Origin of the sequence: Streptomyces sp. NPDC058289, from assembly GCF_042880975.1 — a bacterium.
Classification (GTDB): Bacteria; Actinomycetota; Actinomycetes; order Streptomycetales; family Streptomycetaceae; genus Streptomyces; species Streptomyces stoeckheimensis.
On record NZ_JBHVYI010000014.1, the window covers coordinates 1 to 56,430 of the forward strand.

Annotated in this window: 50 protein-coding genes, 2 tRNA genes and 1 pseudogene (1 of these 53 only partly in view); 23 read left to right on the forward strand and 30 right to left on the reverse strand. The window is 69.9% G+C overall.

Annotated elements, in window-relative coordinates:
- Positions 1-90: 90 nt before the first annotated feature.
- A complete protein-coding gene (locus ACFVX6_RS09555; protein WP_389689643.1) occupies positions 91-597 on the reverse strand; it encodes a LysM peptidoglycan-binding domain-containing protein in 507 nt (168 codons plus the stop codon).
- 113 nt (positions 598-710) lie between these two features.
- Positions 711-1,190: a MarR family winged helix-turn-helix transcriptional regulator gene (locus ACFVX6_RS09560; RefSeq protein WP_389689645.1), complete on the reverse strand. Its 480-nt coding sequence runs from the start codon at positions 1,188-1,190 to the stop codon at positions 711-713.
- A 102-nt stretch (positions 1,191-1,292) separates the two neighbouring features.
- Between ACFVX6_RS09560 and ACFVX6_RS09565 the strand changes: the two genes are divergently transcribed.
- Positions 1,293-2,783 carry an MFS transporter gene (locus tag ACFVX6_RS09565; RefSeq protein ID WP_389689647.1) on the forward strand — a complete coding sequence of 497 codons (1,491 nt, stop codon included), beginning with the start codon at positions 1,293-1,295 and terminating at the stop codon, positions 2,781-2,783.
- Between the two features lie 139 nt (positions 2,784-2,922).
- Here ACFVX6_RS09565 and ACFVX6_RS09570 read toward each other — a convergent pair whose 3' ends face one another.
- Positions 2,923-3,741 carry an isocitrate lyase/phosphoenolpyruvate mutase family protein gene (locus tag ACFVX6_RS09570; protein WP_389689649.1) on the reverse strand — a complete coding sequence of 273 codons (819 nt, stop codon included), beginning with the start codon at positions 3,739-3,741 and terminating at the stop codon, positions 2,923-2,925.
- 266 nt (positions 3,742-4,007) lie between these two features.
- Between ACFVX6_RS09570 and ACFVX6_RS09575 the strand changes: the two genes are divergently transcribed.
- The 4 genes from ACFVX6_RS09575 (at position 4,008) to ACFVX6_RS09590 (ending at position 8,089) form a co-directional block, all read left to right on the forward strand.
- The gene (locus tag ACFVX6_RS09575) at positions 4,008-4,700 is read left to right on the forward strand and encodes a hypothetical protein (RefSeq protein ID WP_389689651.1); all 693 of its coding nucleotides are present in this window, start codon (positions 4,008-4,010) and stop codon (positions 4,698-4,700) included.
- Between the two features lie 246 nt (positions 4,701-4,946).
- Complete coding sequence (locus tag ACFVX6_RS09580; protein WP_389689653.1) at positions 4,947-6,152, forward strand: argininosuccinate synthase-related protein; 1,206 nt, start codon at positions 4,947-4,949, stop codon at positions 6,150-6,152.
- Between the two features lie 93 nt (positions 6,153-6,245).
- On the forward strand, positions 6,246-6,980 hold the full coding sequence (locus ACFVX6_RS09585) for a 2OG-Fe dioxygenase family protein (protein WP_389689655.1): 735 nt from the start codon (positions 6,246-6,248) through the stop codon (positions 6,978-6,980).
- A gap of 50 nt (positions 6,981-7,030) precedes the next feature.
- Positions 7,031-8,089 carry a DMT family transporter gene (locus tag ACFVX6_RS09590; RefSeq protein WP_389689657.1) on the forward strand — a complete coding sequence of 353 codons (1,059 nt, stop codon included), beginning with the start codon at positions 7,031-7,033 and terminating at the stop codon, positions 8,087-8,089.
- Here the strand turns inward: ACFVX6_RS09590 and ACFVX6_RS09595 are convergent.
- Complete coding sequence (locus ACFVX6_RS09595; protein ID WP_389689659.1) at positions 8,024-9,037, reverse strand: LuxR C-terminal-related transcriptional regulator; 1,014 nt, start codon at positions 9,035-9,037, stop codon at positions 8,024-8,026. The two genes, ACFVX6_RS09590 and ACFVX6_RS09595, sit on opposite strands and share 66 nt — an antisense overlap.
- A gap of 244 nt (positions 9,038-9,281) precedes the next feature.
- On the opposite strand from ACFVX6_RS09595, the gene ACFVX6_RS09600 reads away from it, so the two are divergent.
- Positions 9,282-9,407 carry a hypothetical protein gene (locus ACFVX6_RS09600; protein ID WP_327305735.1) on the forward strand — a complete coding sequence of 42 codons (126 nt, stop codon included), beginning with the start codon at positions 9,282-9,284 and terminating at the stop codon, positions 9,405-9,407.
- A gap of 2 nt (positions 9,408-9,409) precedes the next feature.
- The gene (locus ACFVX6_RS09605) at positions 9,410-10,252 is read left to right on the forward strand and encodes a hypothetical protein (protein WP_389689661.1); all 843 of its coding nucleotides are present in this window, start codon (positions 9,410-9,412) and stop codon (positions 10,250-10,252) included.
- A gap of 72 nt (positions 10,253-10,324) precedes the next feature.
- Here ACFVX6_RS09605 and ACFVX6_RS09610 read toward each other — a convergent pair.
- Positions 10,325-10,397: transfer RNA gene (locus tag ACFVX6_RS09610), tRNA-Ala, on the reverse strand.
- 159 nt (positions 10,398-10,556) lie between these two features.
- On the opposite strand from ACFVX6_RS09610, the gene ACFVX6_RS09615 reads away from it, so the two are divergent.
- Together ACFVX6_RS09615 and ACFVX6_RS09620 are read left to right on the forward strand one after the other, a co-directional pair.
- Entirely contained in the window at positions 10,557-11,108 is a 552-nt protein-coding gene (locus ACFVX6_RS09615; RefSeq protein WP_243331094.1) for a DNA-binding protein, read from the forward strand.
- 50 nt (positions 11,109-11,158) lie between these two features.
- Complete coding sequence (locus ACFVX6_RS09620) at positions 11,159-12,427, forward strand: serine/threonine-protein kinase (protein ID WP_389689663.1); 1,269 nt, start codon at positions 11,159-11,161, stop codon at positions 12,425-12,427.
- A gap of 8 nt (positions 12,428-12,435) precedes the next feature.
- Here ACFVX6_RS09620 and ACFVX6_RS09625 read toward each other — a convergent pair whose 3' ends face one another.
- The 12 genes and pseudogenes from ACFVX6_RS09625 to dnaA (ACFVX6_RS09680) all read right to left on the reverse strand — a co-directional run.
- A complete protein-coding gene (locus tag ACFVX6_RS09625) occupies positions 12,436-13,743 on the reverse strand; it encodes a hypothetical protein (RefSeq protein ID WP_389689665.1) in 1,308 nt (435 codons plus the stop codon).
- A gap of 124 nt (positions 13,744-13,867) precedes the next feature.
- Positions 13,868-14,002, reverse strand: a complete 135-nt coding sequence (locus ACFVX6_RS09630; protein ID WP_208809277.1) for a DLW-39 family protein — start codon at positions 14,000-14,002, stop codon at positions 13,868-13,870.
- 145 nt (positions 14,003-14,147) lie between these two features.
- Positions 14,148-14,221, reverse strand: a tRNA-Ile gene (locus ACFVX6_RS09635).
- 106 nt (positions 14,222-14,327) lie between these two features.
- Entirely contained in the window at positions 14,328-14,873 is a 546-nt protein-coding gene (locus ACFVX6_RS09640; protein ID WP_389689667.1) for a DUF3566 domain-containing protein, read from the reverse strand.
- 86 nt (positions 14,874-14,959) lie between these two features.
- Positions 14,960-17,575: a DNA gyrase subunit A gene (gene gyrA, locus ACFVX6_RS09645; RefSeq protein WP_389689669.1), complete on the reverse strand. Its 2,616-nt coding sequence runs from the start codon at positions 17,573-17,575 to the stop codon at positions 14,960-14,962.
- Positions 17,576-17,615: 40 nt separating this feature from the next.
- Entirely contained in the window at positions 17,616-19,667 is a 2,052-nt protein-coding gene (gene gyrB, locus ACFVX6_RS09650; protein ID WP_389689671.1) for a DNA topoisomerase (ATP-hydrolyzing) subunit B, read from the reverse strand.
- Positions 19,668-20,226: 559 nt separating this feature from the next.
- Positions 20,227-20,784 (reverse strand): DUF721 domain-containing protein, encoded by a 558-nt coding sequence (locus ACFVX6_RS09655; RefSeq protein WP_389689673.1) that lies wholly within the window; start codon positions 20,782-20,784, stop codon positions 20,227-20,229.
- Complete coding sequence (gene recF / locus ACFVX6_RS09660; RefSeq protein WP_389689675.1) at positions 20,781-21,917, reverse strand: DNA replication/repair protein RecF; 1,137 nt, start codon at positions 21,915-21,917, stop codon at positions 20,781-20,783. Before recF ends, ACFVX6_RS09655 begins: the two co-directional genes overlap by 4 nt.
- Before the next feature lie 103 nt (positions 21,918-22,020).
- Entirely contained in the window at positions 22,021-22,896 is an 876-nt protein-coding gene (gene gnd, locus ACFVX6_RS09665; RefSeq protein WP_389689677.1) for a phosphogluconate dehydrogenase (NAD(+)-dependent, decarboxylating), read from the reverse strand.
- A gap of 297 nt (positions 22,897-23,193) precedes the next feature.
- Positions 23,194-24,324 (reverse strand): DNA polymerase III subunit beta, encoded by a 1,131-nt coding sequence (gene dnaN / locus ACFVX6_RS09670; RefSeq protein WP_243331110.1) that lies wholly within the window; start codon positions 24,322-24,324, stop codon positions 23,194-23,196.
- Positions 24,325-25,203: 879 nt separating this feature from the next.
- Complete coding sequence (gene dnaA / locus ACFVX6_RS09675; RefSeq protein ID WP_389689802.1) at positions 25,204-26,436, reverse strand: chromosomal replication initiator protein DnaA; 1,233 nt, start codon at positions 26,434-26,436, stop codon at positions 25,204-25,206.
- Between the two features lie 11 nt (positions 26,437-26,447).
- Positions 26,448-27,009: pseudogene (dnaA, locus tag ACFVX6_RS09680) on the reverse strand (chromosomal replication initiator protein DnaA); the annotation flags it as partial.
- Between the two features lie 359 nt (positions 27,010-27,368).
- Here dnaA (ACFVX6_RS09680) and rpmH point away from each other — a divergent pair.
- From rpmH to ACFVX6_RS09725, 9 genes are all read left to right on the forward strand, one after another.
- A complete protein-coding gene (gene rpmH, locus ACFVX6_RS09685; RefSeq protein WP_100597229.1) occupies positions 27,369-27,506 on the forward strand; it encodes a 50S ribosomal protein L34 in 138 nt (45 codons plus the stop codon).
- A gap of 22 nt (positions 27,507-27,528) precedes the next feature.
- Complete coding sequence (rnpA, locus tag ACFVX6_RS09690; protein ID WP_266906840.1) at positions 27,529-27,903, forward strand: ribonuclease P protein component; 375 nt, start codon at positions 27,529-27,531, stop codon at positions 27,901-27,903.
- Complete coding sequence (gene yidD / locus ACFVX6_RS09695; RefSeq protein WP_076043740.1) at positions 27,900-28,181, forward strand: membrane protein insertion efficiency factor YidD; 282 nt, start codon at positions 27,900-27,902, stop codon at positions 28,179-28,181. Before rnpA ends, yidD begins: the two co-directional genes overlap by 4 nt.
- A 3-nt stretch (positions 28,182-28,184) precedes the next feature.
- Entirely contained in the window at positions 28,185-29,291 is a 1,107-nt protein-coding gene (gene yidC / locus ACFVX6_RS09700; RefSeq protein ID WP_389689680.1) for a membrane protein insertase YidC, read from the forward strand.
- Between the two features lie 15 nt (positions 29,292-29,306).
- Positions 29,307-29,816 carry a protein jag gene (locus ACFVX6_RS09705; protein ID WP_389689682.1) on the forward strand — a complete coding sequence of 170 codons (510 nt, stop codon included), beginning with the start codon at positions 29,307-29,309 and terminating at the stop codon, positions 29,814-29,816.
- A gap of 136 nt (positions 29,817-29,952) precedes the next feature.
- Entirely contained in the window at positions 29,953-30,663 is a 711-nt protein-coding gene (rsmG, locus tag ACFVX6_RS09710; RefSeq protein WP_274551740.1) for a 16S rRNA (guanine(527)-N(7))-methyltransferase RsmG, read from the forward strand.
- Between the two features lie 264 nt (positions 30,664-30,927).
- Positions 30,928-32,019 carry a ParA family protein gene (locus tag ACFVX6_RS09715; RefSeq protein WP_266956733.1) on the forward strand — a complete coding sequence of 364 codons (1,092 nt, stop codon included), beginning with the start codon at positions 30,928-30,930 and terminating at the stop codon, positions 32,017-32,019.
- Entirely contained in the window at positions 32,016-33,110 is a 1,095-nt protein-coding gene (locus ACFVX6_RS09720; RefSeq protein WP_389689684.1) for a ParB/RepB/Spo0J family partition protein, read from the forward strand. Before ACFVX6_RS09715 ends, ACFVX6_RS09720 begins: the two co-directional genes overlap by 4 nt.
- A gap of 100 nt (positions 33,111-33,210) precedes the next feature.
- Positions 33,211-33,828, forward strand: coding sequence for a GNAT family N-acetyltransferase (locus ACFVX6_RS09725; protein ID WP_250738631.1), 618 nt, complete (start codon positions 33,211-33,213; stop codon positions 33,826-33,828).
- A gap of 105 nt (positions 33,829-33,933) precedes the next feature.
- Here ACFVX6_RS09725 and trxA read toward each other — a convergent pair whose 3' ends face one another.
- From trxA to ACFVX6_RS09760, 7 genes are all read right to left on the reverse strand, one after another.
- Positions 33,934-34,272, reverse strand: a complete 339-nt coding sequence (trxA, locus tag ACFVX6_RS09730) for a thioredoxin (RefSeq protein ID WP_266906852.1) — start codon at positions 34,270-34,272, stop codon at positions 33,934-33,936.
- A 53-nt stretch (positions 34,273-34,325) separates the two neighbouring features.
- Positions 34,326-35,285: a thioredoxin-disulfide reductase gene (trxB, locus tag ACFVX6_RS09735; RefSeq protein WP_389689687.1), complete on the reverse strand. Its 960-nt coding sequence runs from the start codon at positions 35,283-35,285 to the stop codon at positions 34,326-34,328.
- Positions 35,286-35,409: 124 nt separating this feature from the next.
- Positions 35,410-36,363 (reverse strand): anti-sigma factor family protein, encoded by a 954-nt coding sequence (locus ACFVX6_RS09740; RefSeq protein WP_389689689.1) that lies wholly within the window; start codon positions 36,361-36,363, stop codon positions 35,410-35,412.
- The gene (gene sigM, locus ACFVX6_RS09745) at positions 36,360-37,061 is read right to left on the reverse strand and encodes an RNA polymerase sigma factor SigM (RefSeq protein ID WP_389689691.1); all 702 of its coding nucleotides are present in this window, start codon (positions 37,059-37,061) and stop codon (positions 36,360-36,362) included. Before sigM ends, ACFVX6_RS09740 begins: the two co-directional genes overlap by 4 nt.
- 25 nt (positions 37,062-37,086) lie before the next feature.
- Positions 37,087-38,814: a protein kinase family protein gene (locus ACFVX6_RS09750; protein ID WP_389689693.1), complete on the reverse strand. Its 1,728-nt coding sequence runs from the start codon at positions 38,812-38,814 to the stop codon at positions 37,087-37,089.
- A 117-nt stretch (positions 38,815-38,931) separates the two neighbouring features.
- Positions 38,932-41,109: a murein biosynthesis integral membrane protein MurJ gene (murJ, locus tag ACFVX6_RS09755; RefSeq protein WP_389689695.1), complete on the reverse strand. Its 2,178-nt coding sequence runs from the start codon at positions 41,107-41,109 to the stop codon at positions 38,932-38,934.
- Positions 41,110-41,155: 46 nt separating this feature from the next.
- Positions 41,156-43,426, reverse strand: a complete 2,271-nt coding sequence (locus ACFVX6_RS09760; RefSeq protein WP_389689697.1) for a DUF6049 family protein — start codon at positions 43,424-43,426, stop codon at positions 41,156-41,158.
- Between the two features lie 187 nt (positions 43,427-43,613).
- Between ACFVX6_RS09760 and ACFVX6_RS09765 the strand changes: the two genes are divergently transcribed.
- Positions 43,614-45,056, forward strand: a complete 1,443-nt coding sequence (locus tag ACFVX6_RS09765; RefSeq protein WP_389689699.1) for a CCA tRNA nucleotidyltransferase — start codon at positions 43,614-43,616, stop codon at positions 45,054-45,056.
- 61 nt (positions 45,057-45,117) lie between these two features.
- On the opposite strand, the gene ACFVX6_RS09770 is transcribed toward ACFVX6_RS09765, so the two are convergent.
- From ACFVX6_RS09770 to ACFVX6_RS09780, 3 genes are all read right to left on the reverse strand, one after another.
- A complete protein-coding gene (locus ACFVX6_RS09770) occupies positions 45,118-46,398 on the reverse strand; it encodes an MFS transporter (RefSeq protein ID WP_389689701.1) in 1,281 nt (426 codons plus the stop codon).
- Between the two features lie 105 nt (positions 46,399-46,503).
- Positions 46,504-47,586 carry an inositol-3-phosphate synthase gene (locus ACFVX6_RS09775; protein ID WP_250738618.1) on the reverse strand — a complete coding sequence of 361 codons (1,083 nt, stop codon included), beginning with the start codon at positions 47,584-47,586 and terminating at the stop codon, positions 46,504-46,506.
- A 49-nt stretch (positions 47,587-47,635) separates the two neighbouring features.
- Positions 47,636-48,238 (reverse strand): PadR family transcriptional regulator, encoded by a 603-nt coding sequence (locus tag ACFVX6_RS09780; RefSeq protein WP_389689703.1) that lies wholly within the window; start codon positions 48,236-48,238, stop codon positions 47,636-47,638.
- 275 nt (positions 48,239-48,513) lie between these two features.
- On the opposite strand from ACFVX6_RS09780, the gene ACFVX6_RS09785 reads away from it, so the two are divergent.
- Positions 48,514-51,057 carry a transglycosylase domain-containing protein gene (locus ACFVX6_RS09785; RefSeq protein WP_389689705.1) on the forward strand — a complete coding sequence of 848 codons (2,544 nt, stop codon included), beginning with the start codon at positions 48,514-48,516 and terminating at the stop codon, positions 51,055-51,057.
- Between the two features lie 89 nt (positions 51,058-51,146).
- On the forward strand, positions 51,147-52,607 hold the full coding sequence (locus ACFVX6_RS09790) for a glycosyltransferase family 87 protein (protein WP_389689707.1): 1,461 nt from the start codon (positions 51,147-51,149) through the stop codon (positions 52,605-52,607).
- A gap of 1 nt (position 52,608) precedes the next feature.
- Here the strand turns inward: ACFVX6_RS09790 and ACFVX6_RS09795 are convergent, their stop codons facing one another.
- The 3 genes from ACFVX6_RS09795 to ACFVX6_RS09805 all read right to left on the reverse strand — a co-directional run bounded on the left by ACFVX6_RS09795 (position 52,609) and on the right by ACFVX6_RS09805 (position 55,270).
- Entirely contained in the window at positions 52,609-53,640 is a 1,032-nt protein-coding gene (locus ACFVX6_RS09795) for an alanine racemase (protein ID WP_389689709.1), read from the reverse strand.
- A gap of 67 nt (positions 53,641-53,707) precedes the next feature.
- Positions 53,708-54,826 (reverse strand): peptidoglycan bridge formation glycyltransferase FemA/FemB family protein, encoded by a 1,119-nt coding sequence (locus tag ACFVX6_RS09800; RefSeq protein WP_243331146.1) that lies wholly within the window; start codon positions 54,824-54,826, stop codon positions 53,708-53,710.
- A 129-nt stretch (positions 54,827-54,955) separates the two neighbouring features.
- Positions 54,956-55,270 (reverse strand): hypothetical protein, encoded by a 315-nt coding sequence (locus ACFVX6_RS09805; protein WP_389689711.1) that lies wholly within the window; start codon positions 55,268-55,270, stop codon positions 54,956-54,958.
- Between the two features lie 250 nt (positions 55,271-55,520).
- On the opposite strand from ACFVX6_RS09805, the gene rpsF reads away from it, so the two are divergent.
- Positions 55,521-55,811, forward strand: a complete 291-nt coding sequence (gene rpsF / locus ACFVX6_RS09810) for a 30S ribosomal protein S6 (protein WP_015034882.1) — start codon at positions 55,521-55,523, stop codon at positions 55,809-55,811.
- Between the two features lie 72 nt (positions 55,812-55,883).
- A protein-coding gene (locus tag ACFVX6_RS09815) for a single-stranded DNA-binding protein (protein WP_389689713.1) crosses the window boundary here: on the forward strand, positions 55,884-56,430 show its 5' portion. The gene runs 59 nt beyond the window's last position; only the first 547 of its 606 coding nucleotides appear in the window; its start codon is at positions 55,884-55,886; its stop codon lies off the right edge, out of view.

Here is a 56,430-nt window from a genome sequence, read left to right on the forward strand (position 1 = left end):
TAAGCCCAAGCCCCGCTTCTAAACCCACACCGTTTGGGGGGCCCGGATCCTTACCTGTACCCGGGCCCCACTCTCGTTGTGTTGCCCCGTTCAGCCGGGGAGGTTGAGCTTCATCCCCGGGTGGATCATGTCGGGGTTCGAGCCGATGACGCCCTTGTTCATCGCGTAGAGCTCGCGCCACCGGCCCTCGTTGCCGAGTTCGCGGCGGGCGATCGCGGAGAGCGAGTCGCCCGAGCGGACGATGTACGTGCGCTGCGCCTTGGGCGCCGGCTTCGGCATCGGCGCCGCGGGTACCGCCTTGTGCGCGGCGGAGGTGGGCGTGGGCGTGTGCGGAGCGGGCCGTGCGACGGGGGGCGCCGGTGCGGCCTTGGGCGGCATCGGTGCGGCCTTGGGCGGCGCCGCTGCCGCCATGCGTTCGGCGGCCGCCTTGGTCGCCGCCGCCGAGTCGGTGTACTTGGTCCCGGTGTCGCCGGGCATCGCGGACGGCGGCGCCGGGGCGTCCGCAGCCTGCTGTTGCACCTGCTCAGCCGCCTTTTGGGCGGCCTTCTCGGCTTGTTCCTTCTTCTTGTCGGACCTCATGAAGTCGAACAGTCCCATGTGCGTACGCCTCCGGCATGGTGGTGCCCCCCTGGGCTGAGTGCCTTGTTCCACTGTCGGCCAGAAGGCCCGGGACGGCCCTGTGACGGGGCCATCCGGGGGATGCCGCTCTGCTACTGGCGGGCCCTGCGGGCCGGCCTCGGGCTCTCCGACGGAGTCTCCAGATCACCCTTGACCAGCAGGTTAAGTACCCGCAGCACGGCCGCGCGGTCCGCGTCGGCAAGGGAGGCGAGGGCTTCGGCATGCACCTGGTCGACGATGCGGCTGCTCTCCTGCGCCAGGGCCGCGCCCTTCTCGGTGACGACGATGACGCGGGCCCGGCGGTCCGTGCCGGACTGCCGCCGCTCGGCCAGTCCGGCCTTCTCCAGGGCGTCGACGGTGACGACCATCGTCGTCTTGTCCATGCCCCCGATCTCGGCGAGCTGGATCTGCGTCCGCTCCTCCCCCAGCGCGTGCACGAGCACGCAGTGCATCCGTGCCGTGAGGCCGATCCGGTCGAGCGCCACCGCCATCCGGGTGCGCAGGACGTGGCTGCTGTGGTCCAGGAGGAAGGAGAGGTCCGGCTCGTTCTGTGCGGGTGCCATGGCTGTCATGTCCACCAGTCTAGCAATTCAGTCTCCAACAGATCGTCTACAACGGAACTATCTGATACGGTCTTACTAAGTCAGCCCGCCGCTCACCGACTGGGGACACAGATGCCTGCCACCGCCGCTCCCTCCGCTCCTGCTCCGGCCCCCTCCACCGCCGCTCCCACCTCCTCCGCCACCCCGGCCGCACCGCGCGGGCTGCGCTCCCGCTGGACCGCCCTCGGGGTGCTGTCGACCGGCGTCCTGATGACCGTCCTCGACGGCAGCATCGTCACCGTCGCGATGCCGGCCATCCAGAAGGACCTGGGCTTCACCCCCGCCGGACTCAGCTGGGTCGTCAACGCCTACCTGATCGCCTTCGGCAGCCTGCTGCTCCTCGCCGGCCGGCTCGGCGACCTCATCGGCCGCAAGCGGATGTTCCTGGCCGGCACCGGCATCTTCACCGGAGCCTCCCTGCTCGCCGGATTCGCCGGCTCCCCCGAGGTGTTGATCGCCGCCCGGTTCCTGCAGGGCCTCGGCAGCGCCGTGGCCGCCGCCGTCAGCCTGGGCATCCTCATCACGCTGTTCACCGAACCGCGCGAGCGGGCCAAGGCCATCGCCGTCTTCTCCTTCACCGGCGCGGCCGGAGCCTCCCTGGGCCAGGTGCTCGGCGGGGTCCTGACCGACGCCCTGGACTGGCACTGGATCTTCTTCATCAACCTGCCCATAGGACTGGCCGCGCTCGCACTGGCCCTGCCCGCGCTCCCCGCCGACAGCGCTCATGCCGGGCCGGGTCTGCGCGCCGGGGCCGACGTCATCGGCGCCCTCCTGGTCACCGCAGGCCTGATGCTCGGCATCTTCACCGTCGTCGAGGTGGAGGGCTACGGCTGGATCTCCGCGCACACCCTCGGCCTCGGCACGCTCTCGGTCGCCCTGCTCGCCGGCTTCACCGCACGCCAGGCCGGCACCCGCACCCCGCTGGTACCGCTGCGGATCTTCCGCTCGCGGACCGTGGTCGGCGCGAACCTGGTCCAGATGCTGATGGTGGCCGCGCTGTTCTCCTTCCAGGTCCTGGTCGCCCTGTACCTCCAGAACGTGCTCGGCTACGGAGCCGCCGAGACCGGCCTGGCGATGCTCCCGGCGGCCGTGGTCATCGGCGGGGTCTCCCTCTTCGCCTCGGCCCCGCTGAACGCCCGCTTCGGCGAACGGGCCGTCCTGCTCGCCGGACTCGCCCTGCTCGTCGCCGCCCTGGGCCTGCTGACCCGACTCCCGGTCCGCGCCGACTACGTCACCGACCTGCTCCCCGTAATGCTCCTGGCCGCCGGCTTCGGCCTGGCCCTGCCCGCCCTCACCGCGCTCGGAATGTCCGGCGCCGACGAGCAGGACGCGGGTCTCGCCTCGGGCCTGTTCAACACCACCCAGCAGATCGGCATGGCCCTCGGCGTCGCCGTCCTCTCCACCCTGGCGGCCGCCCGCACCAACGCGGCGCTCGGCACCGGCCTCGACCGCGCCGCAGCTCTGACCTCCGGCTACCACCTGGCCTTCGGCATCGGAGCCGGGCTGATGCTCACGGCGCTCGTGGTGGCAGCGACCCTGCTGCGGACCGGCCGGCGCCGGTGACCGCCGCCCGATGTTTCACGTGAAACATCGGGGAAGGCCGAGGTCGGGCCGACCCGTGCGACGGTGTCCACAGCTGCGGGCCGCTCCGCACACCGGAGCGGCCCACAGCAGTTTCACCCCGCGGGCAGGCCGGGGGGTTCTACTTCACGAAGAGGCCGTTGAGCGTCCCGTAGTCGACCGCCCCTTCGAGTGCCCCGTACGTCCCCTGCTCCAGCACCTCCACCGCCGCGGCGCGGGCCGCCGTGTACGCCGCCTGCGCCACCCCGGTCCCGACACTGACCCGGCGCACCCCGGCCTTCGCCAACTCGGCGACGGACGGACCGCCCGGCCCGGCCATGGCGTTGACCGGCAGCGGGCCCCGCGCGATCTCGCCCAGGGTGTCCAGGTCCAGCAGCCCCGGCACGAAGATCCCGTCGGCCCCGGCGGCCGCGTACGCCTCCACCCGCGCCAGTACGTCGGCCAGGCGGCCGGACTCCTCGCCGATCCCGAACAGGAAGACGTCGGTACGGGCGTTGATCACCAGCTCCGGCAGCCCGGCCGCGGCGGCCGCCGCACGGGCGGTGCGGATCCGTTCGGCCTGCTCCGCGGCGGTGTGGAGCGTACCGTCGGCCGCCTTCGAGTCCTCCAGGTTGATCCCGACGGCGCCCACCGCCACCACCTCGCGCACGGTGGCCGCGACGTCCTCGTAGCCGCCTTCGATGTCCACGGTGACCGGGACGTCCACGGCCGCCACGATCCGCGCGGCCGCCGCCAGCATCTCCGCCTTCGTCGCGTGCTGTCCGTCCCCGCGGCCGATCGACCAGGCCACGCCCCCGCTGGTGGTGGCGATGGCCGCCGCTCCGGCCGACTCGATCACCGCCGCGCTGCCCGCGTCCCAGGCGTTGGGCAGGACGAGCAGCGACTCGCCCAGCTCCCGCAGCCGCAGGGCCTTCTCGGTGCTCTTCGCTTCCACGGTCATCCGAACTCTCCTCAGCCGTACGTCTTCTAAAGGCCCGTCACATCAATCCACGGACAGGGGACTCTAACCGGGGAGCTCGCTGGTCATCCGGCGTTCTTGCGACCACTGCCTGTTACTCAGCCATGACAGGAATCCCACGTTCCGACCGATCAAGATCCGTAGATTTCTCATCAGCAGCCCCGCAGACCTGACCGGACGAAACCCCGACAGCGACACCGCGGCATGCGACTCTCCGCCCCTTCCCGACCATGCTCCAAGGAGTCGTTGTGCGTACCGCCCTCCGTACCTCGATCGTCACCGCCGCCCTCGCCGGAGCCCTCCTGGCCCCCGCCGCGACGGCCATCGCCGCGCCCGCCCAGGCCGCGCAGACCGTGACCGCGGTATCGGCGTCGGCGTCGGCGGACCCCTCGGGCAACGACCGCTACGACGGTCAGATCGTCCAGCTCGGCAAGGGCAAGATCGCGGTGCTGCGCAACAAGTCCGAGGGCCCCGAGGTCTGGATCCGCGCCGCCGCCGCCAACCCGAAGCCGGGCGCCGGCTGGACCGGCCGCGTCCTGGCCAAGCTCGACCGCACCCACACCCTCGCCGTCCTCGACGGCGTCGAGTACAAGCTCACGAACAACGGCGAGGGATTCGACATCCACGTGCTGGGCGAGGGCGCCTCGACCTTCCAGCTGATGCCGAAGGCCGAGCCCGCCGCCAAGCCGTCCGCGAAGCCCTCCGCGAAGCCGGTCACCAAGCCCTCCGCCAAGCCCGCCACGAAGCCGTCCGCGACCCCCGCCACCGACGCGAAGCCGCAGACGGTCGTCGTCCCCAAGGGCCCGGTCGCCGCGGGCGCCGAGCTCGCCCCCCAGGACGACGTCAACACCGCGGCCATCGGTGCCGGACTCGCCGCGATGTTCGCCGCCCTCGCCACCGCCCTGACGCTGCGCGCCCGCAAGGCCCGCACCCGCGCCTGACCCCCGTACCGGGCCTCCCGTAGCACCCCTGACCCTCAGACCCCTGACCCGAGCTCTGAGACCCGAGAGCCCCCTCGATCCCGCCCTCCACGGGGCCGAGGGGGCTCTTCCCATGCGGTCGGAGCTCCGGCCGGGGCCGCGTCCGGGACCGGTCATGGCCGGGCGCGGAAGGCCGGAATCCATTGTCCGGAAGTCCGCCACAGGGAAATCTCCTCTCTTGTGAACCGCGCCAAGGTTGGAGAGACCATGCAGTCCCCGCTCATACGTTCCTTCTCGCAGCTCGACACCCTGGACCCGAACCGTCCCGTCGTCACCCTGTTCAGCGGTGGCCTCGACAGCTCGTACCTGCTGCTGCGGCTGCGCCGCATGGGCGTCCGCGACGTGCACGCCGTCAGCGTCGACATCGGCGAGGACGAGTCGAGCCAGTACAAGCGTCAGGTGGCGGAGGCGCTCGGCGCGACCATCCACATCCTCGACCGGCGCGAGGAGTTCGCCGGCCACTACGTCGCCCCCGCGATCGCCGCCCAGGCCGTCTACCTCGGCATCCACCCGGTCAGCTCCACCCTCAGCCGCCCGCTCATCGCCCGCAGCGCGGTCGACCTGGCACGCGCCCTCGGCGCCCAGACCGTCCTGCACACCGCGAACCGCTCGCAGAACACCCTGCGCCGGCTCAACGGCGCGCTGACCCTGCTCGGCTGGGAGGGCAGCTTCGGCAGCCCGTACGACCTGGACCCGGTCACCCGGGAGGAGAAGCTGGTCGAGCTGCGGTCCGCGGGGATCGACCTGCTCGCCGGCCGGATCGTCAGCGGTGACTCCAACCTGTGGTGCCGCGAGTTCGAGTCCGGGATCCTCGACGACCCGGAGCGCCACGCGGTCCCGGAGGACATGTACACCTGGAGCCGGCCCACCGCCCTGCCCGGCGACTCCGAGACGCTGACCGTCTCCATCGAGCGCGGTCTCCCGGTCGCCGTCGACGGGGTGCCGATGCCGCTCACCGACCTGATCGACCAGCTCAACCACCGGGTGGGCGCCTACGGTCTCGGCCGCTACTCCGGCCTGGAGCACCTGGACCACGGCGAGAAGGTGCTGGAGATCCGCGAGATGCCCGGCGCCTACCTGCTGCTGAGCAGCTACCGGCACGTCGAGAGCGCCTGCCTGGACGCCGAACTCATCCGGGAGAAGCGCCACCTGGAGCAGGTCTGGGTGCGCGAGGCGCTGGAGGGCCGCTGGTTCGGCGACCTGCGCCTCACCGTCCAGGCGTTCATGGACACCTGCGCCGCCCGCACCACCGGCTCGGTGACCTGGCGGCTGCGGACCGGCGGGGCGGACACCCGGGCCATCAACGCCGTCAAGCCGCTGTACCTGCGGGACCGCGAGGCATGGGAGGAGCGGGCGATCGAAGCCGAGTCCGCGCCGTTCGCCCGCGCCGACGCCCTGCTCACGGCCGTCTGAGCTCTTTCCCGACTCGCTCTTTCCCGACCCGCGCTTCCCCGACCCGCGCTTCCCCGTACCGACTGTTCTTCCTCGTTTCCACGGAGCACTTCCATGAGCACTGCCGCTTCCACCACGCACCCCGTCGCGCTCGAGGCCACCGCCGCCCTCGCCGGACCCGGCGGGCACCTGATGCCCTCCCGGGCCCTCTCCGACCTGGTCGACGCCGACGCCTCCGACTGGGCCCGCTTCGCCTCCCACTGGGACGAGCTGACGCTCGACACGCACATGGCCGACGGCGGCACCTACCGCTTCCGCCGCTACGGCCAGTTCGAGCTCGACGCGGACTCCGGCGAGCTCAGCCTGCTCCCCCACGAGCCCTACCGCCAGGAAACCGACGTCAACCCCCTCAACGGCGGTGTGGAGCGCGTCTTCGAGCCGCTGACCGGTGCTTTCGTGGGCGACCAGCTCCTGCGGTCGGTCCTGGTCGAACTGGGCCGGATCTTCACGGCGGTCGACGGTACGAAGACCTGGAACATCAAGCTCCACCCGTACCGGATCATCGCCTCCGCCGACCAGGAGGGGCAGCCGGCCCCCGAGGGCCGCCACCGTGACGGCGTCACCTTCATCACCTCGCTGATGATCGGCCGGACCAACGTCACCGGCGGCGAGAGCGGCGTCTACACCGACGCCGGCGAGCACCTGCTCACCACCACCCTGACCGAGCCCGGCGACCTCCTGCTCGGCGACGACCGCCGGACCCTGCACTCGGTGACCGGGCTGCAGCCCGTCGACCCCGAGACCGCGGCCCACCGCGACGTCCTGGTGATCGCCTACACCGCCCGCTGAAGCAGGCCCCCGCGCTCCGCCCTCCCCCACACCCCGTAGGAGTAGTCCCGATGACCGCCACCGCCACCGTCGCGGCCCGCCGCGCCTGGCTGACCGATCTGCCCGTACTGCTGGTCGCAGTGGTGTGGGGATCGAGCTACCTGGCCGCCAAGGGCGTCACCACCACCCAGACCGTGCTGGCGGTGCTGGTGCTGCGGTTCGCGGTGGCCCTGCCCGTGCTCGTCATCGCCGGGTGGCGCAAGCTCCGCGCCCTCAGCGGGGCGCAGGTGCGCGGCGCGGGCGTCCTCGGGCTGATCCTCGCCGGGATCTTCCTGCTGGAGACCTACGGGGTGGTGCACACCTCGGCGACCAATGCCGGGCTCATCATCAGCCTCACGATGATCTTCACCCCGATCGCGGAGAGCCGGATCCGCGGGACCGCGCTGCCGCGCCCGTTCATGGCGGCGGCCGGGCTGTCGGTGGCGGGCGTCCTGCTGCTGACCCAGGGGGCCGGCTTCACCGCGCCCTCCCTCGGCGACCTGCTGATGCTGGGCGCGGCCCTGGCCCGTACCGTCCACGTCCTCGCGATGTCGCGGATGAAGTCGGTCGAGGGAGCGGACTCGATGTCGATGACCACGCTCCAACTCGGCAGCGCGGTCACGGTGTTCGCCCTGCTGTCCTTCGCTCCGGGCACCGGCGGCACCCCGTGGGCGGCCGCCGCCGCGTTCGACGCGTCCGACTGGCTCTGGCTGGTCTACCTGTCCGTGTTCTGCACGCTCTTCGCCTTCTTCACGCAGATGTGGGCCGTCCGCAAGACCTCGCCCTCGCGGGTCAGCCTCCTGCTGGGCACCGAGCCCGTGTGGGCCGCCGTGTTCGGCATCGCCCTGGCCGGGGACCGGCCCGGACTGCTCGGCCTGGCGGGCGCGCTGCTGGTCCTCGCGGGCACCGCCTGGGGCCGCACGGCCGCCGCCGGCCCGGCCACCACGGACCCCGCCACCACGGACACGGCCACCGCCGAGGAGGCCGCCCCGAACGAGGCCGCCGCGCACACCGCGGCCGCCGCCTCAGTCGTCGAGCCAGCCGAGCCGGACCGCGCACACCCCGGCCTGGAACCGGCTGGCCGCGCCTAGCCGTTCGGTCAGCTCGGAGACGAGACGGCGGACCGTGCGCTCGGACACCCCGAGCTTGCGGGCCATCGTCTCGTCCGTCAGTCCGCCCTCCAGCATCCGCAGCAGCTCGCGGTGGCGGCCGGTGGGCTGCCAGCCGCCCTCGCCCTCCGGGGCCGCCGTACTCGCCGCGGTGCCCGCCTCGCCCAGCACGCTGGCGGCCGCCCAGCAGTGCTCGAAGATCCCGCGCAGGACGCCGACCAGCGTCTCCCCGCGCAGTACGACGGCGGCGATGTCCCCGTCCACCGGTTCGGGGGCGGGGACGATGGCCAGGGAGCGGTCCACCACGATCAGCCGCAGGGGCAGGGTGTGCGCGGTGCGCACCTGGGCACCGGCGGTGTTCAGGCTGCGCAGGTACGCGCTCATGTGCGGCACGGCCGCCGCCGAACCCAGGTGGATGGTACGGATCTGCACCCCGCGGCCGAGCGCCAACCGGTCCCGCTCCAGGCCCGCTTCGATCATCTCGGCGGGCAGCGCCCGGCCCGGGTGCAGGGAGAGCACCTCGCGCTCGACCCGCTGCGAGGCGTCCTCCAGGGCGGCCGAGACGTTGGCCGCGCCGGTGACCACCTCCATCTGTACGGAGGACAGTTCCCGGGCGTGCACCGGCTGGAAGTCCGTGACGACCTGGGCGAGCGCGGCCCGGGTCTGCTGCACGGCCGAGAGCAGGGCCCCCGTGTGCTGCTCCTCCTCCAGCAGGAGGTTGCGCAGCGCCGTGTCCGGGGCCAGCGCCGTCCAGCCGTTGCGCGTCTCCGGCGAGGGGACGAACAGCCCGAGCCGGTTGAGCAGACGCAGGGACTCCGCGAACTCCGGGTCGGTCCAACCGCGTTCCACGGTGACGAGCTCCGGTCGCCAGGACGCGTCGTCCAATGCGATCCGGTACAGCTCCTGGGCCTTGGCCCGTACGTCGTCCACACCGCCCCCTCGGCTCGGCGAACCACCCCCCGCGGTTCGCACCCGCGATCCTAAGAAGCGGTCCGCACTACGGCCAGTGAGGTCCGGCATGCGGACATTCGTAGAGGTGGGAGCGGCTGCCGGACCGCCCGCCGTGTCCGCCCCTGGCCATGGCCGGTCCCGGAACTTCGCATCCGTAGCCACCGCCGAAGCGCCCGCAGCATGCTGGTCCCACACCACAGCACACGTCTTCCGGGGGTTCTCCATGTCTCGTGTCCGCACCGCTCTGCTCGCCGTGATCGCCGCCGCCTTCGTCCTCGGCGGCGCCCCCGCGGCCCTCGCCGCGGAACAGCCGGCGGCCGCCTCGACCGACTCCTTCATCTGGGGCTGACCATGACGAGGCGACCGGAAGTGGCGGTCGTCGCCCCGCTGACCGGCCCCCGGGCCGCCTGGGGGGCGGCGCTCCTCGGAAGGATCGAGCGGGCGAAGGCCGAGCACCCCGCGGCGGCCGACTGGCGCGTGCACGACGAGACCGCGGGCGTCGAGGACGACGTCGTGGCAGGGGATTACGCGGCGGTGGTCGGACACAGCGACCCGGCCCGCGGCAAGGTCGCGGCGGCGGCCTACGGGGCGGCGGGGCTGACCTGCCTGCTGCCCTTCCTGCCGCCCGAGGCCACCGCGCTCAGCTGGGCCCCCGACGAGGACTCCCTGCCGCGCTTGATCGTCGAGGGAGCGGCCGCACTGGGGGCGGCCTCTCTCTCGACCCTGCACGACGGCAGCGCGCAGTGGACGGAGCTGGCCCGCCGGGTCGGAGAGGAGGCCGCCGCGGCCGGCCTGGCCACGGCCCCGTCCGCGGCCGTCGTCGCGAGGGACGTCCTCGCGGTACTGGCCCCCCAGGAACTCTGCCTGCGTCTCGCCCGCGCGGTGGCGCCCAAGGGGCCGGTGCTGATCCCCGCCGACTGCGGGCTCGGCACCTTCGGCTCCCTCGACTCGTACGCGGCGGGCCTCGAAGTCTGGGCCGTCCACGCGCATTCCTGCGCGGTGCGCCGGGCCGACAGCGCGGTCACGGCCCTCGCCCGGACCCTCACCGCCTCTCCGGACCTGCGCGGTCCGGCACTCACCGAAGCGGTACGGGCGAACTCGGGCGTCCTGCTGACCCCCCGGGGCGCACCCCTGGGCGAAGGCTGGCGCATCTCCCGGCTCCACGAACTGTGCCGCCGCCCCGGCGCCCGCTGACCACGCGGAGCCGGGCACGAAAAAACCCTGCCTGACCGGCGTTTCCGCTGGTCAGACAGGGTTTTTCAACTGTGGAGCCTAGGAGATTCGAACTCCTGACATCTGCCTTGCAAAGGCAGCGCTCTACCAACTGAGCTAAGGCCCCGGATCCGGACGCGGCTGTTCCCTGGGAGGGTGTGGCCGTTCCGTAGGACAGAGTACCGGGTGTACCCCCTCATCCCGCAAAATGATAGGGACTCCCGCCCCGCGACCACTCTCCGTAAGATGCTCGCGAGGTTCGCACCAGCGAAGGGGAGTAGTAAGAGTGGACGCAGTACAGCAAGAGGCGACCGCCAGAGCCAGGGAACTCCAGCGGAGTTGGTACGGGGAGCCGCTCGGCGCGCTTTTCCGCCGGCTCATAGATGACCTCGGTTTGAACCAGGCCCGCCTCGCTGCCGTCCTCGGGCTGTCGGCTCCGATGCTGTCCCAGCTGATGAGCGGTCAGCGGGCCAAGATCGGAAACCCCGCCGTGGTCCAGCGGGTTCAGGCTCTCCAGGACCTCGCCGGCCAGGTGGCCGACGGGAGCGTCAGCGCGGGCGAGGCGACCGACCGCATGGACGAGATCAAGAAGACCCAGGGAGGTTCCGTCCTCAGCAACAGCACCAGCCAGGCCGCCACCGGCTCCGGCGCACCCACCGTCAAGCGCGTCGTGCGCGAGATCCAGTCGCTGCTGCGCTCGGTCTCCGCGGCGGGCGACATCATCGACGCGGCGGACACCCTCGCCCCGACCCACCCGGAACTGGCAGAGTTCCTCCGGGTGTACGGAGCGGGCCGCACGTCCGACGCCGTCGCGCACTACGAGGCGCACCAGAACTGACACGCCGCGCACGCAACGGACACAGCTGACGACGGGGGACGGGCGCAGCAATGGGTGAGATCTTCGCCGGCCGGTACGAACTGATCGACCCGATCGGGCGTGGCGGCGCCGGCGCCGTATGGCGTGCCTGGGACCACCGGCGCCGCCGCTACGTCGCAGCGAAGGTCCTCCTGCAGAGCGATGCCCACACCCTGCTGCGGTTCGTCCGCGAGCAGGCGCTGCGGATCGATCACCCGCACGTACTGGCCCCGGCCAGCTGGGCGGCGGACGACGACAAGGTCCTCTTCACCATGGACCTCGTCGCCGGCGGTTCCCTCGCCCATGTGATCGGGGACTACGGGGCCCTGCCGCCCCGGTTCGTGTGCACGCTGCTCGACCAGCTCCTGTCGGGGCTGGCGGCGGTGCATGCGGAGGGTGTCGTGCACCGCGACATCAAACCGGCCAACATCCTGATGGAGGCCACTGGAACCGGGCGGCCGCACCTGCGGCTGTCCGACTTCGGCATCGCCATGCGCAAGGGCGAGCCCCGACTGACCGAGACCGCCTACGTGGTCGGCACCCCGGGCTACCTCGCCCCCGAACAACTCCTGGGTGCCGAACCGGACTTCACCGCCGACCTGTTCGCCGTCGGACTGGTCGGCCTCTACCTGCTGAAGGGCGCCAAGCCCGACTCCCAGGCCCTCGTGGAGCAGTTCTTCACCCACGGCACCCCCGGTGCCCCGGAAGGCGTTCCCGCGCCGCTGTGGGACGTCCTGGCCGCGCTGCTCCAGCCGGACCCCCGGAGCAGGTTCCAGACGGCCACCGGGGCGCGCAGGGCCCTCGCCGAGGCCGTGGAGCTGCTGCCGCCGCCCGACCCGGACGGGGATCCGGTCGGCGCGGTCGAGGTGTTCGACCAACTGGGCCCGGTGCCGCCCGATTTCACGCCCCGCGCGCCCCAGGAACCCGCGTACGAGACCCCTCCGACGGCCCTGCCGAGGACGCTGCCGACGGCCCCGCCCACCGCGCCCGCGCAGCCCGCCGATGTCCCCACGCCCGCGACCGCTCCCCTCGGGGTCTTCGGCCCCTCGGAGACGGGCAGCTTCCACCTCCCGCCGCCCCTGGCCGCGACCACCCCGACGCAGCAGACACAGCCGCATCCGCATCCGCAGACGACGGCCCCGTATCCGTACCAGCAGCCCACGCCTCCCGCCGCCGCGCCGGCGCCCGCCGTACCCCGCGCGACCACCCTCGCGCCCCCGCCCGCGAAGGTCACCGCCGGGATCCTGCTCGCCGCGGTGCTGTGCTTCGCCGTCGGGATCTGGGCCCTGACCCAGATGTAGGGCTGGCCCTAGGGGGTGCGCCGCCGGGCCAGCAGGATCCAGCCGCCCAGCACGAGCAGCAGCAGCGTCCCCGTGCCGAAGCCGGCGCCCGCGACCACCCGCATCACCGACCGGTTCGCGGCGGCGGCGTCGGCCTCCACGGCCGTGGTGCCCTCCTTGGCCGCGGTACGGTCCTGGGCCCCCACCCCGAACCCGGCGGCCGCGAGGTCCTCCGCGTAGGCCGGGGCCTTGGCCGGCGCGCCGATGACCTCCATGCGCAGGGTCAGCGGGACGGGCGCCGCGTCCTGGGTGAACTCCCCGACCTTCCCGGCCATGGTGACCGCGATGTAGTACCAGCCGGCCACCCGGACCGCACCGGCCTTCCGGTCGGAGGAGAAGCGGTTCTCGTACGCCACCGGCGGTGTCCGCGGCAGGGTGAGCCCCGCCTGCTTCCCGTCGTAGGTGGTGTCCTTGTCGTCGACCAGGGACCGGTACGGGCTGTACAGCGAGACGGTGAGCCCGGACGGGGCGTACCCGGAGTCCTTCGTCAGCGTGCCGGCGGAGAGTTCGGCGGCGAGCCCGAGCTGCTGCCCCCAGTCGAGCGGCACCCGGTAGTAGCGGGTCTGGCCGGGCCGCAGCTCGTCGCTCCAGACCCCCGTGTTCAGCGCCCGCGCGTCGTTGAAGCCGGTCCCGCCGGCGCGCTGCGACGGATCGCTGCCCGGCAGGGTCGGGGAGGCCGAGGGCCAGACGCTGGGGGCCGCGGTGGGCGCGTTGCCGCCGCCGAGCTCCGGTTCGCGCTGGACCTTGAGCTCCAGGGGCCAGTCCGCCTGCTCCCCGTCCTTGGCCGCCTCGCGCGTGACCTTGACGTAGTAGGTGGCGGCCCCCTGGCAGTCGGCGTCCTCCTGCCGGACCCGGGCTCCGACGGCGCTGAGGGGGACGGGGTCGTAGCCGAAGGCCGCCCGCCCCGGGCTGCCCGGGCAGGAGCGGTTCTCGGCGTTCAGGACCTCCACCTCGAGGCCGTCGCTGTAGCTCACCTTGGCGCTGCCCGGGGGCTGGAGCACGGCGGAGACGTACACGCTCGAACTGCCGTCGAGGTTGAGCCGGTAGTACCGCTCCCCCGGCGCGATCGAGTCCTTGTAGACCGACCCCGTCTTCAACTCCGGGGCGCCGGCCGTGGAGGGCTTGCCCGCCACCGTCTGCGCCCCGTCCGCGCCCCGGTAGGACGGCACCGGCTGCGGGGTCCCCGCCGCGCCCGCGGCCCCCGGCAGGGCCGCGACCAGCCCGAGGGCGGCCAGCGTCACCGCCGCGGCCGTCCGTACCCGACGTACCCCACCCATCACGCGCACCCACCCCGAGTTTGCCAACGCAAGCATGTTCTTTGCATATTGCAATATTTCGTCACAGAGCAGCACAAAGCCCCGACCGCAGCGGCAGTCGGGGCTCTGAGATCAACCTCGGGTCTCACACACCGGAACCAGAAGGCACGGAGTCGGTTGCCTCCGTCCACAGGTCCTGCTCTGCGCGGTCCGCCTGGATCTGGCGGTACACGAGGAGCCCGCCGATGGCGGCCAGTGCGACCAGGAGCAGCTTCTTCACCGCGCGACCTCGTCTTTCGTTGACGTAGGGGACTTCTGGCGCCCAACAATACACACCGACCGATACCGATCGGTGACCTACCACTGCACCAACTGGCCCAACGACAAAGACCCCCAGACCATGGGCCTGGGGGTCTTCGACACTGTGGGGCTAACAGGATTTGAACCTGTGGCCTCATCCTTATCAGGGATGCGCTCTAACCAACTGAGCTATAGCCCCATCCGCGCTGCGCGCTGACTTCTGAAGGTTAGCGCACAGACCCGGTGACTCCAAAATCGATGGCGACGGCCCGTCTGCGCAGGTCATCCGCCCCGTTCTCGGAGGCCTACTCGTCCTCGGCGAGCGTCAGCTCCACACCGCCGACGAAGCCCGCCGACAGGTTGTAGATGAACGCGCCCAGGGTCGCCAGCGCCGTCATGAGCACCACGTCGATGACCGAGATCACCGTCGTGAAGATCAGAACGCGCGGCAGCGACAGGAAGGTCTGGAGGTCGAAGCCGTTGCTCTCGTTCGAGCCGGTCGCCTCACTGATCGTGCCGCCGACGCTGGAGAAGATGCCCATGGCGTCCATGACCATCCACAGCACCACCGACGCGACGATCGTGCACACGCCCAGCGCGATCGACAGCAGGAAGCTGACCTTCATCACCGACCAGGGGTCGGCCTTGGCCACCCGGAGCCGCGCCTTGCGCGTCCTGGGTGCCATACGGGCCCCCGTGCGCGGCTTGCGCTGCGCACCGGGGTCGCCCGCCCCCCGCGGCGTCCCGGGGCCCTGGGGCACCGAGTACGCCTGCGGCGGGTGGTAGGGCTGCTGAGGGCCGGCCTGAGTCTGCGGCGACTGAGGCGGCTGCGGTCCTCGGGTGTCCGTCACGGTTCCCCCCTGAGAGTCCGCGGCGGGGCCACGGGCACCGTTCGCTCCAGTGTGGGCCGGTCCGGCGCCCGTGGCTCCGCTCACGCTTACTCCTCGTGCTCCCCAGCCGAGGGCTCCGTGCCCTCGGCAGCCTCGGCGGCCCGTCCTTCGACGGCCGCCTCGGTCCCGATCTCGTTCTCGCTGTCGTCGACCTCGTCAGTTTCCTGACCGGCCTCCGCGTTGCGGGCGATACCGACGACGGCATCCCGCTTGCCCAGGTTGATCAGCTGGACGCCCATGGTGTCACGGCCGGTCTCCCGTACTTCGTTGACGCGCGTACGAATCACACCACCGCTGAGCGTGATGGCGAGGATTTCGTCCGTTTCGTCCACCACGAGCGCCCCGACGAGCGACCCGCGGTCCTCCACGATCTTCGCCGCCTTGATGCCCAGGCCACCACGGCCCTGGACGCGGTACTCCTCCACCGGCGTCCGCTTGGCGTAGCCGCCGTCGGTCGCGGTGAAGACGAACGTACCGGGCCGGACCACGCTCATGGAGAGCAGTTCGTCCCCTCCGCGGAAACTCATGCCCTTCACGCCCGAAGTGGCGCGGCCCATCGGGCGCAGCGCGTCGTCGGTCGCCGTGAAGCGGATCGACTGCGCCTTCTTACTGATGAGCAGCAGGTCGTCCTCGGCGGACACCAGCTCGGCGCCGATCAGCTCGTCGTCGCTGCCGTCCTCGGTTTCCCGCAGGTTGATGGCGATGACGCCACCCGAACGGGGCGAGTCGTAGTCCTTGAGCGCCGTCTTCTTCACCAGGCCGCCCTTGGTGGCCAGGATCAGGTACGGGGCGGCCTCGTAGTCGCGGATCGCGAGGATCTGGGCGATCTTCTCGTCCGGCTGGAAGGCCAGCAGGTTCGCCACGTGCTGCCCGCGGGCGTCGCGGCCGGCGTCCGGAAGCTCGTACGCCTTGGAGCGGTAGACCCGGCCCTTGTTCGTGAAGAACAGCAGCCAGTGGTGCGTGGTGGACACGAAGAAGTGGTCGACGAGGTCGTCCTGCTTCAGCTTCGTGCCGCGCACGCCCTTGCCGCCGCGCTTCTGCGAGCGGTAGTCCTCGGTCTTGGTGCGCTTGACGTACCCGCCGTGGGTGATCGTGACGACGATGTCCTCTTCGGCGATCAGGTCCTCCATGGACATGTCGCCGTCGAAGGGCACCAGCTTGGAACGCCGGTCGTCGCCGAACTTCTCGACGATGGCGGCCAGTTCCTCGCTGACGATCTGACGCTGGCGCTCCTCGGAGGCCAGGATCGCGTTGTACTCGTTGATCTTGGCCTGGAGCTCGTCGTGCTCGGCGACGATCTTCTGCCGCTCCAGGGCCGCGAGGCGGCGGAGCTGCATCTCCAGGATCGCGTTCGCCTGGATCTCGTCGATCGACAGCAGGCCCATCAGGCCCTCGCGGGCGATCTCGACCGTGTTGCTGCGCCGGATCAGCGCGATAACCTCGTCGATCGCGTCCAGCGCCTTGAGCAGACCGCGCAGGATGTGGGCGCGCTCCTCCGCCTTGCGCAGGCGGAACTTCGTGCGCCGGACGATGACCTCGATCTGGTGCGTCACCCAGTGGCGGATGAACGCGTCGATCGACAGCGTGCGCGGCACGCCGTCCACCAGCGCCAGCATGTTCGCGCCGAAGTTCGTCTGCAGGTCGGTGTGCTTGTACAGGTTGTTCAGCACGACCTTGGCGACGGCGTCGCGCTTGAGGACGATCACCAGGCGCTGGCCGGTCCGGGACGAGGTCTCGTCGCGGACGTCGGCGATGCCGCCGACCTTGCCGTCCTTCACCAGGTCGGCGATCTTCTGCGCCAGGTTGTCGGGGTTGGTCTGGTACGGAAGCTCCGTGACCACCAGGCACTGGCGGTTCTGGATCTCCTCGACCTCGACCACCGCGCGCATCGTGATGGAGCCGCGACCGGTCCGGTACGCCTCCTCGATGCCCTTGCGGCCCACGACCAGGGCGCCCGACGGGAAGTCCGGGCCCTTGATCCGCTCGATGAGCGCGTCCTGGAGCTCCTCGTGCGAGGCCTCCGGGTGCTCCAGCGCCCACTGGGCACCGGCCGCGACCTCGCGCAGGTTGTGCGGCGGGATGTTGGTGGCCATGCCGACCGCGATGCCCGCGGAGCCGTTGATCAGCAGGTTCGGGAACCGCGCCGGCAGGACGGTCGGCTCCTGGTTGCGGCCGTCGTAGTTGTCCTTGAAGTCGACGGTCTCCTCGTCGATGTCCCGGAGCATCTCCATGGCCAGCGGCATGAGCTTGCACTCGGTGTAGCGCATCGCGGCCGCCGGGTCGTTGCCCGGGGAGCCGAAGTTGCCGTTGGAGTCCACGAGCGGCATGCGCAGCGACCACGGCTGGGCCAGGCGGACCAGGGCGTCGTAGATCGAGGAGTCACCGTGCGGGTGGTACGTACCCATGACGTCGCCGACGACGCGGGCGCACTTGTAGAAGCCCTTCTCGGGCCGGTAGCCGCCGTCGTACATCGCGTAGAGCACGCGACGGTGGACCGGCTTGAGGCCGTCCCGTACGTCGGGCAGTGCGCGGGAGACGATGACGGACATCGCGTAGTCGAGGTAGGAGCGCTGCATCTCGGTTTCGAGCCCGACGGGCTCGATGCGCATGACGGGCTGCTCCTCCGCGGATTCCGCGGCGGTGGGGGTGGTTTCGTCGGCCATTGCTGGTCAGAAGTCCTTTCGAGCGGTCAGCTGAGCCGACTCAGATGTCGAGGAAGCGAACGTCCTTGGCGTTGCGCTGGATGAAGGAGCGCCGGGCTTCGACGTCCTCACCCATCAGCACCGAGAACAGGTCGTCGGCCTGCGCGGCGTCGTCCAGGGTGACCTGGCCGAGCACGCGGTGGTCCACGTCCATGGTGGTGATGCGCAGTTCCTCGGCGTTCATCTCGCCCAGACCCTTGAAGCGCTGGATCGAGTCTTCCTTGATCCGCTTGCCCAGCCCCTTGCCGAGCTCGACGAGGGCGTCGCGCTCGCGGTCGGAGTACGCGTACTCGAAGTCGTCCCGGCCCCACTTGATCTTGTAGAGCGGCGGGCGCGAGAGGTACACGTGCCCGGCCTCGACCAGCGGCCGCATGAAGCGGAACAGGAAGGTCAGCAGCAGGGTGTTGATGTGCTGGCCGTCGACGTCGGCGTCAGCCATCAGGATGATCTTGTGATAGCGCAGCTTCTCGATGTCGAAGTCCTCGTGGACACCGGTGCCGAAGGCGCTGATCAGCGCCTGGACCTCGGTGTTCTGGAGGATCTTGTCGATGCGCGCCTTCTCGACGTTCAGGATCTTGCCGCGGATGGGCAGGATGGCCTGGTACATCGGGTTGCGGCCGGACTTGGCGGAGCCGCCGGCCGAGTCGCCCTCGACGATGAAGATCTCGCACTTGGTCGGGTCGTTGGACTGGCAGTCCGACAGCTTGCCCGGCAGCGAGGCGCTCTCCAGCAGGCCCTTGCGGCGCGTCAGGTCGCGGGCCTTGCGGGCCGCGACGCGCGCCGTGGCCGCGTTGATCGACTTGCGGATGATGTCCGCGGCCTCGTTCGGGTTCCGGTCGAACCAGTCGTTGAGGTGCTCGTGGACGACCTTCTGCACGAAGGTCTTGGCCTCCGTGTTGCCCAGCTTGGTCTTCGTCTGCCCCTCGAACTGCGGCTCGCCCAGCTTGATCGAGATGATCGCCGTCAGACCCTCGCGGATGTCCTCGCCGGCGAGGTTGTCGTCCTTCTCGCGGAGGAACTTCTTCTCACGCGCGTAGCGGTTGACCAGACCCGTCATCGCCGCGCGGAAACCCTCTTCGTGGGTACCGCCCTCGTGCGTGTGGATCGTGTTCGCGAAGGAGTAGACGCCCTCGGTGTACTGCGAGTTCCACTGCATCGCGATCTCGACCGAGAGCATGCGCTCCTTGTCCTCGGCCTCGACGTCGATGACGGTCGGGTGGATGAGCTCGCCCTTGCGCGAGTTCAGGTGCTTCACGAAGTCGACGATGCCGCCCTCGTAGTAGTACTTGACCGTGCGCGCCTGGTCGTCGTCGGTCACCTCGGCCGTGTCCGAGCCCACCGTCGCCTTGGCCGACTCGCGCTCGTCCGTCAGCGTGAGGGTCAGGCCCTTGTTGAGGAAGGCCATCTCCTGGAAGCGGCGCGCGAGCGTCTCGAAGGAGTACTCGGTCGTCTCGAAGATGTCGGGGTCGGCCCAGAACGTCACCGAGGTGCCGGTCTCGGACGTCTCCTCGTTCTTGGCGAGGGGCGCGGTCGGGACACCGAGCTTGTAGTCCTGGGTCCAGCGGTGGCCGTCGGTCTTGACCTCGACGGCGACCTTGGTCGACAGGGCGTTCACGACGGAGACGCCGACGCCGTGCAGACCACCGGAGACGGCGTAGCCGCCGCCGCCGAACTTGCCGCCCGCGTGCAGGACCGTCAGCACGACCTCGACGGCCGGCTTGCCCTCGGACTTCACGATGCCGACCGGGATGCCGCGGCCGTTGTCGATGACGCGCACGCCGCCGTCCGGCAGGATCGTCACGTCGATGGTGTCCGCGTGCCCGGCCATGGCCTCGTCGACGGAGTTGTCGACGACCTCTTGCACCAGGTGGTGCAGGCCGCGCTCGCCGGTCGAGCCGATGTACATACCGGGCCGCTTACGGACCGCGTCCAGGCCCTCCAGGACCTGGATGGCACCTGCGTCGTACGCCTTGTCCTCACCGTTCCCGGCGGACTTGTTCTTCTCGTTGGGGTTGCCCGAATCGGCCACGAAGCGCCCTTTCTGGCACAGCACAGGCCGGACTCCGGGGCCAGCAGGCATGCAAGCAGGAGCGGCTGCGTCGATCTGCGTTGTCAGCGGTGGTCAGCTTTACTCGACTGAATCCCGCGCGTGCGCGGGATTCTCGTTCAGTCTACCGGTATCACCCCCATGAATGGGCGTTTGCCGGTCCCTGAGTCCGCATGTGCCGCCCCGAAACTCCTCTCTCCGACTCCCCATATCCGGGGAGGGGCCCAAAGAGGCTCACACGGGCATTGAGCGCTTCGGGCTGTCAACCTCCCGCTACCGTGAGGGACACCACCCGCACAGCCGTCCGTACGTTCGTCCACCGGATCTCTACTCACCCGTACGGGTGCGCGCGCCAGCGGGGCTGCGGACACCGGGGCAGGGGGCCTGCGGACACCGCGGCACGGGGCCGGGGAAGGGACCGGGCACGGGCACGACCGGAACACGCACGGTCGAGCACGCCGGTTCGACCGCCCGGCGTTCGACCGCCCCGCGTTCGGGCGCCCCGCGTTCGGGCGCCCCGCGTTCGGGCGCGCGGAGCCGGGCCCGCCGAGTCAGGGCCGCGGGCTCACCCGTAGGTGTCCCCCGGGCCGGTGCTCCCCGGGGCCCGCCAGGGGCCGTACCGCTTCGGCCCGCCGCCCGGGCCGTGGACCTTGATCAGCCGGACGGTGCCCTGCCCCAGGTCCGCGTTGAGCCGCGCCACCAGCTGCGGGGCCAGCAGCTTCAGCTGCGCCGCCCACGCCGAGGAATCGCAGCGCACCACCAGCTCGCGGTCCTCGTACTTGTCCGGCACGCAGTGCGTGGCGATGTCCTGGCCGACGATCTCCGGCCAGCGCTCCATCACGCCCGCCACCGCCATCGGCATCTCCCAGCCGCGCTCCGTGCGCAGCCGGTCCAGCGCCGCCATCAGCGGCATCGGGTCCCGGCCGTCGGCGCGGGCGCCCGAGCGCAGGCCCGGCTGGTAGCGGCCCTTCTTGTTCTGCGCCGCGTTGCCACGGGCCCGTGCCTGCTCGCGCGCCGCCGCCAGCGCCTGGCGCGCCAGGTCCACCCCGGAGGGTTCGGCCGCCTTGCGCGGCGGGTCCTGCGGCCCTTCCTGCGACGGTGGGCCCTGCTCCTTGCCGCTCACAGCCGGGTCACCTCCCCGCCGGCCACCGCGAACCGGGTCCCGACCAGCACCCCGGGCACGTCGTCGTCCACCGCCGCCGTCACCAACACCTGCTCGCCCGGCGCCACCAGCTCCGCCAGCCGCTCCCGGCGCCGTGCGTCCAGCTCCGCGAACACGTCGTCGAGGATCAGCACCGGCTCGCTGCCCTCCGAGCGCAGCAGGTCGTAGGAGGCCAGCCGCAGGGCCAGCGCGTAGGACCAGGACTCTCCGTGGCTCGCGTACCCCTTGGCCGGCAGCTCCCCGAGGCGCAGCACCACGTCGTCGCGGTGCGGGCCGACCAGGGTCACCCCGCGCTCGATCTCTCCCTTGCGCACCTCGGCCAGCGCGCTGAGGAGGACCTCGTACAGGGCCTCGCGGGTGCGCACCTCGCCGCTGTCCACCTGCTCGCCCGCGGAGGACTTGTAGGCCACGCCGAGCGGGCCGCCGCCGGGCGCGAGCTGCTCGTACGCCTTGTCCGCCAGCGGCAGCAGGGTCGCGATCAGGTCGAGCCGGTGGGCCAGCAGTTCCGCGCCCGTGCGCGCCAGGTGCTGGTCCCACACGTCGAGCGTGGACAGGTCCATGGAGCGGCCGCCGTGCCGGCGGGCCATCGCCGCCGACTTCAGCAGGGTGTTGCGCTGCTTGAGGACCCGCTCGTAGTCCGAGCGGACGGCCGCCATGCGCGGCGAGCGGGCCGTGACGAGCTCGTCGAGGAACCGGCGCCGCTCCCCGGGGTCGCCCTTGACCAGCGCCAGGTCCTCGGGGGCGAACAGCACCGTACGCACGATGCCCAGTACGTCCCGCGGCCTGACCTGCGAGGACCTGTTGATCCGGGCCCGGTTGGCGCGGCCCGGGTTCAGTTCCAGCTCCACGAGCTGCTGCCGCTCGCCCTGGGTGACCGCGGCCCGGATGACGGCGCGCTCGGCGCCCATCCGCACGAGCGGGGCGTCCGCGGAGACGCGGTGGCTGCCGAGGGTCGCGAGGTAGCCGATCGCCTCGACGAGATTGGTCTTGCCCTGCCCGTTGGGGCCCACGAAAGCGGTGACGCCCGGGTCGAGGGGAACCTCGGCCCGGGCGTACGAGCGGAAGTCGGCCAACGAGAGATGCGAAACGTGCATGTGGCGCCGACCTCCCCCGGCTTCCTGCTGCTCTGTCGTACTCCGCTCCACAGGCTGTGGACCTACAGGGTGTGGACCTGTGGACCTGTGGAGCGGTTGTGGACTACTTCTTCTCGACCGCGTGGCCGCCGAACTGGTTGCGCAGCGCGGCGATCATCTTCATCTGCGGGGAGTCCTCCTGGCGGGACGCGAAGCGCGCGAAGAGCGAGGCCGTGATCGCGGGCAGCGGCACGGCGTTGTCGATCGCGGCCTCGACCGTCCAGCGGCCCTCGCCGGAGTCCTGCGCGAAGCCGCGCAGCTGCTGCAGGTGCTCGTCCTCGTCCAGCGCGTTCACGGCCAGGTCCAGCAGCCAGGAACGGATGACCGTGCCCTCCTGCCAGGACCGGAACACCTCGCGGACGTCGGTGACCGAGTCGACCTTCTCCAGGAGCTCCCAGCCCTCGGCGTAGGCCTGCATCATGGCGTACTCGATGCCGTTGTGGACCATCTTCGCGAAGTGGCCGGCACCGATCTTGCCCGCGTGCACGGCGCCGAACTCGCCCTCGGGCTTGAGGGCGTCGAAGATCGGCTGGACGGCCGCGACGTGCTCCTTGTCGCCGCCGTACATCAGCGCGTAGCCGTTCTCCAGGCCCCAGACGCCGCCCGAGACACCGCAGTCCACGAAGCCGATGCCCTTGGCGGCCAGTTCGGCGCCGTGCTTCTCGTCGTCGGTCCAGCGGGAGTTGCCGCCGTCGACGACGATGTCGCCCGGCGAGAGCAGTCCGGCGAGCTCGTCCACGGTGGACTGGGTCGCCGCGCCGGCCGGGACCATGACCCACACCACGCGGGGGGCCTGCAGGCTGTCCACAAGTTCCGACAGGCTGTGGACATCGGCGAGGTCCGGGTTGCGGTCGAATCCGATGACGGTGTGGCCGGCGCGGCGGATGCGCTCGCGCATGTTGCCGCCCATCTTGCCGAGACCGACGAGACCAAGCTCCATCAGGTGTTCCTTAAGCGTTGTGGCCGTCTGTGCCGGGGTTCACCCCTGCCCGGGGACATCCCCCCGTGCCGAGCCTACGCCGGGCCGTGCCGCCCGGCGCCACGGGCACTCCGGGTGTCGGCGCCGAGGCGCCGGGCGGGCCGCGCACGAGGCTCCGTACGGGCTCCTGCCCGCCCGCCACACGGCCCCTGTGGGGCTTCTACGGGGCTGCGCGGGCCGGAGGCGGCAAGCCCCTCGGGCCCGGTCCCGCGGGAAGCGGGGCCGGGCCCGAGGGGCTTGCCGCGTCGTTTCCCGGTCTCAGCCGGAGAGGCGGACCGGCATGATCAGGTACTTGTACGCCTCGTCGGCCTCGGCGTCGACCGCCGGGCGGCCGCTGAGCAGCGCCGGCTTGGTGGACGTGGTGAAGCTCAGCTGCGCGGCCGGCGAGTCGATCGCGCTCAGGCCGTCCAGCAGGAAGGTCGGGTTGAAGGCGATCGAGATGTCGTCGCCCTCCAGCTTCGCGTCGACGCGCTCCACAGCCTGTGCATCGTCGGAGGAGCCGGCCTCCAGGATCAGCACGCCCTGCTCGAAGCTGAGGCGGACCGGGGTGTTGCGCTCGGCGACGAGGGCCACGCGCTTGACGGCCTCGACGAACGGGGCGGTCTCGATCACGGCGACCGAGTTGAACTCCGTCGGGAACAGCGTGCGGTACTTCGGCAGGTCGCCCTCGAGGAGGCGGGTGGTGGTGCGGCGGCCGGCGCCCTCGAAGCCGATGAGGCCCTCGCCCTGGCCGGAGCCCGACAGCGCGATGGTGACCGTGTCGCCGCTGGTGAGCGACTTGGCGGTGTCCAGGAGGGTCTTGGCGGGCACCAGGGCCACGGCCGAGGCCTCGGGGTCCTCGGGCTTCCACAGGAACTCGCGGACCGCGAAGCGGTAGCGGTCGGTGGAGGCGAGGGTGACCTTGTCGCCCTCGATCTCGATGCGGACACCGGTCAGCACGGGCAGCGTGTCGTCGCGGCCGGCGGCGATGGCGACCTGGGCGGCGGCCGAGGCGAAGACCTCGCCGGGCACGGTGCCGGTCGCGGTGGGCATCGTCGGCAGTGCCGGGTATTCCTCCACAGGCAGGGTGTGGAGCGTGAATCGCGAGGAGCCGCAGACCACGGTCGCCCGTACACCGTCTGTGGAAATCTCCACCGGACGGTTGGGGAGGGCGCGGCAGATGTCGGCGAGCAGCCGGCCGGAGACCAGGACGGTGCCGTCCTCCTCGACGTCCGCCTCGACGGAGACCCGGGCCGAAACCTCGTAGTCGAAGCCGGAGAGGGACAGCTTGCCCTCCTCGGCCTTCAGCAGCAGGCCCGCGAGAACGGGCACCGGCGGCCGGGCCGGGAGGCTACGGGCAGCCCAGGCCACCGCCTCCGCGAGTACGTCGCGCTCCACCCGGATCTTCACCGGAAACCGCCTCCTGCTGTTGCTCGCTCGTCTGCCGGCCTTCGTCGTCGGCTCGTCGATGCCTCGACCGATGCCGGGGACCAGTCTGACGTACGGCGCCGACAGTCGTCGCTGCCGGCGGTCAAGTCGGGAGCGAGGTGTCGGGGAGGGCGATCCACGGAGTTGTGCACAGGACCTGCTTGAAAACCGAAACCGGGCTAACTCTCTATGGGGGTAGTAGTAGGGCCTGTGGAAACGGTGGATAACAGTGTTTTTGCAGGTCAGCCCGCGTTTTTTATCCCCACACCCTGTGGGTGACACCGGTGGACAACCAGGCGTCTCTGTGGAGAACGAAAAGTTCTGCACAGGCCATCCCCAGATGACCCCGATTACTCCACAGGTGCGTCCCCAGGTTTTCCCGAGTACTCCACAACCCAAACGTCGACTTCGGTGTGACCGCTTTCACTCGGGGCGGTGACAGGGGGCTTCTCGTTGCCGAACAGTGGACAACGGTGTGGGGAACTCGTCTGATCCTGTGCACAGGACCCGGGAAGCTGTGGACCACCGGTGGACAACGCGGTGGACGGACCTGTGGATGAATATTTTGTCCACAGCCTGTGGATAGTCGTTGCGCACAAATCCACAGGGGGCTGACCAGCCCTGATGGTGCCTCACACCTGGGCCCTGTGGACAGTTTTGTGGGCGGCGCAGCCCGTCCCCAGGGTGTGGACGAAAGAAAGTCGCCCAATCTGTGGATGAGTTGCCTTCGAGGGGGCGTATTCGAACAAGTTGGGGGCGCACGCACGAAGAAGGGCGCCCCCGAAGTGACCCGGAAGCGCCCTCTCACAGCGTTTGAAGGGGCCTCGAAGGCACCCGTACGGCACGTACACAGAGCCGGCGTCAGCCGTTCTTGATGCGGTTGGTGAGCTCGGTCACCTGGTTGTAGATGGACCGGCGTTCCGCCATCAGAGCGCGGATCTTGCGGTCCGCGTGCATGACGGTGGTGTGGTCGCGGCCGCCGAACTGCGCCCCGATCTTGGGCAGCGAGAGGTCCGTGAGCTCCCGGCACAGGTACATGGCGATCTGCCGGGCGGTGACCAGTACGCGGCTGCGCGAGGAGCCGCACAGGTCGTCCACGGTCAGTCCGAAGTAGTCGGCGGTGGCGGCCATGATGTCCGTCGCCGTGATCTCGGGCGCGCTGTCCTCGCCGCCGGGGATCAGGTTCTTCAGTACGTCCTCGGTCAGACCCAGGTCCACCGGCTGCCGGTTCAGGCTCGCGAAGGCCGTGACCCGGATCAGCGCCCCCTCCAGCTCGCGGATGTTGCGCGAGATGCGGGAGGCGATGAACTCCAGCACCTCCGGCGGGGCGTTGAGCTGCTCCTGAACGGCCTTCTTGCGCAGGATCGCGATACGGGTCTCCAGCTCGGGCGGCTGGACGTCGGTGATCAGACCCCACTCGAAGCGGTTGCGGAGCCGGTCCTCCAGGGTGACGAGCTGCTTGGGCGGCCGGTCGGAGGAGAGCACGATCTGCTTGTTGGCGTTGTGGAGCGTGTTGAAGGTGTGGAAGAACTCCTCCTGCGTCGACTCCTTGCTCGCGAGGAACTGGATGTCGTCGACGAGCAGGATGTCCATCTCGCGGTAGCGCTTGCGGAACGCATCGCCCTTGCCGTCGCGGATCGAGTTGATGAACTCGTTGGTGAACTCCTCGGAGCTCACGTACCGCACGCGGGTGCCGGGGTAGAGGCTCCGCGCGTAGTGCCCGATGGCGTGCAGCAGGTGCGTCTTGCCGAGGCCCGACTCCCCGTAGATGAAGAGGGGGTTGTACGCCTTCGCCGGCGCCTCGGCGACGGCCACCGCGGCGGCGTGCGCGAAGCGGTTGGAGGCACCGATGACGAAGGTGTCGAAGAGGTACTTGGGGTTCAGCCGGGCGGTCGGCTCCAGCGGTCCCGAGGTGGAACCGCCGGACGGCGCCGAGGGCGCGGGCCGGCTGGGTGCCTGCCGCGCGGGCGGCTGGTCGTACTGCTGCTCGTACTGGCGGGAGGAGCGCTGCTGCTGGCCCTCGTACTGCTGCTGCTCGTACTTCTGCTGTTCGTAGGAGCCCTGGTCGTAGGAGGAGGGCTCGGACTGCTGCATGTAGCCCGGCTGCGGCGAGGCGTACGGGTCGCGCTCGGGGAAGCCGCCGAGGCGGGGCTGCTGCCAGCCGTAGTCGTCCTGCTGGCCGCCGCGGGGCCACGCGCCGGGCTCGGAGCGCTGCTGCTGGTAGTCCGGGTAGGCGGGACGCGCGTTGGGGAGCTGGTCGTCCGCCGGGCCGGTGTGGCCGCCGGGGCCCGTGTGGCCCATGGGACCGGTGTGCCCGCCGGGGCGCTGGCCGCCGTACGGTTCGTAGCCGTCGCGGGAGGAAGAGGCGGAGGGGGCCGGGGGCGAGGGCTCGCCGGCGGAGTCGTCGACCGTGATGGCGATCCGGATGGGGCGGCCGCACTCACGGCTGAGGGCGTCGCTGATGAGCGGGGCGAGCCGGCCTTCGAGGACCCGCTTGCCGTACTCATTGGGGACGGCGAGCAGCGCGGTGTCCGCCACCAGGGCCAGGGGCTGACAGCGCTCGACCCACTGCTTGTCCTTGGGCTCGATGCTGTTCTGTCCCTCCCCGAGGAGCTTTTCGAGCACCCTTGGCCACACTGCGGCAAGATCGGCAGGTACGTCAGCCACAGAGCACGCTCTCTCAGAGGGGGTCCCACGAATGTGTGGTTCTTTGGGACGGTCGGGACAAAAAATCCAGGGTCAGGCAACGGTAGTCAGGCCAGCGGGTACGGTTCAAGTCGTTGTCCACAGCCTGTGCACAGTGTGGGGCACCGTCGGCTCGGTTTGACCGGATGGCGTAGCCGCGCGTACCGTAACGAGGTCGAGTTGTCGATGGCTGCTGCCGCCTGCCTACCGATGGGCGAAGATCACTGATCGTGATCGTTTTGCGGTGCCACTCGGGCGAACACGCGAGTTTTCTCCTCGTGGGCGCACGGTGACAGCCAGGCGATGTCCCGCCTAAACGATTTATTCTCTGGAGCCCCCGAGTGAGCAAGCGCACCTTCCAGCCGAACAACCGCCGTCGTGCCAAGACCCACGGCTTCCGTCTCCGGATGCGTACCCGTGCCGGCCGCGCCATCCTCGCGAACCGTCGTGGCAAGGGCCGCGCCGAACTCTCCGCGTAACTGACGGGCGGATCGTGACGTCGTGCTGTCTCCCGAACATCGGCTGAGGCGGCGCGAGGACTTCGCGAGCGCGGTACGTCGAGGTCGTCGGGCTGGTCGCCCGCTCCTCGTCGTCCACCTACGTACAAGCGGTGCAACGGACCCGCACGAGTCGGGGGAGATCGATCCCTCGACGCGTGCGGGTTTCGTCGTCAGCAAGGCTGTCGGCATCGCTGTCGTACGCAACCGGGTCAAGCGCCGTTTGCGCCATCTCGTCCGCGAGCGGCTGTCCCAGCTGCCCGAAGGTAGCCTGATGGTGGTACGGGCTCTGCCCGGAGCGGGTGATGCCGGTCTCGACGAGCTGGCCCGGGACCTTGATGCCGCACTGCTGCGGCTCTTGGGAGGCGTGGCTCGATGAAGTACCCGCTGCTCGCATTGATCAAGCTGTACCAGTGGACGATCAGTCCGCTGCTCGGGCCGGTGTGCCGCTACTACCCCTCGTGTTCGCACTACGGGTACACGGCCATCGACCGGCATGGTGCGGTGAAGGGGACGGCTCTGACCGCCTGGCGGATCCTGCGGTGCAATCCGTGGTCCCCGGGTGGTGTGGACCACGTCCCACCCCGGAAACGCCCGCGTTGGCACGAGCAGCTGCGCAGTGCGTTGCGTAGATCTCGCAATGCTCAAGGAGCCTGATTAGTGGACACGATTGCCAGTCTGTTCAGCTTTATTACCACGCCTGTCTCGTGGATCATCGTCCAGTTCCACAAGGTGTACGGCGCCATGTTCGGCGCCGACAGTGGCTGGGCCTGGGGCCTGTCCATCGTCTCCCTGGTGATCTTGATCCGTATCTGCCTGATCCCGCTCTTCGTGAAGCAGATCAAGGCGACGCGCGGCATGCAGGCGATCCAGCCGAAGATGAAGGCGATCCAGGAGCGCTACAAGAACGACAAGCAGCGCCAGTCCGAAGAGATGATGAAGCTGTACAAGGAGACGGGTACCAACCCGCTCTCCTCGTGCCTTCCCATCCTGGCGCAGTCTCCGTTCTTCTTCGCGCTCTACCACGTGCTCGCCTCCATCGCCAACGGGACCACGATCGGCAAGATCGACGGCCCGCTGCTGGAGAGCGCGCGTAACGCGCACATCTTCGGTGCCCCGCTCGCGTCCAAGTTCACGGACAGCGCGGACAAGGTCGCCGCTCTGGGCGCCTCGATCACCGACGTGCGGATCGTCACCGCGATCATGATCGTGATGATGTCGCTGTCGCAGTTCTACACGCAGCGCCAGCTGATGCAGAAGAACGTCGACCTCTCGGTCAAGACGCCGTTCATGCAGCAGCAGAAGATGCTGATGTACGTCTTCCCCCTGATCTTCGCGGTCATGGGCATCAACTTCCCCGTCGGTGTCCTCGTCTACTGGCTGACCACGAACCTGTGGACCATGGGCCAGCAGATGTTCGTGATCAACCGGAACCCCACCCCGGGCAGCCTGGCCCAGGACCAGTACCTGACGCGCCTGCTGAAGCAGATCACCTCGCACGGCGAGCTCAAGAGCCGGGGCAAGAAGAAGATCGTCGCGGCGATCGTGGCCAAGGGCCCGGACCGCAACGACAACGAGCGCAAGTTCATCACCGGTCTGACCAAGCAGGGCCTGGCCGCGCAGGCGGACGGCTCCGTGGCGAAGAGCGTCGAGGCGACGGTCGACTCCGATGCGTCCGGCGGTGGTGCCCAGAAGCGCCAGCAGCCCAAGCGTCAGTCGAAGTCGCAGCGTCAGACGCCCCCCAGCAAGCCCTCTCCCAAGAAGTAAGAAGGAGTCCCTCCCGTGACGGAAGGCACCACCACCGCCGCCGCTGAGAGTGGCGACACCCTGACCCGCCTCGAGCAGGAGGGTGAGATCGCGGCCGACTACCTTGAGGGTCTGCTGGACATCGCCGACCTGGACGGCGACATCGACATGGACGTCGAGGCGGACCGCGCCTCTGTCTCCATCGTCAGCGACTCCGCGCGCGACCTGCAGAAGCTCGTCGGCCGTGACGGCGAGGTGCTGGAGGCTCTGCAGGAGCTGACCCGCCTCGCGGTGCACCGCGAGACCGGGGACCGCAGCCGGCTGATGCTGGACATCGGCGGCTTCCGGGCGAAGAAGCGCGAGGAGCTGACGACCCTCGGTGTCAAGGCCGCGGAGGACGTGAAGACGTCCGGTGAGCCCTTGAAGCTGGACCCGATGACCCCCTTCGAGCGGAAGGTCGTCCACGACGCCGTGGCCGCCGCCGGTCTGCGGAGCGAGTCCGAGGGCGAGGAGCCGCAGCGCTTCGTCGTCGTACTTCCGGCCTGACCGGAAGCTTGAGTGTCCGGCCCCGTCTGTCTCGCAGGCGGGGCCGATCTTTGTCAGCCTGGCAGTGACGACGTGGTTTTTCATCATGCGGTACGGAAGGACGGTCCCCGTGACGGAGGCAGCTGAGCTTCCCCCGATGCCCGAAGAAGCGCCCCAGGCACCTGAAGAGGCGCGTGTGGTGTTCGGTGAGCATTTCCCGGAAGCTGTGCGGTACGCGGAGCTGCTGGCGGACGCGGGTGTCAAGCGGGGCCTGATCGGGCCGCGCGAGGTGCCGCGGCTCTGGGAGAGGCACCTGCTGAACTGCGCCGTGCTCTCGGAAGTGGTGCCCGAAGGCGTCACCGTGTGCGACGTGGGTTCGGGTGCCGGCCTCCCCGGCATTCCGCTGGCCCTGGTCCGCAGGGACCTGAAGATCACGCTGCTGGAGCCGCTGCTGCGCCGCACGAACTTCCTCCAGGAGGTCGTGGAGCTGCTGGGGCTCGACCATGTGACGGTGGTGCGCGGGCGGGCCGAGGAAGTCCTCGGCAAGCTCCAGCCGGTGCACGTGGTGACGGCGCGCGCGGTGGCTCCGCTGGACCGGCTCGCCGGATGGGGCGTACCCCTGCTGCGCCCGTACGGCGAGATGCTGGCGCTGAAGGGCGACACCGCCGAGGAGGAGCTGGTGGCGGCGAAGGCCGCGCTGACCAAGCTCGGTGTGGTGAAGACCTCGGTGCTGCACGTGGGTGAAGGGATCGTGGACCCGCTGTCCACCGTGGTGCGGGTCGAGGTCGGGGAAAGCCCCGGCGGGGTGCGGTTCGCGGCGAAGCGGGCCAAGGCCGCCCGTACGAGCCGTACGCGCCGGCGTCGCTGAGCCCCTTCCGGGCAGCGCTCGCAGGCGTATCGCTGGGGTGTTGAGCCCTATAGGTATGGATTTCGGAGTGTCGTAGCGGCCGGATGACTCCGTCCGGGCATCGTGTTTCACGTGAAACGTCGCTCTCTGCTGCACGGAATCATCAGCCGCGGTCGTGCGGCTACGTCCCCCCGTCTCCGCAAGGGCGAAGGGGGGACGGAGTTGTCCACATCGGTGGATTCATCCACAGGAGTACGGGCCCCGCTGGTTCGCGACCCCGGTGACATGGCAGGCTCTGTTCATCGCGAGCCTGATGCCGAGGAGAGTGACACCGTGCGGTCAGACGCCAACCTTGCGGGGCCGATGGCCGATCCGGTCCCCGGTCCCCGCTCTGAATCTCCGGGCGACGATGTTTCACGTGAAACATCGGCCCCGCCCCTAGTGGACAACGAAGACACGCCCATCGGCCGAGCCGCCCAGATCGCGGTCGAGGCCCTGGGACGTGCGGGTGAAGGCCTGCCCAGGCCCCCGAAGACCCGGATCATGGTGGTGGCCAACCAGAAGGGCGGCGTGGGCAAGACCACGTCGACCGTGAACCTGGCCGCATCCCTGGCCCTGCACGGTGCACGGGTCCTGGTGGTCGACCTCGACCCGCAGGGCAATGCCTCGACGGCGCTGGGCATCGACCACCACGCGGACGTGCCGTCCATCTACGACGTGCTCGTGGACAGCCGCCCGCTGATGGAGGTCGTCCAGCCGGTGGCCGACGTGGAGGGCCTCTTCTGTGCACCGGCCACGATCGATCTGGCGGGTGCGGAGATCGAGCTGGTGTCCCTCGTGGCACGGGAGAGCCGTCTCCAGCGGGCCATTCAGGCGTACGAGCAGCCGCTCGACTACATCCTGATCGACTGCCCGCCCTCGCTGGGCCTGCTGACGGTCAACGCCCTGGTCGCGGGCGCGGAGGTGCTGATCCCGATCCAGTGCGAGTACTACGCGCTGGAGGGTCTCGGTCAGCTGCTGCGCAATGTGGACCTGGTGCGGGCCCACCTGAACCCGACCCTGCACGTGTCCACGATCCTGCTGACGATGTACGACGGCAGGACCCGGTTGGCCTCGCAGGTGGCGGAGGAGGTGCGCACCCACTTCGGCAAGGAGGTGCTGCGCACGAGCATCCCGCGGTCGGTCCGCATCTCCGAGGCTCCGAGCTACGGGCAGACGGTGCTGACCTACGACCCGGGTTCCAGCGGTTCCCTCTCCTATCTGGAGGCTGCGCGGGAGATCGCGTTGCGCGGGGCCGGATTCCAGTACGACCCCCAGCACCCCCATCAGGGTGCGGGCATGAACAACACGCAGAGCATGGCGGAGGGGATCCAGTGAGTGAGCGACGTAGGGGTCTGGGGCGGGGGCTCGGCGCGCTGATTCCCGCGGCTCCCCAGGAGAAGGTGCCGCCGGTGATCGGTGCCGGGTCGACGTCTCCGTCGGCGATGCCGGTGCTGCCCTCGGAGCGGGGCATCGCGGCGGCGAAGCTGGCTTCGCTGGCGCAGGCCGATGTTTCACGTGAAACATCGCCGGTGGCCGCTTCGGTGAGCGAGCCGGAGCCGGTCGCTGCTCCGGAGGCCGGCGAGGTGGCGGGGGCTACGTTCGCGGAGCTCCCGATGGACTCCATCACGCCGAACCCGCGGCAGCCGCGCGAGGTGTTCGACGAGGACGCGCTGGCCGAGCTGGTGACCTCCATTCAGGAGGTGGGTCTGCTCCAGCCGGTGGTGGTGCGCCAGTCCGGCCCGGGCCGCTATGAGCTGATCATGGGCGAGCGGCGCTGGCGGGCATGCCGCGAGGCCGGCCTGAACCGTATTCCGGCGATCATCCGGGCCACGGACGACGAGAAGCTGCTGCTGGACGCGCTCCTGGAGAACCTGCACCGGGCGCAGCTGAACCCCTTGGAGGAAGCGGCCGCGTACGACCAGCTGCTCCAGGACTTCAACTGCACGCACGATCAGCTGGCGGACCGGATCGGGCGTTCCCGTCCGCAGGTTTCGAACACGCTGCGTCTGCTGAAGCTCTCTCCGCCCGTGCAGCGGCGGGTGGCTGCGGGTGTGCTGTCGGCGGGCCACGCGCGGGCCCTGCTGTCGGTGGACAACTCCGAGGAGCAGGACCGGCTGGCGCACCGGATCGTGGCGGAGGGGCTCTCGGTGCGTGCGGTCGAGGAGATCGTGGCGCTGATGGGTTCGGAGTCGCCGAGTGCGGTGAAGCCGAAGGGCCCGCGAGCGGGCGCCCGGGTCGCTCCCGCGCTCAACGAGCTGGCGACGCGGTTGTCGGACCGGTTCGAGACGCGGGTGAAGGTGGATCTGGGCCAGAAGAAGGGCAAGATCACCGTCGAGTTCGCGTCGATGGAGGACCTGGAGCGGATTCTGGGGACCCTGGCGCCGGGCGAGGGCCGGGTGCTGGACCAGGGCGCTGCCGGGGAGTAACGCACAGCCCGGGGGCGGGTCGTGCCGGTGCGAGCCGGTGCTGCCCGCCCCTTTGCTTGTTGCGGTTTCGGGTGATTCGAGCTGTGGATACGATGCGGTCATGGGTCGTCGGCTGGTACCTCTCACGCTGGACAACCTGCAAGACCTGCCCCGGCGTTGCCGGTCCTGTGTCTTCTGGGAGCTGGACCCCGTCAGCGGCGAGGCGGCCGTGAAGGCGGGGAACCCTGCCGAGGAGAAGGAGGCGTGGATCTCCGCCGTCCTCCTGGAGTGGGGCTCGTGCGGCCGGGTGGTCTACGTGGACGAGGTTCCCGTGGGGTTCGTTCTGTACGCGCCGCCGGCGTACGTGCCGCGTGCGACCGCGTTCCCGACCAGCCCGGTGTCCCCGGACGCCGTACAGCTCATCACCTCGTGGATCATGCCGGGGTATCAGGGCCAGGGGCTGGGGCGGGTGATGGTCCAGACGGTGGCGAAGGATCTGCTGCGCAGGGGGTTCCGGGCGATCGAGGCCTTCGGCGACGCCCGGTGGGACGGTCCGGCCTGTCTGTTGCCGGCGGACCACCTGCTGGCCGTGGGGTTCAAGACGGTACGCCCGCATCCGACGCGTCCCCGGCTGCGGTTGGAGCTGCGGTCCACGCTGTCGTGGAAGGAAGACGTGGAGCTGGCCCTGGACCGGTTGCTGGGCGCGGCCCGGAAGGAACCGGCGCTGCGTCCGCTGTGAGACGGGAGCACCTTGGTCCCGGACCGGCCTGACACGTGAACGGGGCCGCCCCTGGCAGGGGCGGCCCCATTCACGCGATCGCGTCCGGCCTCGGACGCGGGTGGGTCAGGCCTTGATGGTGACGAAGCCGTCGAGGTCGCGCAGGATGGCGGCCTTCGGCTTGGCGCCGACGATGGTCTTGACGACCTCGCCACCCTGGTAGACGTTCAGGGTCGGGATGGACATGACGCCGTACTTGGCCGCCGTCTCCGGGTTCTCGTCGATGTTGAGCTTGACGATCTCGATCTCGTCACCGTATTCGGAGGCGATGGCCTCGAGGGACGGAGCGATCTGGCGGCACGGACCGCACCAGGCGGCCCAGAAGTCCACCAGGACGGGCTTGTCGCTCTTGAGGACGTCGTCATCGAAGCTTGCGTCGGTGACGGTCTTGAGGGTGCCGGCCACAGCGGCCTCCTTCTTTTCCTGCGGGGAGTGGGGTGTGGTGCTGCTTGAGGGTGTCAGACCGCCGCGTGCGCCTTCTCGACGTCCGCGAGGGCCGCGAGGAAGCGCTCGGCGTCCAGGGCCGCGGAGCAACCCGTGCCCGCGGCGGTGATGGCCTGACGGTAGGTGTGGTCGACCACGTCGCCCGCGCCGAACACACCGGTGAGGCTGGTCCGGGTGGAGGGGGCGTCGACCTTGAGGTAGCCCTCGGCGTCGAGGTCCAGCTGGTCCTTGAACAGCTCAGTGCGCGGGTCGTGGCCGACGGCGATGAAGAGGCCGGTCACGGGCAGCGCGGAGGTCTCACCGGTCTTGGTGTTGCGCAGGGTGAGGCCGGTGAGCTTCTGCTCGCCGTGGATCTCTGCGACCTCGCTGTCCCAGGCGAACTTGATCTTCGGGTCGGCGAACGCGCGGTCCTGCATGGCCTTGGAGGCGCGCAGGGAGTCGCGGCGGTGGACGATCGTGACGGACTTGGCGAACCGGGAGAGGAAGGTGGCTTCCTCGATCGCGGTGTCACCGCCGCCGATCACGGCGATGTCGTGGTCCTTGAAGAAGAACCCGTCGCAGGTCGCGCACCAGGAGACACCGCGGCCGGAGAGGGCGTCTTCGTTGGGCAGGCCGAGCTTGCGGTGCTGGGAACCGGTGGTCACGATCACGGCCTTGGCGCGGTGCACGGTGCCGGCGGTGTCGGTGACGGTCTTGATCTCACCGGTGAGGTCCACGGCCACGACGTCGTCGGGAATCAGCTCGGCGCCGAAGCGCTCTGCCTGGCCACGCATGTTGTCCATGAGGTCCGGCCCCATGATGCCGTCCTGGAAGCCGGGGAAGTTCTCGACTTCGGTGGTGTTCATCAGCGCGCCACCGGCGGTGACGGCACCCTCGAAGACCAGGGGCTTGAGCGAAGCGCGTGCGGTGTACAGGGCGGCGGTGTAACCGGCCGGCCCGGAGCCGATGATGATCACGTTTCGTACGTCGCTCACGGGTTAATTCCTCGTCTCTGCGGACTGCCTGCTGTCTACCGGGGGGCCGGTGTGGACTCTCACCCCACCCAACGGATCCTACGGCGCCCGCATTCCCGAGTTGTCCCTCGAGCTTCGAAGCCTGTCAGCTTCTGGGGTAGGTGCTGGTGAGCAGGGGCTTTCCGGGAAGGGACGAGGGATCGGTGACGCAGGCGGAGCCGACGAGATAGGCGTCCACGACGGTGGGGTCGTCCGGATGGGGCAGGACGATGAGGAAGACGTCCTTGCCCTCGTAGGTGCCTGGTTCGAAGCCCAGGGGGGTCTCGGTGCGGCCGGTGGCTTCCTGTACGCAGGCGGGTGCCCGGAGGGCCCCGCCATCGGCCGGGGCGAGGCTCGGTTCGGACGGAGGGCTGTTCTCCACTCCGAAGGTGTTGTTCCGCTCCCCCGCCGCCTTGTCTCCGCGGGCGGCGGACGCGAGGAGCTCGCGCACCGTACCGGGGAGCCCCTGAGCGGTGTACTCGGGCGTGCCGGACCCGGATTGCGCGGTGGACGTGTCGCTCCGCGCGGACATGTCCTGGCCGGGGCGGTCACCGGACATCAGGCCGAACACGAGGACGCCGGCGGCGCACGCCGCGAGCAGCCCGCCCGCGAGAGCGATCCGGCGGCGTGCGCGACGCCGTCCGGGGCCGGTTGCGCCGGCCGGGTGACCGGAGGGCCGCAGCGCGCCGCTTTCACCGAGCGGGGCGGCGGGTGTTTCACGTGAAACATCGGGACGGGAGGACCCGTCGGCCGCTTGGGCGGGTCCGACGGGCGCGGCCTCCCGGTGCGGGGCGGTGGCGTCGAGGAGTGCTTCGGCGGCGAGGGCCGCGTCGATCCGGCCGGAGATGTCGGCGGGCATCCGGGCGGGGCCGGGCAGGGTGCCGAGCAGGGCCCGGATCTCCTCCAACGAGGCGCGGACGTCCGCGCACAGGGGGCAGTCGCCGATATGGCTGCGCACCTCCGCCGTGCGGGACGGGGAGAGGAGGCCTTCCGCCAGCTCGGAGATCTCCGAGACGTCGGGGTGCCCGATCGTGCCGGTCGCGCCGGTTGTGGGGTTCACGCTCGTCCACCTCCGCCCTTCACTGCGTTGGGATCCGGGGTCGGGTCCCCGCGGTCTGCCGCCGGTGGGACGGTTGTCCCCGGTGTCCGGTTCCTTCCCCGCTCGGTATCGGTGTTATCCCCGGTATGCGTGCGCAGATGAGTGAGGAGCGGGACGAGTTTGGCCCTGCCGCGGGCGCAGCGGCTCTTCACGGTGCCGACGGGGACATCGAGGATGCGGGCGGCCTCGGCGACGGGGTAGCCCTGCATGTCGACGAGGACCAGTGCCGCCCGCTGATCGGCCGGGAGGGTGCTCAGGGCGGCCAGTAGCTGCCGATGGAGGTCCTGGCGCTCCGCGGGAGCCTCGGCGGACTCGTGGGGCTCCAGAAGGCGCTCCAGGCGGTCCGTGTCGTCGAGGGGGGACGTCCTACGTGAAGCGGCCTTGCGGGCCCGGTCCAGGCAGGCGTTCACGGTGATGCGGTGCAGCCAGGTCGTGACGGCGGATTCGCCGCGGAAGGTGTGCGCGGCCCGGTAGGCGGAGACGAGGGCGTCCTGCACGGCGTCGGCGGCTTCCTCCCGGTCGCCGAGGGTGCGCAGGGCCACCGCCCACAGCCGATCGCGGTGCCTGCGTACGAGCTCACCGAAGGCGTCCGGGTCTCCGGCGACGTGCAGCGACAGGAGCTCCTGGTCGCTGCTGCCGCCGAGTGTGACTTCGTTCAATGCCGGCCCCCTCCCCTGCTGTCCGTCAGCCGGTGAACTTCACGTCCGTGATCGCTTGCTTGTACCCGGCGCCGGTGAAGCCGTCGGCGGGTGCCCACGGCATCGCGGTGATCCAGAGGAGGACGTACCGCGTCTTGACCGGCTTCTCCGCGGTCAGGGCGAAGCTGCTGTTGGAGGTCTTGGCCGTGGCGATCTTCGGCATGGAGGCGATCTTGCCCGACGGGTTCAGGGAATCGACCGCGTAGAGCGTGGTGGTGGTGTGGTCCCCCGCGAACCGCAGCGCTATGGAGGCGCTGCTGACCTCGTGTTCGGCGCCGAGGTCGTAGACGATGCCGACTCCGGCCTTGTAGTCCGTCTTCAGGTCGGGGCCGTCGAGGTAGAACTTGGTGCGCCAGAAGGTGGAGGAATCACCGTCGAAGGTGTTCTTGACGCCTCCGGGGTCCTGCTGATTGTCGTCCACGGAGTACTCGCGGGCCCCGGAGATGGCGAGGGGCACGGGTGCCGGCTTCTCCTGGGTGTCGCCGGCCTCCTCGTGGCTGGTCTGGCTGCCGCTGGTGCTGCCCTGGTTGCTCCGGTTGAGCAGGGTGTCGGCGAGCTGCCAGCTGCCCAGACCGAGGGCGGCGATCAGCAGGGCGGCCACGCCCCACTTGAGGACGCGCCCGGTACGGCTCTGCAGGGGCGGCGGCGGGGGGACGACGGTGAGGACCTGCGCGGTGGGCATGCCGGAGCCCTGGGGCCTGCCGTAGCTGCCTTGCTGGTACGTGGTGTGCTGGTACTCCGGAGGCGCGGTGAACGTGGGCTCCGGCGGCCGGATGCGGGGCATCGCGGCCACGGCCTTGGAGAGCTCTTCCGGGGTGGTGCAGGCGGGTTCCTGCCGCGAGGCAGTGGCCCCGTCGTTGGCGAGGGCGCGCATGGCCAGCTCGCCCAGACCCCGGTGCACGCCCGCGCGGACCTGGTCGGGGGCGATCAGGCCGACGCCCTTGGGCAGGCCGGTCAGGCCGTAGGCGTCGTTCTCGTAGGGCCAGCGCTGGGTCAGCGAGGCGTACAGGAGGGCGCCGATGGCCTCGGTGTCCGAGCGCTGCGGGGTCTCGCTGGTGATGCCGCGCAGGGCGGCGTTCACGGCGAGGCCTCGGATGCGGTACTGGCCCGTGGAGGTGCGCAGTATCGCGCTGGGGGTCAGGCGCAGGTGCGCCAGGCCCTCGCGGTGCGCGGCGGCCATGGCCTGGGAGACCTGGCTGACGAGCTGGTAGGCCTCGTGCGGCTCCATGGGGCCCGCGGCGAGGACCGCGGTGAGCTCGGTGGCGTCGGGCAGCCACTCGTGGACGACGTAGACGAGGTCGTTCTCCTCCACGGCGTCGAGGACCTGGACGAACCGGGGGTCGCCGAGCAGGGCCGAGGAGCGGGCGGCGGCCAGGACGGCACGGGCCCGCGCGTGGTCGGCGGGCAGCAGGTGGACGCCCACGGCCCGGCGCAGCTTCTCGTCCATCGCGCGCCAGCTGCTGAATCCGTCCAGACGGGTGACGCATTCTTCGAGCCGGTAGCGTCTGGCCAGCTTGTGGCCGCTGTGCAGCTCGGGCGCGGCAGCGGGTGCCGGGTTCCTGCGTTCGCCGTCCTTCTCGGGCATGGTTCCGTCCGCGGCTTGTCCGTTCTGGGTGTCCACCCCGTCGGCCGTGGCCTGGGCCGTCTCCGCGGCCAGCGGCTCGTCGCCGCTGTTGTCGGCCACGTCGACGGCAGCCGTGCTACGTTCCGCCACCGTCGTCCCCGCCTCCCCATCCGTTGCGCGCTGTCGGCCAGTCTGCGAAGCCATGCCAATTGTGCCCACAGTCCACCGATCTGCACGACACGCCAGAGGACAGGATGGTTGTACGCATCAGCGCCCCAGGCGCCCGCGAACCATCCCGACCATGGCGTTGAGTTCTTCGATGCGCATCCGCTTGGCGGCGACGAGGAACACCGCCGCCAGGGAGATGCCGCCGGCCACCAGGGCGGTGAGGGAACCGAGGGCTCCGCTGCCGATGAAGTGCAGGACGGCGAAGGCGACGGCGCCGGCCACGGCGGCGGCGGGGACGCAGGCGCCGATGAGCCGGGTATAGGTGCGCATCACGTGCGCCCCGTCGAGATCGCCGCCGAGGCGGGTGCGCAGTCGGCGCCAGGCGACACCGACGCCCACGGCGTAGCCGAGGCCGTAGGCGGCGGCCATGCCGACGACGGCCCAGCGGGCGGGGAGCACGAAGAAGGCGACGGCGGACATGCTCGCGTTGACGGCGGCCACGATGACCGTGTTGTAGAAGGGCGTCCGGGTGTCCTCGTAGGCGTAGAAGCCGCGCAGGACCACGTACTGGACGGAGTAGGGGATCAGTCCGAGGCCGAAGGCCATCAGGATGAAGCCGATGTTCTGGGCGCTCTCGGTGCCGGAACCGGCGTAGAGCAGGCCTGCCATGGGGACGCCGAGGGCGAGGAACGCGAAGGCGCAGGGCACGATCGCGACGGCCGAGGTGCGCAGTCCGTAGGAGATGTCGTCACGGACGGCGGCGGCGTCGCCGTCGTGGGCGGAGCGCGAAATGCGGGGCAGGACGGCGGTCATGACGGAGACGGTGATGATGGCCTGCGGCATCTGCCAGAGGAGCAGGGCGTAGTTGTAGCCGGTGATGCCGGTACCGCCGTGTCCCTGTTTGTCGGCCACCTCGCCCGCCCAGGTGGCGAGCTGGGTGACGACGATGAGGCCGAGCTGGTTGGCGAGGACGAAGAAGAACGTCCACTTGGCCAGGCCGGCGGCCTTGCCGAGGCCGTGGCCCTTCCAGTCGAACCGCAGGCGCGGCTTGAAGCCGGCGTCGCGCAGGTAGGGAAGCATCGCCAGGGACTGGACGACGAGGCCGAGCAGGGTGCCCAGGCCCAGGAGCCGGACGCCTTCGGGGGTGATGCCGGCCTCGGTGACGCCGGTGGTGGTGAAGCCGCCGAAGGCCCAGATGAAGGCGCCGAAGGTGGCGATGACGACGATGTTGTTGAGGACCGGGGTCCACATCATCGCGCCGAACCGGCCGCGGGCGTTGAGGATCTGACCCAGGACCACGTGCACACCCATGAAGAACATGGTGGGCAGGCAGTAGTGGGCGAAGGCGACGGCGACGTCCAGCCGCGCCGGGTCGTCGGCGATCTTCTGCGACATCATGCCGATGAACAGCGGGGCCGCGAGCACACAGACCACGGTGACGGCGCCCAGCAGGACCATGACGAGGGTCAGCAGCCGGTTGGCGTAGGCCTCTCCCCCGTCCTCGTCGTTCTTCATCGCGCGCACCAGCTGCGGGATGAAGACGGCGTTGAGTGCGCCGCCGCCGACCAGGACGTAGATCATCGTCGGCAGGGTGTTGGCGACCTGGTAGCTGTCGTTGAGGGTGGCGACGCCGATCGCCCCGGCGATCACCAGGGTCCGCATGAAGCCGGTGATGCGGGAGACGATGGTGCCGGCGGCCATCAGGGCGCTGGACTTGAGCAGGCTGGAGGCGCGTCCTGCGGGCTTGCTCGGTGCCGGTGCGGCCACGGGCGCGTCCTCGGCGGGCGTACGGGGCGCCGCGTCCTGGTCCCGGTAGAGGTGCGCGAAGGCGTCGGGGCGGGGGTCCTGGTCGGCGGCCTTGGTCACGAGGGAGTCCACGCCGACGAACTGCGTGGTCGTGGCGTGGTCGCCGTAGGGAAGGTGCCGGGAGGGGCCGTCCGGCTCGGGCGGCGGGGTCTGGGCCCATACCCGCGGGTCCGGGGCGTAAGAGGGGGCCGCCGGGGCCGCGTAGAGCGGACCGGGCTCTTGGAAGGTGCCGGGCGGTGGCGGCGGGTGCGAGGCCCGGTCGTACAGGACCTCCGCCACCGGGTCCTGGGCGGAGAGGTCCTGCGCCCGGTACGGGTCGTAGGCGTAGGCGTCCTGGACATAGGGGTCGTGGTCCGGCGCGGGCGCGGGCGCGGGAACCTGTCCCGGCACCGGGGCGCCGGGGGCAGTGCCCTGGGAGGGCGCAGACCCGCCAGTGCTCTGCGCGCGGTCACCTTCGTACGGCGCGTTCATCGAAACCCCACCTCATCGTCCCCAGGCCGACCGGCCACGGCATCGCTCAACGGTCCACTGTCTCACCCGTGCCGGACGGGTCCGCGCTTTGCGGTCCGGTGTCCGGGGACTCGTCACTCTGCTGCGTGCTCTCCTCGGCGGCGGCGCGTGCCGCGACGCGCTTGCGGCTGGCGTACATCTTGATGCCGGCCAGCACGAGGAGGAGGACACCGCCCGCGATGACGAGCATGACGGTCGGGGTCACCTCGGTGGCTTCGACGGTGAACTTGCGGGCCTTCCCGTAGGGCACGCCGTCGGTGGTGAAGAGCTGGGCCGTCACCGAGACCGGGCCGCTCGCGGTGGCGTTGGCGGGGAACTTCACGGTCTGGCTGTGCCCGCCCTGGATCGCGACTTCCTGCTGGGCCTCGCCGCTGTCGCCGAACATCAGCCGGGTCGGGTTGGCGGACTGCAGCCGGAGGACCAGGTTGTGGGTGTCCTGGACGAGGCTGTTCTGGACGGTGACCGGGATGGTCGCGCTGTGTCCGGAGAGCGTCGCGTCGGACTTGGGGATGATCTTGACCTTCTCGGTGAGCCGGATCAGGTACTGCTGGACCTGGTCCCGGTAGGCCCGCGCCGCGTCGGGGCGGCCTCGCCACGAGGAGGACATCTCCCGGTTGGTGGTGTTGCCGAAGGGGATCTCGACGCGGTCGGGCGCCGTCAGGATCACCTTGAAGTGGCCGAGCGTGTTCTCGGTGGTGCGGATCTTCTCGAAGGCGGAGACCGGCAGTTCCTGCTTGCTCAGCGCCTCGGGGTACTGACCGGCTCCCGGGACCTGGGTGGCGGCGCGGGGGTCGGGAGTCGCCGCGGCGGCCGCCTCCAGGTCCACGCCCTGGCTCCAGCGGCCCGACTGCAGACCCCGGATGGCGGCGGCCATCGTCTGTGCCTGGCTGGAGCTGGGCATCCGCTGCGGAGCGACGACGAAGCTGCGCTGGTTGTCGGTCTTCTGCAGGTTCAGGGCGAGGGTCTGGGCGAGGAACTGCTGCACCGCGAGGGTGGAGTTCCCGGCGCGGAGCATGTCGCCCTGGAACGCGGTGGAGAGGTCGGCGTCGGCGACGACGGCCGTGGTGCCCGCGCCGATGGGCCGCGCGGCCGACGGGGTGTAGCCGAGGGCGCCGCTCTCCTGGAGGCTGTCGCTGCGGGTGAGGACGTTGTGGGCACCGGCCGACGTCGCGACGTTGACGATCGACGGGTCGATGGCGCCGTCCAGGGGCCAGGAGAAGTCGGTGCTCGCGGGGACGTGCAGAACGGTCTCGACGGCCTGCTTCGCCTTGTCCGTGGCCGGCCGCAGCTGCCCCAGGGTGCCGGAGACGTCCTTGCCGCGGTGGGCGAGCGAGGCGATGTCCGGATCCGCGAAGGGCAGTGCGACGACCTTCTTGCCCTGGACGGCGCTTTCCAGCGAGCTCAGCCACTGCTCGGCGATGGCCTTGTTCTTGCCCGGGACGGTCCGGCCCTCGGGGGTGCGGACCCGGTATCCCTTGGTCATGGCGTCGACGGTGTAGAGCAGGTCCGGATCGATGACCCAGGTGATGGGAAGGTCCTTGCCGAGGGTGACCATCTGCTCCAGGCGGCCGCCGGTGCGCAGCTCGTCGGCGAGGCTGTCGTCGAGGAAGACGGGGGTCTGCAGCTCGTCCGAGCCGGTCTCCGAGGTCAGGTGCGTGGTGGAGATCAACGGCCAGGCGTACGCGAGCTGGGAGCGCTTGGCGGCCGCCTCCGGCTGCCAGGGCAGGAAGGTCCGCTTGATGCCGAGGACCTGCTCGTACTGGCTGCTCTCGGTCTCCCCGGACACGGAGACGCCGAGCTGGTAGACGCCGTCCTCGTCCAGGTCCAGCTTGTTCACCGGAACCTTGAGGGTGAAGGGCTTGCCGACCTTCGAAGGCAGCGAATCGATCTTCACGGCGAACTCGGGGCCGACTTCGGCCGGGTCGGCACCCGCCCGGAATTTGCCGCGCTCGGCGACCTCGTCGATGGAGCTGCGGTCCCCCAGCGCCGGCCCGACCCGCAGACCCACGTGTGCGTCGGTGATCTTCTCGGAGCCGTTGTTGATCACGGTGCCCGAGATGGTGAGGGTGTCGCCCTTGACCGGCGCGCTCGGTGTCAGGGTGTCGAGCTGGACGTCGACGGCGGTGGCCGCCGTGTCGGCGGCCTGGGCCTCGGGCGCGTGCGAGTAGACCAGGCCGGCGAGTACCGGCGTCCCGGCGAGCAGGACGACCGCGCGTCGCAGCCAGCGTCGCCGGGCAGGAGCGAGGGACGCCCCCTGGATGTCTGCCGCCTCGGCCAACGCGCTCGCCCGTCCCTCGGAGTGTCAGTGGTCGTCGTTTGTGCGTCCACGCATGGTAACGAGGCCCGCTGTGCGCGAGTGCCGCGCCTTGCTCCACATGATCGGGCCCGCCCCGGAGCGGCCGCGGGGCGGGGTGGCCGCAAAACACGGGAGCTGGCGGCGGGCCGGGCACGTACCCTTTTCTGTTGTGCCGAACGCCAACGAAGACAACCCCAGTGTCCTGAATCACGGGCAGGCCCACGCGGTGAGTGAACTGCTGCGGATCGCCCCTGTCGCCGACGAGCTCGGCCGCCGTTTCCAGGAGGCGGGTTTCCGCCTCGCCCTGGTCGGCGGGTCCGTCCGCGACGCGCTGCTCGGGCGCCTCGGCAACGATCTCGACTTCACCACCGACGCCCGGCCCGAGGACGTTCTCAAGATCATCAGGCCGTGGGCGGACTCGGTCTGGGACGTCGGCATCGCCTTCGGCACGGTCGGTGCGCAGAAAGACGGCTTCCAGATCGAGGTCACGACCTACCGGTCGGAGTCCTACGACCGGACCTCGCGCAAGCCCGAGGTCTCCTACGGCGACTCCATCGAGGAAGACCTCGTCCGTCGCGACTTCACGGTGAACGCGATGGCCGTCGCGCTCCCCGAGAAGGAGTTCGTGGACCCGCACGGCGGTCTGGAGGACCTCCGGGCTGGCGTGCTGCGCACTCCGGGCACTGCCGAGGACTCCTTCTCCGACGACCCGCTGCGGATGCTGCGGGCGGCGCGGTTCGCCGCGCAGCTCGACTTCGAGGTCGCCCCGGACGTGGTGGCGGCGATGACGGAGATGTCCGGCCGCATCGAGATCGTCTCGGCCGAGCGGGTACAGGGCGAGCTGAACAAGCTCCTGCTGTCCGCGCACCCGCGCAAGGGCCTGGGCCTCCTCGTGGACACGGGGCTGGCCGAGCACGTGCTGCCGGAGCTGCCGGCGCTGCGGCTGGAGAGCGACGAGCACCACCGGCACAAGGACGTCTACGACCACTCGCTGATCGTGCTGGAGCAGGCGATCGCGCTGGAGGAGGACGGACCGGACCTGGTGCTGCGGCTGGCGGCCCTGCTGCACGACATCGGCAAGCCCCGGACCCGCCGGTTCGAGAGCGACGGGCGGGTCTCCTTCCACCACCACGAGATGGTGGGCGCGAAGATGACCAAGAAGCGCATGACCGCGCTCAAGTACTCCAACGACATGGTCAAGGACGTGGCCCGGCTGGTGGAGCTGCACCTGCGCTTCCACGGGTACGGGGACGGGGAGTGGACCGACTCGGCCGTGCGGCGCTACGTCCGCGACGCCGGTCCGCTGCTGGACCGCCTGCACAAGCTGACCCGTTCCGACTGCACCACGCGCAACAAGCGCAAGGCGAACGCGCTCTCCCGCACCTACGACGGGCTGGAGGAGCGCATCGCCCAGCTGCAGGAGAGGGAGGAGCTGGACGCGATCCGGCCCGACCTCGACGGCAACGAGATCATGCGGGTCCTCGATGTGGGCCCCGGCCCGGCGATCGGCAAGGCGTACGCGTTCCTGCTGGAGCTGCGGCTGGAGAACGGTCCCATGGAGCACGACGCGGCGGTGGCCGCCCTCAAGGAGTGGTGGGCCGCTCAGGGTTGAGGGCCCGGGCGGGCCGATGTTTCACGTGAAACATCGGGGCGCAGAGTCTGTCGTGCTGCGGTCAGGGCGATGTTGCACGTGAAACATCGCCCTGCCGCATGAGGAGTGCGGCGGTCGCGGCGTAGAGCAGCGCCACCCCGAGGACCAAGGGGACGGAGTGCCCGTCGAGGGGGAGCACGACTGCGGCCACCCCGGCGGCGCCGACGAAGGCGGCGTTGAAGAGCACGTCGTAGACGGAGAAGACGCGGCCGCGAAAGGCGTCGTCCACCTGGGACTGCACCACGGTGTCGGTGGAGATCTTGGCCCCCTGGGTGGCCAGGCCCAGCACGAAGGCGGCTGCCAGCATCGGCCCGGGCGCGAAGAACAGGCCGAGCGCCGGTACCAGCACCGCGGCGCCCGCGGCGCACAGGGTGATGGAGCCGAGGGCGCCCAGCCGGCCCACCAGCCAGGGAGTGACGACGGCGGCCGCGAAGAACCCGGCCCCGGAAATGCCGACCGTGACGCCCAGCAGGGCCAGCCCGTCGGCCTCGTTGTCAGACCAGGCGTAGCGGCAGAGCATGAGCAGCGTGACGAACAGGGCCCCGTAGCAGAACCGCATGACGGTCATGGCGGTGAGCGCCCGGGCCGCCTCGCGCCGGGAGGCCAGGTGGCGCAGGCCTTCGGCCAGGCCCCGCACGGTGAGGGCGACCCCCTGGACGACCGTCGGGTTGATCCGCCCGGGAGGGTGGTCGGGCCCGAGGAGATCCAGTGCCAGGCGCAGGGAGACCAGGGCCGCGCACAGGTAGAGGCCGGCTCCGAGGAGGACGACCAGGGCGTCGGAGTCGTCGGCGAGTACACGGACGAGGAAGGCCAGTCCCCCGCCGGCGACGGCGGCGAGCGTTCCCGCGGTGGGTGAGAGGGCGTTCGCAGTGACCAGCTGGTCGGGCCCGACGACCCGCGGCAGGGAGGCGGCGAGCCCGGCCAGGACGAAGCGGTTGACCGCGGTCACGGACAGCGCCGAGGCGTAGAAGAGCCAGTCGGGGACGTGCGCGACGATCAGCATTCCGGTGACGCAGGCGAGGAAGGCCCGCAGCAGGTTGCCGTAGAGGAAGACCTGGCGGCGGCACCAGCGGTCCAGCAGGACTCCCGCGAAGGGGCCGATCACCGAATAGGGCAGCAGGAGTACGGCCATGGCCGAGGCGATGGCCGCGGGCGAGGCCTGCTTCTCCGGGGAGAAGACGACATAGGCGGCCAGTGCGACCTGATAGACCCCGTCGGCGGCCTGGGACAGCAGCCGTACGGCGAGCAGGTTGCGGAAGTCCCGCAGACGCAGGAGTACGCGCAGATCACGTACGACAGCCATGAGGGAAAGGGTCACACACGCGGAGGGTCCCCGGGCACATTGCCCGGGGACCCTCCGCGGAAGAGCAACCGAAGTCCAGGTGTCCTTGCGGACGCCGGGGTTCGACTAGCGCTCGACCTCGCCCTTGATGAACTTCTCGACGTTCGCGTAAGCCTCGTCGTCGAAGTACTGCACCGGCGGGGACTTCATGAAGTAGCTCGAGGCCGACAGAATCGGGCCACCGATGCCGCGGTCCTTGGCGATCTTCGCGGCGCGCAGCGCGTCGATGATGACACCGGCGGAGTTCGGGGAGTCCCACACCTCGAGCTTGTACTCGAGGTTCAGCGGGACGTCGCCGAACGCGCGGCCTTCGAGGCGGACGTAGGCCCACTTGCGGTCGTCGAGCCACGCGACGTAGTCGGACGGGCCGATGTGGACGTTCTTCTCGCCGAGCTCGCGGTCGGGGATCTGCGAGGTGACGGCCTGAGTCTTGGAGATCTTCTTCGACTCGAGCCGGTCGCGCTCCAGCATGTTCTTGAAGTCCATGTTGCCGCCGACGTTGAGCTGCATGGTGCGCTCAAGACGGACACCGCGGTCTTCGAACAGCTTCGCCATCACGCGGTGCGTGATGGTGGCGCCGACCTGCGACTTGATGTCGTCGCCGACGATCGGGACACCGGCCTCGGTGAACTTGTCCGCCCACTCCTTGGTGCCGGCGATGAAGACCGGGAGGGCGTTGACGAACGCGACCTTGGCGTCGATGGCGCACTGGGCGTAGAACTTCGCCGCAGCCTCGGAACCGACCGGCAGGTAGCAGATCAGGACGTCGACCTGGCGGTCGAGGAGGGTCTGGACGATGTCGACCGGGGTCTCGGCCGACTCCTCGATGGTCTCGCGGTAGTACTTGCCGAGACCGTCCAGGGTGTGGCCGCGCTGAACGGTCACACCCGCGCTCGGGACGTCACAGATCTTGATGGTGTTGTTCTCGCTGGCGCCGATGGCGTCCGAAAGGTCGAGGCCGACCTTCTTCGCGTCGACGTCGAACGCGGCGACGAACTCGATGTCGCTCACGTGGTAGTCGCCGAACTGGACGTGCATCAGACCGGGGACCTTGGCCGCCGGGTCGGCGTCCTTGTAGTACTCGACGCCCTGCACCAGCGAGGCGGCGCAGTTGCCTACGCCGACGATGGCTACGCGAACCGAACCCATTCCGGTTGCTCCCTGTTTGTTCTCGGACGAGGCCTGCGAGATGCAGACCTCACTTTGCAGTTTCGTCGGACGGACCGGGTCGTCTCTGATCCCGTCCCGCCCGCTCACTCTCGATGAGCTCGTTCAGCCAGCGCACTTCGCGCTCCACGGATTCCATGCCGTGGCGTTGCAGCTCGAGCGTGTAGTCGTCGAGCCGCTCGCGTGTGCGAGCCAGCGAGGCGCTCATCTTCTCCAGGCGCTCCTCAAGGCGGCTGCGACGGCCTTCCAGTACCCGCATGCGTACGTCCCGTTCGGTCTGGCCGAAAAAGGCGAAGCGGGCGGCGAAGGACTCGTCCTCCCAGGCATCGGGGCCCGTGTGGGAGAGGAGCTCCTCGAAGTGCTCCTTACCTGCTGCCGTCAACCGGTAGACGATCTTGGCGCGGCGCCCTGCGAGTGAAGCGGCGAGAGCGTCCTCCGGGGCATTGCCCGGCTCTTCGATCAACCAGCCGTTGGTGACGAGCGCCTTGAGGCAGGGGTAGAGCGTCCCGTAGCTGAACGCTCTGAACACCCCCAGTGAGGTGTTGAGCCGCTTGCGCAGCTCGTAACCGTGCATGGGGGATTCGCGAAGCAGGCCGAGAACAGCGAACTCGAGGATGCCTGAGCGCCTGCTCATCCGCCTGCCCTTTCCCCCGCCTCGGAGTCTTTATGTCGAGCTGATGTATCGGCTCGATACATCCAGACGATAGAACGGGTAGCCGTCAGCTACAAGTGGTGACACGGTGACCGGCGTCACATCACCGATTTGCGTGAGGCAAGTTGCCTGATTTGGGGTGAACTTCGGCACTGATTGGCTTTTGCGCGTGCGTAGTCTGTGCGCCATGACACCGGGGGGACCGGAACTCACCTGCCGCTTCCAGGCCACTCGCCTGCCCGAGGAGTAGTCGTTCGATGAGCGAGCACCGCCGCAAACCGCAACAGCCCCAGGGCGGCGGCCGCGCCGCCGCCCGCAAGGCTGCCCAGCAGCGCCCCTCCAGGGGCGCCGGTTCCGGGCGTGACGTCCCCACCGCGTCACCCAGCGGGCCGTATGGACAGCAGCCGGGTCACGGCAGCCGATCGGACGCCCGGAGATCCGCCGGCCGCGCCCCGGCAGGACGGGGCAGGGGCGCCGCGGGCGCCGGCCGCCCCAAGCGGTTCATCAACTATCCGCGCGGCGAGAAGGTCGGCTGGAAGCGCTTCGTCCCCTCCTGGAAGTTCGTCTGCGGCACGGCCCTGGGCTTCTTCGCGATCATCACGGCAGGTGCCGGAATCGGCATCGCCATGGTGAACAAGCCCGACGCGAACAAGACGGCCGATGCGCAGAACAACGTCTTCTACTGGTCCGACGACACCCAGATGGTCGCGACCGGCGGCTCCGTGAACCGCCAGATCGTCCCCATCGGGAAGATCCCGCGGTCGATGCAGAACGCCGTGATCGCGGCGGAGAACGAGTCCTTCGAGTCGGACAAGGGCGTCGACCCGATGGGCATCGCCCGCGCCGTGTGGAACATGGCCAAGGGCGGATCCACCCAGGGCGGCTCGACGATCACCCAGCAGTACGTGAAGAACACGTACCTGGACTCCGACCAGACGCTCAAGCGAAAGGTCACCGAGCTCTTCATCTCGATAAAGCTGGGCGTGAGCGAGGAGAAGAACACGATCCTCGCCGGCTATCTGAACACCGCCTACTACGGTCGTGACGCCTACGGGATCCAGGCTGCCGCGCGCGCCTACTTCGGCAAGGACTGCGACCAGCTGACCCCCTCCGAGAGCGCCTTCCTCGCCGCCGTGCTCAAGGGCCCGAACCTGTACAACCCCGACGGCGGCATCGGCTCCGCGGCCACGCCCGAGGCGAACAAGGAGCGGGCCACGAAGCGCTGGGCCTGGGTGCTGGACCGCGAGGTCGAGGTGGGCCGCATGCAGAAGGCCGAGCGGGACCAGTTCAAGGAATTCCCCGCCCTGATCGAGGCTCCCGAGGCCGCCGGCATGTCCGGCCAGATCGGCTACCTGGTCGAGACGGCCAAGCTGTACATGCTGAAGACCAACGGCATCACCATCGATGATCTGGCCAAGGGCGGCTACCGGATCTACACCACCTTCGACAAGACGAAGGTGGACGCGATGGTCAAGGCCGTCGAGGGCACCCGCGACGGGCTGATCGACGAGAAGAAGCGCCCCGACACCGACACCTTCGTGCAGTTCGGCGCGGCCTCGGTCGACGTGAAGACCGGAGCCCTCGTCGCCCTGTACGGCGGTCCCGGCATCGACAAGAAGCACTTCAACAACAACGCCAACACCTCGGGCGTCCAGGTCGGCTCGACCTGGAAGCCGTTCGTGCTGGCGGCGGCCATGCAGTACGGCACCCAGAACTCCAAGGGCAAGGGGATCTCGGCCGACAGCAAGTACCAGGCGAACGACCTCACGGTGATCAACAACCGTGCGGGCCAGCCGCTGCGCGACGGATCCGGCAAGCCGTTCAAGCAGAAGAACGAGAACCCGGCCCCCTACGGCTTCGTGACCCTGAACGAGGCGATGGAGAAGTCCATCAACGTCCCCTTCGCCCAGCTCGTCTTCGACGTCGGCCACGACAAGGTGAAGCAGGTCGCCGAGTCGACCGGCATCCTGAAGGAGTCCTTCGACCCGAACGACAACGCCTCCTTCGCCCTGGGCACCTCGACTCCCAGCGCCATCCGGATGGCCGACTCGTACGCCACCTTCGCCGCCTCCGGCACCCACCACGACCCGTACTCGGTGCGCAGCGTCAAGAAGAACGGCAATGACGTCCCCGGTTTCGAGGCGCCCAAGGCGGAGCGGGCCATGGACAACTCCGTAGCGGACAACATCACCAAGGTCCTGCAGAACGTCGTCGAGAACGGCACCGGCACGAAGGCCAAGAAGCTCGGCCGGCCCGCCGCGGGCAAGACCGGTACCACCGACAAGAACATGTCGGCCTGGTTCGTCGGCTACACCCCCGAGCTGTCCACCTCCGTAGCGCTGTTCCGCTCGGACCCCAGTGCGAACAAGAAGGAACTGATCTCCATGAGGGGCGTGGCGGGCATCCCCTCCCTCCACGGTGGTGACATCCCGGCCGAGATCTGGACCAAGTACATGAAGGAGGCGCTGAACGGCGTCCCGGAGTCGGACTTCCCGGAGCCCGACGAGCTCGGTGTCGTCGCGGACGCCTCCGGCGCTCCCTCGCCCTCCCCCTCCATGTCCCCCTCCCCCTCGCCGTCCCCGTCGAACTCGCCGTCCCCGTCCCCGTCTCCCAGCCCGAGCCCCTCGCGCAGCGGCGGCAAGCCGACCTGCAAGCCGTGGGCCATCTGCGAGCCGGACCCCAGCCCCAGCTCGTCGCGGTCACCCTCGCCCTCGCCCAGCAAGTCGGGCGGCGGCCGGCCGGGCGGTGCGACGAACGGCGGCACCGGAGGCTTCCCGATAGGGGGCTCCACGGGCGGCTGACCGGGCGCCCACGACACGGCAGGAGAGGGCCGTCGCACCGAGTGCGGCGGCCCTCTCCCATGTGCGGCGCCGTACGGCAGGATGTGCGCATGACGAAGGTGCACGAGGACAGCCCCGTACTGCCCACTCAGCAGGACGAGGTGGCCGCCGCGGGGAGCGAGCTCATCGGCGGCCCGCTGGGCCGCTACGCCCGGCTGGGCGGCCACTGGCTGACCCCGGTGCGGGTCGTGGTGCTCGTCGCCCTGGGAATGTTCGCGCTCGGCATGGTGCAGAAGCTGCCCTGCTACGACTGGGCGTGGTTCCGCGGGGCCGGCTCCCAGTACACCCACGCCTGCTACTCGGACATCCCGCACCTCTACGTGGTCCGCGGCTTCGCCGACGGCCTCACCCCGTACTTCGACCGGATCCCGGGCGACATGCAGTTCCTGGAGTACCCGGTGCTCACCGGGCTCTTCATGGAGATCGCCTCCTGGATGACCCCCGGCAGCGGCTCCATGCAGCACCGGGAGCAGATGTACTGGATGGTCAACGCGGGCATGCTGATGGTCTGCGCCGCGGTCATCGCGGTGTGCGTGGCCCGTACCCACCGCCGGCGGCCCTGGGACGCGCTGCTCTTCGCCCTCGCACCCGCCTTCGCACTCACCGCGACGATCAACTGGGACCTGCTGGCCATCGCCCTGACCGCCGCCGCGATGCTCATGTGGTCGCGGGGCCGTGCGGTGTCCTTCGGTGTCCTGATCGGCCTGGCCACCGCGGCCAAGCTCTATCCCGTCCTGCTGCTCGGGGCCGTGTTCGTGCTCTGCTGGCGGGCCGGGAAGTGGCGTGCGTTCGGTGAGGCGGTCGGCGGCGCCCTGGTCGCCTGGCTCGTGGTGAACCTGCCCGTGATGTTCTTCGCCTGGGAGGGCTGGCAGAAGTTCTACACCTTCAGCCAGGAACGGCCCATCGACTTCGGATCCGTGTGGCTGCTGATCTCCCAGCGTTCCGGGAACCCCCTCGAAGGCGCCAACACCTATGCGACGGGCCTGACGCTGTTGCTGTGCGCGGGCATCGGCCTGCTCACGCTCACGGCGCCCCGCCGCCCCCGCTTCGCCCAGCTGGCCTTCCTGCTGGTGGCCGCCTTCATCCTCGTCAACAAGGTCTACTCGCCCCAGTACGTGCTCTGGCTCATCCCGCTCGCCGCGCTGGCCCGGCCGCGCTGGCGGGACTTCCTGATCTGGCAGGCCGGCGAGGTCGTCTACTTCCTGGGGATCTGGTTCTACCTCGCCTACACGACCAGCGGGGACAAGCACCAGGGCCTGCCGCTGGAGGGTTACCAGCTGGCGATCACGGCCCACCTGCTGTGCACGCTCTACCTGTGCGCGGTGGTCGTACGCGACATCCTGATGCCCGAGCGGGACGTGGTGCGGCGCGACGGCTCGGACGACCCCTCCGGGGGTGTCCTGGACGGTGCCGAGGACGTCTTCACGCTCCCGCGGACGCCGAAGGCGCCGCAGGATGCGGCGCCTTCGGAGGGTCAGCGAGTGGAATGGGGCGCGCGCCCCGGGGAGTGACTCAGGCGTCGAGCACCCGGTCGAACTGCGTGGTGGTGTGGCGCAGGTGCGCCACCAGCTCGTCGCCGACCTTCGGCTCGGGAGAGTCCGACGGCACGAACAGGATCGACACCTGCATGTGCGGCGGCTCGGCGAACCAGCGCTGCTTGCCCGCCCACACGAACGGCGACAGGTTCCGGTTGACGGTGGCGAGTCCGGCGCGGGCGACGCCCTTGGCACGCGGCATCACCCCGTGCAGGGCCTTGGGGGCCTCCAGGCCGACTCCGTGGGACGTGCCGCCGGCGACGACGACCAGCCAGCCGTCGGAGGCGGCCTTCTGCTGCCGGTAGCCGAACCGGTCGCCCTTGGCGACGTGGGTGACGTCGAGCACCGCGCCGCGGTACTCGGTCGCCTCGTGGTCGCCCAGCCACAGCCGGGTGCCGATGCGGGCCCGGAAGCGCGTCTGCGGGAACTGCTGCTGCAGCCGCGCCAGCTCCGAGGCCTTCAAGTGGCTGACGAACATGGTGTGCAGCGGCAGCCGGGCCGCGCGCAGCCGGTCCATCCAGCCGATGACCTCCTCGACGGCGTCCGAGCCGTCCGGGCGGTCCAGCGGAAGGTGCAGGGCGAAGCCCTCCAGCCGGACGTCCTCGATCGCCGAGTGCAGCTGGCCGAGTTCCTGCTCGGAGATCCCGTGCCGGCGCATCGAGCTCATGCACTCGATGACCACACGGGCGCCGACCAGGCCGCGCACCCCGTCCAGCGAGGACACCGAGCGGATGACCCGGTCCGGCAGCGGCACCGGCTCCTCACCGCGTCGGAACGGGGTGAGGACGAGCAGGTCACCGCCGAACCAGTCCTTGATGCTGGCGGCCTCGTAGGTCGTGCCGACGGCGAGGACGTCGGCACCCATCCGGGTCGCCTCCTCGCAGAGCCGCTCGTGACCGAATCCGTAGCCGTTGCCCTTGCAGACGGGGATCATCCCCGGGAACTGGTCCTGGATCTGCTTCTGGTGCGCACGCCAGCGCGCGGTGTCGACGTAGAGCGTGAGCGCCATGCCCGTCCGGAGCCTCTCTCGAAAAGCTGCGTGGTGCAGCGGTGCGGTGTGTGTGGATGGGGCGGGGTCAGCGACGCGACATGTAGATGTCGAGCGCCTTGTGCAGCAGCTTGTTGAGCGGGAAGTCCCACTCGCCGACGTACTCGACGGCCTCGCCGCCCGTGCCGACCTTGAACTGGATCAGCCCGAACAGGTGGTCGTTCTCGTCCAGGGTGTCACTGATGCCGCGCAGGTCGTAGACGCTTGCGCCAAGCGCGTAGGAGTCGCGCAGCATGCGCCACTGCATCGCGTTCGAGGGACGGACCTCGCGCTTGTGGTTGGCGGAGGCGCCGTACGAGTACCAGACGTGCTGGCCGACGGTGAGCATCGTGGCGGCGGCCAGCGGCTCCCCCTCGTGCGTGGCGATGTACAGCCGCATCCGGTTGGGGTCCTCGGAGTTGAGGGCCGTCCACTGGCGCTGGAAGTAGCTGAGCGGGCGCGGGCGGAACTTGTCGCGCTCGGCCGTGACTTCGTACAGCTTCTGCCAGGTCGGCAGGTCCTCGTAGCCGCCCTGGACGACCTCGACGCCGGCCTTCTCGGCCTTCTTGATGTTGCGGCGCCACAGCTGGTTGAAGCCCTTGAGGACGTCGTCCAGCGAGCGGTTGGCCAGCGGTACCTGGAAGACGTACCGGGGCTGGACGTCGCCGAAGCCGGCCCCGCCGTCCTCGGCCTGCTGCCAACCCATCCGGCGCAGCTTGTCGGAGACCTCGAAGGCGCGGGGCTCGATGACGGATGCCTCCACGTCGCGCAGGCGCTTGACCTCCGGGTCCTGGATCCCGGCCTTGATGGCGGTCGAGTTCCAGCGGCGGATGACGACGGGCGGGCCCATCTTCACGGTGAAGGCGCCCTGCTGCTTGAGGTGCGCCAGCATCGGCTGGAGCCACTCTTCGAGGTTGGGGGCGTACCAGTTGATGACCGGGCCCTCGGGGAGGTACGCGAGGTACCGCTTCACCTTGGGCAGCTGTCGGTACAACACGAGTGCGGCGCCGACGAGTTCGCCGGACTGGTCAAACCATCCGAGGTTCTCGGAACGCCACTCGTTCTTCACGTCGGCCCACGCCGGGACCTGGCAGTGGCTAGCCGAGGGCAGGCTCTGGAGGTAGCCCAGGTGCTGCTCTCGGCTGATGGTCCTCAGGGACAGGCTCATGCGGGGCGTCTCCTCGGCGGCTTCGCTGGCTATGGCGCGAAGCCTACTGCGACGGGGGCACCACCCATCTGGGGGACAGGCCGGGCCTGGGCCGGTGGGAGGCCGGCGCCCCGTCGCGGAGGCACCCGGTCAGCCCAGCCAGCCGCCGAAGAGACCGCCGTGCGCCATGCCGAGGAAGAAGCCGATGGCAGAGGCTCCGAGGCCGATGATCAGTGCTGTGCGCTCGCGTGTCGTGGCGGAGATGAACTGCCCGTAGAGCCCGGTGACGATCCCGATCAGCCCGGTCCACGAGCTGAGCAGGTGCAGATGGTGGAAGAAGCCCGTGACGAACGCCACGGCGCCGAGGACCAGAGTGACGGCCACCAGGGTGTCCTGGAGCGGATGAGGCTTCCCGTCGGTCGCGAAGAGCGAGATGGAGGACTGGCGTCGCATTGCCTGTGCCATCGGAAGGCACCTCCTGGCTGCAGCAGAGCGGTGCTGCGGGCTTCCTCCGGCAGACGCCGAAGGCATAGCACCGAGCACACCCGATGCATACAGATTGTGGCCTCCTGGCGCCGGATTTCAACCGGAAGGAGTGGAGGAGGTAGTCTGTACAGCTGCGCGGTGTCTGCTCTGCAGATGCCGTGCGCACGCATCACGACCCTCCTGCCACGGAACGACCGTGGCCGCTGAGTCCAAAGGAGGTGGGTTCCACATGCGTCACTACGAAGTGATGGTCATCCTCGACCCCGATCTCGAGGAGCGCGCTGTCTCCCCGCTGATCGAGAACTTCCTTTCTGTCGTCCGTGAGGGCAACGGAAAGGTCGAGAAGGTCGACACCTGGGGCCGTCGTCGTCTCGCTTACGAGATCAAGAAGAAGCCCGAGGGCATCTACTCGGTCATCGACCTTCAGGCCGAGCCTGCGGTCGTCAAGGAGCTTGACCGACAGCTGAACCTGAACGAGTCGGTTCTCCGGACCAAGGTCCTTCGCCCCGAGACCCACTGAACTTCGGTTCAGCGGTAATCGGGACCGAGTAGCACAGCAGCCCAGCAGCAATCCCCGCCGAGAGGTTCATCCATGGCAGGCGAGACCGTCATCACGGTCGTCGGCAATCTCGTCGACGACCCCGAGCTGCGCTTCACCCCCTCGGGTGCGGCGGTCGCGAAGTTCCGTGTCGCGTCCACTCCCCGCACCTTCGACAAGCAGACCAATGAGTGGAAGGACGGCGAAAGCCTGTTCCTGACCTGCTCGGTCTGGCGCCAGGCGGCTGAGAACGTCGCCGAGTCCCTTCAGCGGGGCATGCGCGTCATCGTGCAGGGCCGGCTGAAGCAGCGGTCGTACGAGGACCGTGAGGGTGTCAAGCGCACGGTCTACGAGCTGGACGTCGAGGAAGTCGGCCCCAGCTTGAAGAACGCCACGTCCAAGGTCACCAAGACCACTGGTCGCGGTGGCCAGGGTGGATACGGCGGCGGTGGCGGCGGTCAGCAGCAGGGCGGCGGCGGTGGCAACTGGGGCGGAGCCCCCAGTGGCGGCGCTGCTCCCCAGGGCGGCGGAGGTCCCTCCGACGACCCCTGGGCGTCCAGTGCGCCGGCCGGCGGCCAGCAGCAGGGCGGCGGCGGTGGCG

Excerpts from the sequence above, each read along its gene's own strand:
- ACFVX6_RS09770 (WP_389689701.1), bottom strand. The coding sequence starts at position 46,398 with ATGGCTGTCGTACGTGATCTGCGCGTACTCCTGCGTCTGCGGGACTTC.
- ACFVX6_RS09775 (WP_250738618.1), bottom strand. The coding sequence starts at position 47,586 with ATGGGTTCGGTTCGCGTAGCCATCGTCGGCGTAGGCAACTGCGCCGCC.
- gyrA (WP_389689669.1), bottom strand. The coding sequence starts at position 17,575 with ATGGCCGACGAAACCACCCCCACCGCCGCGGAATCCGCGGAGGAGCAG.
- murJ (WP_389689695.1), bottom strand. The coding sequence starts at position 41,109 with ATGAACGCGCCGTACGAAGGTGACCGCGCGCAGAGCACTGGCGGGTCT.
- ACFVX6_RS09805 (WP_389689711.1), bottom strand. The coding sequence starts at position 55,270 with ATGGCACAGGCAATGCGACGCCAGTCCTCCATCTCGCTCTTCGCGACC.
- ACFVX6_RS09725 (WP_250738631.1), top strand. The coding sequence starts at position 33,211 with ATGGGTCGTCGGCTGGTACCTCTCACGCTGGACAACCTGCAAGACCTG.
- ACFVX6_RS09780 (WP_389689703.1), bottom strand. The coding sequence starts at position 48,238 with ATGAGCAGGCGCTCAGGCATCCTCGAGTTCGCTGTTCTCGGCCTGCTT.
- ACFVX6_RS09605 (WP_389689661.1), top strand. The coding sequence starts at position 9,410 with ATGACGAGGCGACCGGAAGTGGCGGTCGTCGCCCCGCTGACCGGCCCC.
- gnd (WP_389689677.1), bottom strand. The coding sequence starts at position 22,896 with ATGGAGCTTGGTCTCGTCGGTCTCGGCAAGATGGGCGGCAACATGCGC.
- ACFVX6_RS09800 (WP_243331146.1), bottom strand. The coding sequence starts at position 54,826 with ATGAGCCTGTCCCTGAGGACCATCAGCCGAGAGCAGCACCTGGGCTAC.
- ACFVX6_RS09570 (WP_389689649.1), bottom strand. The coding sequence starts at position 3,741 with ATGACCGTGGAAGCGAAGAGCACCGAGAAGGCCCTGCGGCTGCGGGAG.
- ACFVX6_RS09560 (WP_389689645.1), bottom strand. The coding sequence starts at position 1,190 with ATGACAGCCATGGCACCCGCACAGAACGAGCCGGACCTCTCCTTCCTC.
- ACFVX6_RS09585 (WP_389689655.1), top strand. The coding sequence starts at position 6,246 with ATGAGCACTGCCGCTTCCACCACGCACCCCGTCGCGCTCGAGGCCACC.
- recF (WP_389689675.1), bottom strand. The coding sequence starts at position 21,917 with ATGCACGTTTCGCATCTCTCGTTGGCCGACTTCCGCTCGTACGCCCGG.
- ACFVX6_RS09555 (WP_389689643.1), bottom strand. The coding sequence starts at position 597 with ATGGGACTGTTCGACTTCATGAGGTCCGACAAGAAGAAGGAACAAGCC.
- ACFVX6_RS09715 (WP_266956733.1), top strand. The coding sequence starts at position 30,928 with ATGGCAGGCTCTGTTCATCGCGAGCCTGATGCCGAGGAGAGTGACACC.
- yidD (WP_076043740.1), top strand. The coding sequence starts at position 27,900 with ATGAAGTACCCGCTGCTCGCATTGATCAAGCTGTACCAGTGGACGATC.
- ACFVX6_RS09590 (WP_389689657.1), top strand. The coding sequence starts at position 7,031 with ATGACCGCCACCGCCACCGTCGCGGCCCGCCGCGCCTGGCTGACCGAT.
- ACFVX6_RS09795 (WP_389689709.1), bottom strand. The coding sequence starts at position 53,640 with ATGGCGCTCACGCTCTACGTCGACACCGCGCGCTGGCGTGCGCACCAG.
- rpsF (WP_015034882.1), top strand. The coding sequence starts at position 55,521 with ATGCGTCACTACGAAGTGATGGTCATCCTCGACCCCGATCTCGAGGAG.
- ACFVX6_RS09785 (WP_389689705.1), top strand. The coding sequence starts at position 48,514 with ATGAGCGAGCACCGCCGCAAACCGCAACAGCCCCAGGGCGGCGGCCGC.
- ACFVX6_RS09580 (WP_389689653.1), top strand. The coding sequence starts at position 4,947 with ATGCAGTCCCCGCTCATACGTTCCTTCTCGCAGCTCGACACCCTGGAC.
- ACFVX6_RS09625 (WP_389689665.1), bottom strand. The coding sequence starts at position 13,743 with ATGGGTGGGGTACGTCGGGTACGGACGGCCGCGGCGGTGACGCTGGCC.
- ACFVX6_RS09790 (WP_389689707.1), top strand. The coding sequence starts at position 51,147 with ATGACGAAGGTGCACGAGGACAGCCCCGTACTGCCCACTCAGCAGGAC.
- ACFVX6_RS09600 (WP_327305735.1), top strand. The coding sequence starts at position 9,282 with ATGTCTCGTGTCCGCACCGCTCTGCTCGCCGTGATCGCCGCCGCCTTC.
- dnaA (WP_389689802.1), bottom strand. The coding sequence starts at position 26,436 with ATGCAGCAGTCCGAGCCCTCCTCCTACGACCAGGGCTCCTACGAACAG.
- ACFVX6_RS09565 (WP_389689647.1), top strand. The coding sequence starts at position 1,293 with ATGCCTGCCACCGCCGCTCCCTCCGCTCCTGCTCCGGCCCCCTCCACC.
- rsmG (WP_274551740.1), top strand. The coding sequence starts at position 29,953 with ATGCCCGAAGAAGCGCCCCAGGCACCTGAAGAGGCGCGTGTGGTGTTC.
- ACFVX6_RS09620 (WP_389689663.1), top strand. The coding sequence starts at position 11,159 with ATGGGTGAGATCTTCGCCGGCCGGTACGAACTGATCGACCCGATCGGG.